Raw genomic sequence first — 56,899 nt, 5'->3', positions numbered from 1 at the left:
GCTGCCGGCATCATAGGCATGGTAACCATCGCCTTTGCCAAGCGTCATCTGGCACCGCCGCTGTTGTATGCCGTGGCGGCAATTATCCCTATGATCCCGGGTTCCTATGCCTACAACACTGTGATTGCCTTGGTGCAATTGACCGCTCAGTCACAACTCAGTACCGAGCTATGGGAGCAGGTGGTTACCAATGGCCTGAAAACCGTGTTCATTCTCGGGGCTTTATCTGTCGGTCTGGCCATGCCCAGCCTGCTGTATTTCCGTACCCGCCCGGTAATTTAATCCAATAATAACAAGGAGCGTATATGCGCATCGCCATGATTGCCGCCATGGCCCATGACAGAGTCATAGGCAAAGATAACCAAATGCCCTGGCACCTGCCGGAAGATCTGCGCCATTTTAAGCAGATGACCCTGGGAAAGCCGGTGGTGATGGGACGTAAGACCTTTGAATCTATAGGTCGTCCTCTGCCCGGACGCCACAACATAGTGATCAGCCGCCAGAGCGATTATGCACCGGAAGGTGTGACCCGGGTTTCTTCCTTTAAAGAGGCTGTGGAAGCGGCAGGAAACTGCGAAGAACTGGTGGTGATAGGTGGTGGTCAGCTCTACCGGGAAATCCTGCCTCAGGCCGATAGGCTGTATCTGACAGAGATAGACTTGCAAGTGGAAGGGGACACTCGCTTTCCTGAATGGAACGATGGCAGCTGGCAGCAAGTTTACGAGGAAAGTGGTCGCGGTGTAAATGGATTGGGCTTTCGCTTTATTAATATGATTAGAAAATGTTAAATTTGAGCAGACTTTTGAACCCTGAAACGTGAGTGGCACCGGCCACGAAGCGATCCTTATGCCCAAGAGTCCCCGGCAGACAAGTCTGCCGGGGACTCTTGGCTTTAATAACAATTACAAAAAGGAGTGTCAGATGCGTCTGTTGCCCGTGGCCATTGCTGCACTGATTGCTGTATCTTCAGTGTCATCCCCTTCAACTGCTAAAGCCGAAGATCTGTTGGCTGCCAGTATCTGTGATTACGTCAAGTCCAACGACAAAAATCGCCTGCGTAAGAAATTGAAAGAAAATCGAGTGAAGCTGCGTAATATCTATTCAGGACTTTCCTGTGACGGCGAAAGCCTGCTGCGCACTGCCTATCACAGCAACGCCGAAGATACCGGCGAGTTTATCGCCAAGCGCTTGTCAAAAACCGAATTGGAAGTGGTGGAAGCTGACGGCAAGACCATAGTCGACTGGGCCGACGCCAATGGTTTTGGCGCCAGCATTATTACCCTGGCCATTAAAGAGCGCTTAGGCAGCTGAATCCGCTAAAGTGTCAACAACATAGGGATTTCGCAGGCGCTGTGGCCGGTATTGCCAAGGGGCTTGGGTAAGGTGGTAAAGCCCAGGCTGGCGTAGAGGCCAAGCGCTTGTGGCAACAGTTGGGTAGTTTCCAGATAGCAGGCCTTATATCCCTGCTCGCGGGCAAAGCTGAGACATTGCAGTGCCAAACGGCGGGAGAGCCCCAGGCCTCGTAGTGCGGGCATAAAGTACATTTTCTGCAACTCACACACGCCATCTTCGCCGGGTAAGGGGGCGATACCGGCACCGCCGAGCAGTTGCTGCTGTTTTTCAATTATCCAATATTGGCTTCCTGGCTGAGTATATTGGCGACTCAGGTGATCCAGGGTCGGGTCGGCTACACTATAACCCTTATCGGGTGTCAGGCCATATTCGGCCGATACTGCGCGTATCACGGCGGCTAACTCGGCATCGTCTGCCGCCTGCAGTGGCCGGATTATTACCCCTTGTTGACTCTTGGCCTTGGTAATCGCCTTATTGTAGCAGCGCAGGCTGGCTTCTAGTTGGGTCACCTCGCTTGGTGCCAGCTGGGCAAGAATGTCAGCAAATTGGTTATCCTGTTGGTTATCCAATTGTTGCAGCATCCTATGCCCGGCCGGAGTCAGGCTGACCTGCAGACAGCGATTGTCCCTGGGATTAGCCTTGGTTTGCACGAGTTGTTTCTTGACCAGATGACTGACGGCACGACTGGCATTGGATTTATCGATATTGAGCAGGTTTCCCAGCTCCTTGATACTGAGATCTTGCTGTCCCAGCTCCAGCAGTGTGTGTGCCTGCACCGGGGTCAGTGGCAGTTGCCCACAGGCGCCGGACAACATACCCAGTTGCCGTACCAAGTGACGTGACAGTTGTCTGAGTACAGGACTGACCTGGGCCAGTTCATCCTGAGATGGTTCCTGGTGAGAGCTCGGCTCTTTAACATCAGGCTTGGATGAGCCCAAACTTAACGGTTTTGTACTGAGGGACATCTAAGGAATTACCTCGCAAATGATAAAATGGTTGCGTAAAGCAACTAATTCTGAATTCAACTTAGCTCAGTCTGTATCTATTTGCAACAGCTGGGTTTGGTCATCGTCCCGCATTTACACAGGTCGCTTGGGAAAGATTGAAGTGGGGCGGTCAACAACACCGCCGTTATTAATAACAGCGGTTGCTGGTATCAGTAAAGCTCCGGGTAACGCAGTGGCGCCGATGCGAGCAGCAAGGCCGAGTGATAAATACTCTCGCGAGTAGCATGCCCCTGGGTCAAGAGCCCTATGGCGCCACCTGCCTGTTTGACATTGACGGTATTGAACAGCGAATCCATCACATCTCCCAGTTCTTCACCGGCCTTGAGCGCGGCATAAACCTTGGGCGGCAGGGGCAGGTGAGCACTGCGGCCGACGCAGAGGCGTTCTTTGGTGGCTATAACCACATAGGCAAAGGTGGCTGGCCCCTGGGGGAAATCATCCACCCCACCTTCCATTGCCAGATAGTAATCGGCATCTGCATTCGCCTTGCACCATTCCACCCTGTTGATGGCTCCCTGGCGGGTATCGGCATCTGTCATGGGTTGCTCCGCGACACCGGATGGCGCCTTCATGGCTTGGCAGTGGATCTCGGCGTCGGGATGCAGGGCGCGAACCGCATTCTCGGCGGCTTTGATTTTCACCGGGTTGGTAGAACCCACCACTATCTGTAACTGTTTTTGTTTCATATTTGTTTGTTTGATAGATCTTTAATGTAGACGGGTGTTTGAATCATTGTTTAAATGGTCGGAGGTGCGACCTTGAATTGGGCGTCATTGTGACGCGCCATAAATCACAACGCAAGGTGCACCGAGGGACACGACATAGGCGCCACGACAAACCCGCATGACTTTGGGGAGTTGTATTGTTCAAGGGGCTGGGCCTTGTCGGATAAATGGCATTAAAAAAGAGATAATTATAATGAAATTCAACAAACTCATGTACGCCATGGGGCTGGCAGGCACCCTGGTACTCGTTGGCTGTTCGGATGACGATAATGATCATAACCCGCCTCCGGTCGACAACACACTGCAGGCATTTGCACCGGATGGTAAGCTCTCGGTCAGCGTGCGTCGCACCAGTTTCGGTGTACCTCATATTCAAGCTGACAATTTGGAAAGCCTGGGATTCGGTAACGGCTATGTGCAGGCGCAGGACAATCTGTGCATCCTGGCCGATGGTTTTGTTAAGGCCAACTCAGAGCGTTCCATGTATTTCGGCCCCCATGCCAGCCTGGACTTCACCACAGGGATCCCGGCCCGGGAAGACAATGGTAACCTGATCTCCGACTTTGCCTACAAGGCGCTCAAGGTCAGAGCTCAAGCCGAGGCCAAATGGCCAGAATTCAGTGAAAACTCCCGGGCACTGATCAGCGGGTTTGTCGCCGGCTACAACCGGTATTTGAGCGATGTGGCCGAAGGTAAGCAACAGGCCGAGCCCTTCTGTGCCGGGCAACCCTGGGTCAAGCCTATTGAAGCTGAAGATGTGGTGACCTACCTGTTTTCAATCGCCCTGTTACCGGGGGCGGCCAACTTCCTGGATCTGATCTTTTACGCCAATCCGGGTGATGGTGATGAATATCTGCCGCGAATAGTCGGCCCGGCTCCGGCCGCTGCCGCCCAGACAGCTTTTGTCAATGACATCAACAGCAAGCTGATTGCCAGAGCCGCCAATATTTCAACCCCGGAGACCAACCCGGGTGAACTGGGCTCCAACGGTTGGGGCCTTGGCAAAGACAAGACAGAAAACGGCAAGGGCATGGTGCTGGGGAACCCGCACTTCCCGCATACGGGTAACCTGAGATTCTGGCAGTCCCATGCCACCATTCCCGGACACCTGGATGTGATGGGCGGCTCGCTGGTCGGCATGCCGGGCCCAATCAATATTGGTTTCAACAAAGATCTCGCCTGGACTCATACCTTCTCCACCGCCGAACATTTTGTGGTCTATAACCTGGAGCTGGTTTCCGGCGACCGGATGCAGTATCTGTTTGACGGTGAGCCTATGCCTATCAGCAAGGAAACCGTGCAGGTGCTGGTCAATGCCGGTCCGGCGGGTATGCTGGTAGCCGAAAAAGATATCTATACCACTCCCAAAGGACCTATAGTCGAAGCGCCTGCGACCCAGGCACCTTTTGGCTGGGATGATGGTCAGGCCTTTATGTTGCAGGATGCCAACATGGCGACCCTGGATCCCGTGGATCACTGGCTGGCGATGAATATGGCTGCCAACAAACAGGAGTTTGTGCAGGCATTTAAAGACTATGACGGCATGATCTTCAATAACACCATGTATGCCGACAGGGAAGGCAACGCCTTCTATATCGATGACTCTACCGTGCCGGGATTATCCGAGGCGGCTGTGGTATTGCTGAAGACTTCCCCTGAGATCAAGGCGGCCAAGGCGCAGGCGGGCTTTACCATATTGCCGGGCAATACCTCACTGTTCGCTTTCGCTGGCCCCACGCCTTTCGAGCGGGCACCCAAGTTGGAACGCACAGATTTTGTGCAAAACTCCAATAACTCCTTCTGGTCTACCAACCCGGCCGAGCCGCTGGAGTATTTTTCTCCCATGTATGGCCCGGAGCGTGGTCAACTGAGCATGAGAACCCGCATGGGACTCAAGCTGCTTGGTGATGCCGCCGGTAGTGATGGTAAGTTCAACCTGGATGAATTGGAGGCGGCAGTGCTCAACAACCGCAGCTATCTGGCCGAAATGGTTTTGGATGATCTGATTGCCCAGTGTGAAGCCAAGGGCAGTGAACCTGTAATGGTCGGTACCCTTGCCAAGGATATCAGCGCTGCCTGCGCGGCGCTCAAGGCCTGGAATGGTCATCAGGACAACGACAGTAAAGGCGGCGCTTTGCTTCGGGAATTCGCCCATCTGTTCAATGACAAAACCATGTTGACCCAAGGCTTTGATTATCTGCAGCCGGCGACCACTCCCACAGGGCTGAGTTCTGACGGTTCGGCGCTCACCGCGCTGGCGCATGCCGCGCTCAACCTGGAAGCGGCCGGTTTTGCCGTCGATGCGCCTCTTGGCAGTGTGCAGTTTGTCGAGCGTTCATTGCCGGATGGCAGCGCCAGTGGCGTGCGTTTGCCCTGGCCAGGTAGTCATCATGCCGAGGGTGGTTTCAACGTATTTTCCACCAGAACCAGTGGTGACGACACTCTGATCCCACAGCACTCTTACGCTCCGGCAACCGATGTACTGAGCGGTAAAGCGCTGGATTCAGGTCTGAGCGCCAAAGGCTATCAGATTCGTTATGGCTCCAGTTGGATGATGGCGGTGAGCTTTACCGATGAGGGCCCGGAGGCGAGAGGGATACTGACCTACTCAGAGACCAGCAATATTCTGCGTCCCGAATTTGCCGATCAGACCGCGCTCTACTCCAGTGAGAAACGTTTCCGCCCCTTGCTGTTCAAAGAAGCGGATATTGATGCGGCAACCGTATCCAAGATGGAACTGACGCTCGAGCGTTAAGCACTATTCATTCTGCTTCAATGCCGCTCATCTCGATGAGCGGCATTTTTTTGCCTGCTGCCGGTTTGTTAATAAAATTACAATTTAGATGGTGATCGCTGTCGGGTTTTAATTCGGCCTTGCTGAGTTATGTCATATTTTTCTCACGAACGTGCTGGTGATCTCTGTTGTCTTTTTTCTCCGCAAACTTGATGCTTTACCGGCTGGCATTCAAGGTAGCACCTTTGTTTCCGCGGCTTTGCAGGGTGGAATTAATTTGTTGCCTAATTGAAATTTTATTACAGCAAAAGGCAGATCTGGATCCCAGTTATGACTCAGAGCCCAAATTCAGTGCCGTGAATGGCGGTTCAGATCAATTTCTTTGCCGGGCGATTGGCTATGCTTGCCGCCAATTTCAGCCGAAGTTAAGGTAATCCTTATGCAACAAGAGATCACAGGTACGCAGGTTCAAGACGCTGTACTGACCCCCACGGCCCCGGAAAAGGGACAAGTGTCTGGCTCACTATCCTGGACGGCCCAGGACACTACTTGGATGTTGAGTCTGTTTGGCACTGCAGTGGGTGCCGGGATCCTGTTTTTGCCTATGAATGCCGGTCTCGGTGGTTTTTGGCCGCTGTTGTTGCTGACCATCTTGATAGGTCCCATGACCTATCTGTCTCACCGGGGCTTGTCTCGCTTTGTCTGTGCCTCGAAGATTGAAGGCAGTGATATCACTCAAGTGGTCGAGGAGTACTTCGGTGTTGGTGCCGGTCGCGCCATTACCTGGCTCTATTTTTTGGCCATCTATCCGATAGTGTTGATCTATGGCGTGAGTATCACCAATACGGTTGACAGTTTTATGGTGCATCAATTGGGGATGGCATCTTTACCGCGTTGGCTACTGTCCGGGGCTTTGATTGCCGGTATGATGGCTGTGATGGTAGCCGGTGAGCGGTTGATGCTCAAAGTGACCCAGTTCCTGGTCTATCCTCTGGTCGGCATCTTGCTGTTTATGTCGCTCTATCTCATTCCCGATTGGAAGATGGATGCTTTGATGCAGGTTCCATCGGCCGGAGAGTTTCTCGGTATTGTTTGGGTCACCATCCCTGTGTTGATCTTCTCTTTTAACCATTCTCCGGCTATTTCCCAGTTTGCGGTATCGCTAAAGCGGGAACATGGCGCCAATGCGGCCAAGAAGGCCGATATGATCTTGCGTAATACCGCCATGATGCTGCTGGGGTTTGTGATGTTGTTTGTGTTTTCCTGTGTTCTGGCCATGAGTCCGGCACAACTGGCACAAGCCAAGGCATCCAACCTGCCGATTTTGTCTTACCTGGCCAATATCCATGACAGTGCATTTATCAGTTATGTGGGGCCGGTTGTTGCGTTTGTGGCCATAGTATCCTCTTTCTTCGGCCACTATCTGGGAGCCACTGAAGGATTGAAGGGAATTGCCTCCAAACAGTTGCCGTTTGTTCGAGAGCGTTGCAGCGACAAGGGGCTGAATCGCGGTATTCAGCTGTTTATGTTCCTGACCGTTTGGGGCGCGGCGATTGCCAATCCCAGTATCCTGACGATGATTGAAGCTCTGGGCGGCCCAGTGATTGCGGCCATTCTCTATCTGATGCCTATGTATGCCGTTTACAAAGTACCGGCACTCAAGGCCTATCGCGGTCGCTTGAGCAACATCTTTGTGATAGTGGCCGGTTTGATGTCCATGACCGCCATTTTTTACTCCTTCTTCCAAGGCTAAGTTACTGGGGGGAGCATGTTCAGTACCTTTGATATTTTCAAGATAGGTGTGGGTCCTTCCAGTTCCCATACCGTAGGCCCTATGAAGGCGGCGCGGGATTTTGTCGAGCAGCTGCATCTTGACGGACGTTTGAGTCGCCTGACCCGGGTAAGTGTCGATGTCTATGGTTCACTGTCGCTGACCGGCAAGGGCCACCATACAGATATCGCCATCATCATGGGGTTGGCGGGCAATAGTCCGGAGACTGTGGACATAGATGCGATTCCGACATTTATCCAACAGGTGCAGGCCTGTGGTGAACTCGTGCTCGGACACGGGCACAAGGTGGCCTTTCCGGCCGATGCCGTAAAGTTTCACAGTGAGGCCCTGCCGCTGCATGAAAATGCCATGCGGCTCACCGCCTGGGCCGGTGAGCTGGTATTGAGCAGCAAGACCTACTATTCCATCGGCGGTGGTTTTGTGGTGGAAGAGGCCGACTTTGGCAAACAAGTTGTAAGTGAGCGGAGCTTACCTTATCCCTTTACCAATGCCGAAGAGTTGCTGGCGCTGTGCCGTGAACATGGCATGAGTATCAGTGCCTTGATGCTGGCCAATGAAAAGGCGTTGGCTCCGGAGGAGCGCATCTACCGTGGTCTTGGCAATATCTGGCACACAATGAAGCAAGCCATCGACAAGGGATGTCATACCGAAGGGATTCTGGCCGGGCCATTGAGAGTGCCAAGGCGGGCACCGGCACTGTTGCGGCAATTGCAAACCGGGGAGCGCCTTTCCAGCGATCCTATGGTCATAGTCGATTGGGTGAACCTGTTTGCCCTGGCGGTCAGTGAAGAAAATGCGGCCGGTGGCCGGGTAGTGACTTCGCCGACCAATGGCGCCGCCGGGATTATTCCAGCCGTGATGGCTTACTTCGACAAATTTATTCGTCCTTTGGGGCAGAAAGAGTACAGTCGCTTTTTGCTCACGGCCGCGGCCATAGGTGGACTTTACAAACGCAATGCCTCTATCTCGGGCGCCGAAGTAGGGTGTCAGGGGGAGGTCGGGGTTGCCTGCTCCATGGCGGCGGCCGGTTTGGCCGAGCTGATGGGGGCCAGCCCGGCCCAGGTGTGTATGGCGGCCGAAATCGGCATGGAGCACAATCTGGGACTTACTTGCGATCCTGTCGCCGGGCAGGTTCAGGTGCCCTGTATTGAGCGTAACGCCATTGCCGCCGTGAAGGCGGTTAACTCGGCCCGAATGGCACTGCGCAGGAACTGTGAGCCCAGAGTCAGCCTGGATAAGGTGATAGCCACCATGTATGAAACCGGCAAGGATATGAGCGCCAAGTACCGGGAAACCAGCCAGGGTGGCCTGGCTATTAAGGTCACCAGTATCTGCGCCTGAACTCAGGCGGGCTTTTCTTCATACATCAAGTAGTGGCTCTGACTCATGCCCAGTGATTGGTATGTTTGCTGGGCGCGGGTGTTTTCCTGCTCCACATAGAGCCTGAAGCTTGCGGCGCCGCCTTGGTGCTCTGCCAGTGCCTTGACCTCCTGATACAGGGCGCGATATATGCCTTTGCGTCTGTGTTCAGGTTTGATATAGACACTCTGGATCCAGAAGTAGTCGGCGGCGCGCCAGTCGCTCCATTCATAGGTAACCATCAAGGAGCCTGCAATCCCTCCATCTATCTCCGCCACCAGATAAAAACCTTTGGCGGGGTTTTCCAATAGAGTGCTGACGCCGCGGCTCAGGGTGTCGCTGTTCAGTGACAGTCCTTCGGTTTCCTGTGCCATCGCCTGGTTGAAGGCCACCAGGGCCTCGGCGTCTCTTGGGGTACCTTTTCTTATAAGCATAATTATTCCTTTGAGTTCTGTTTGCTTTTGCGCCCGTAGGATTTGCGTGTGCGGGGCACAATTTATCAGCAGTTAGGTGTAGGCGCAAAGGGGACTGGATCAAAAGTGTCACTTCAAGTTTTACCCGGATTATCCAGCCTCAGCTCATGGTAACTCCACCCAGGAGCCGGGCAGCGTGATACAGATCATCCTTGCGACAGGGGCATTGTGCTAAACTCGCGCACCGGCCTTGATGTCTGATCTTGGCCATCTGCCAAGGAAATGGCCCCTCTCTTTTTCAAATATCAAGGTTTACACATGTCAAAACACGAACCTTCACGCATCGGCCGTCTGTGGTCACGCTGGTCGGGGCTGCCTTTGTGGCTGAAGATACTGATAGGTATGGTTCTGGGGATGAGTACAGGACTGATGCTGGGTAAAGACGCCATCTATCTCAAGCCGATAGGGACTTTGTTCGTCAACACTATCAAGATGCTGATAGTGCCATTGGTGTTCTGCTCGCTGATAGTGGGGGTGACCTCAATGCAGGATACCGCCAAGATGGGGCGGATAGGTTTTAAATCCTTTGCTTTCTATCTGGGTACCACTTCCATTGCCATCAGTTTGGGGTTGATTGTCGGTTCTGTCATACGTCCGGGATCCGGCTTGAGCATGACACCTGAAATCGGTACCGAAAAGGTTGCCCAGGCTCCCTCTTTGATGGAAACCCTGATCAACATAGTGCCTACCAATCCAGTATCGGCTTTGGCCGAAGGGCAGATACTGCAGGTGATCGTATTCGCCGTGGCACTGGGGATCGCCCTGGTGTTGATAGGGGAACATGGCAAGCCTGCGATTCGGGTATTCGAGAGTCTGGCAGAAGCTATGTACAAGCTGACCGATATGGTGATGAGTCTGGCGCCCTACGGGGTGTTTGGCTTGATGGCTTGGGTGGCTGGTGAATACGGTATGGAGATGTTGTTGCCGCTCATTAAGGTGATTGTTGCCGTTTATATCGGCTGTTTCCTGCATATTGTCGGTTTCTACAGCTTGGTCTTGAGTGTCTTTGCCCGTCTCAATCCATTGCATTTCTTTAAGGGGATAAGCAATGCGATGGCCGTCGCCTTCACCACGTCAAGCTCGGCGGGGAGCTTGCCGGCCAGTATGAAGTGTGCCAGTGAGTACCTGGGGGTGAACAAGAAGATTTCCAGTTTTGTGCTGCCGCTGGGTACCACTATCAACATGGATGGCACCGCACTCTACCAAGGGGTGACCGCGCTGTTTGTGGCTCAGGCCTTTGGCATAGACCTCACCTGGGTGGACTACATCACCATTATTCTGACTGCGACGCTGGCTTCTATAGGTACTGCGGGTGTGCCCGGCGCCGGTTTGGTGATGTTGACGCTGGTGCTGACCACAGTAGGTTTGCCGCTGGAAGGGGTGGCGATTATTGCCGGTATCGACCGTATTCTGGATATGGCCCGCACTGTGGTTAACGTCTCCGGCGACTTGGTGGCTACCACAGTGATTGCCAAGTCGGAAAATGAACTGGATATTGAACACTACAATGCCGATATGCAGCAGAGTGCTCTGATAGCTGAACAGAATGCCGTTGACACTATAGAGCATGGTCGTAATTGATATGAGTTACATAAATGAAAAAACCGCCTGAAGGCGGTTTTTTTTATGACTGAAGGGAAAAATCAGAGGCTGCTGAGTTGCAGCAGAACCTGGCCGTCAACACCCTTGAGCAAGAGCTTGCCATTGCTCATTTCACCTTGGGTCACCTGAGGCATGGCCTGCATTACCAGTTGTTCTTGGGCCATCAGTGCATCGACACAAGCTTTCATTGTACTGCCGGCGGGTGAGAGCTTTAACTTCAGGCCTTCCTGGGAATAGGTGCCGAAGAAGTTATTGCAGCTGTTGTTACCGGACAATTTGCCGTCCTTGGTAAAAACCAGCTGGGCGGGACTGTAATCTATAGTCGGTTGTCCCATAATGCTTTCTACTTGCCAGCTGCCTTCCAGTGGCAGAAACTGACCTTGGGTATCCGGGGTGGTTTGGCAGGCAGCCAGACCAAATAGCAGTGCAGCAGCTACGAGAGTTTTCTTAATCATGGTCATTTTTCCATTAGTCTATAAAGCCTTTATAGTGTGACAAGAATAACGCGGATTAAAAAGGGGGAGAAGGGTGATATCCAATGCTAACTCAGTGATAGGCCTTCTAAAGTTGTTACATTGGATCGGAGTGTTAATGCTGCTTGTCGGTGTTGGGGTTTATATGTTGACTACTATGGCGCTTGAGGTCAGCGGAATGTTGATTATTGCCTCGCTGATAGGCTTGGGGTTGGTATTTATGTCGCCATATCCTGTGGTTATCTTTATCCAATGGGCCAAGGCACAGGATCAAAAAACGCAATAAACGCTTAAGTTCAAAATTAGCATGAACGGCCATGGCGCAAGCGGCTTTCCCGGATTAACTTGAGGCCTTATATTGCAGTAGATCTTGCTTTGCCAGTTCCAACATAGGTGAAAGTTCGAAGTGGGAGTCAGGTGCAAAGAAGCTTTTCCCAACCAGCAGTTGTAGGCCGCAATCGCTGCGACTAACTCGTTTTTTTAAGCGGCTGGTGAGAATATCCAAATGCGCTTGGTTGTCTACAAATGCCAGGATAATGAATTGGCTCTTATTCAACCTGGTGCAGATATCTGCTTCACGCATGTTCTCCAGTATCACCCTTGCCAGCATTTTCAGGGCCTTATCTTGTTGCAGCCCGGCAATACGGTTTGAGTTAAGTTCCTTGCCTTCCAACAGTAAAAGTCCGGCATGGGAGCCCAAACGGCGACTAAGACTCAGCTGCCTTGATGCCAGCAGATTAAAGCCCCTGGGATTGAGCATACCTGTGAGTTCATCTTGTAAAGACAGAGACGCCATCTGTTCCATCAGTTGCAACTGTCCAAGCTCACTCTTGAGTAGCTCAAGCATAGGCTCGAGCAAAGACTGCAACTGCTCTATCGCTACCTTGGGTTTGCCATTTAGGATCAGTAATTCGCCAAACAGCTTGCCATCGGACCAATGAAGTGGGTACTTGATGGTCTCGGCCGGGTGAGCTGCAAAGTGTTGCAGTATAGAGGTAATATCTTCAAATTCAGTTGGGATTTCAGCCACCGAACTGTGGCTCAGGACCTGTAGCTTGGTGTCTGGCATATGCTGTAGTAACAGCACAGTTTGGGCGTGAAATATTTCTCTGACAGTGGCTAAACGGTTTTGCCAATGGCTAAGCTTCAAAGGGTCGTTGGGGTGGTCTCTTAAGCTGCTGGTTTTTTCCGTCAGTTGCGCATGCATATAGTTATCGTATTTTTGATGGCAGGGATTGCCTCAGGATACCTAACCGTTTGCGTTAATAAAATGCAAATAATCAGTTATTGGATCTGAGTCTTTTTAATGCTTGTTCTGTGCTTTGAATCAAGGCTTTTCTGCTTCTTTCTTCTGTTTGGATGACTTGAGCCCTGCTCTGGCACTTTCCAGCATGGGGGCCAACTTGGCTGCTGAGTCCGGGCTGAAAAAGCAACTGCTGGAGTCCAACTGCAATGGAGCCGAAAACTGGTTCATCTGCCGCTCAAGGCGCTTGATGATATGTTCCAGATCCCGCTCCAGATCGACAAACACCAGTAGGACATATTGGCTGTCGTTGTAGTGGGCGGCAATATCCGCGGTTCTTATGGTACTGAGGATCAGGTTACCGAGTTCCTTATGATGACGTGCCAGCGTTTCGGCATCCATATTCGCCCCGGGTATCAACTCGAAAAAAATAATGCCTGAATGAGCACCGAAGCGGCGACCGAGATTGAGCTGTCTTGGCGCCATCATAATGAAACCATAACGGTTGAGTATGCCTGTTTCCCGGTCTCGCATGGATAGCGATTCGATTCTATGGCTTTGGCATAGGAGCGCCAAGTCTTGCTGCAGCAGAATTTGAAACGGTTCCAGCATATAAGGGCTTATGTGTTGCTGCTCGTTGGCATGGGCATTGATGACACACAGGCAACCGAACACCGAGCCATCGGGCCAGAGCACGGGCCGGGATAGAATCCCAAGGACATTGCTGAACTCTTTTGGATTGTCATTATAGGTGGAGCGGGTGAGATCCAGATTAACGCCCTCGGGTGGGCTATCGACCATACGCAGGAATACACTTTCGTCTGCAGAGAATACCTTACCGGGTGGGAACCTGTGGCTGGCATCGGCGGCGCTGACAATGACTTCAAATCCCTGTTCTGTCTTTTGCAGCACAAAGACTTTGTCGGCCTGGTAGTAACGTTTCATTAGCTCACATTGATGCATCCAGCGAATAAGGTTGAGTCTGTGGCTTTCATTTTCCAATAGGCTCTTGCCTGGGTCTATGGTATCCGGGAGCATGTCTCTTCCTGAGTGATGTGGCTTAAGTTCAACTTTAAGTGTGGAAGCAGTATAGGAATTTCGCAAATCGAGTGCGGCTTAAACCTGCTTTGGCTATAATGCGGCTTCTTTTCTTGCTGAGTCTTTTTAATGCCGCAAACCATGCAATACCGCCAGGCCGAGGCGGCCGATATTGAGACGATTGCCAGTCTGGAGCAGCGCTTCGGCCAGGATGAATTGAGTGCCAGAGAGCGCACTCAAGGCATGCAAGGGCAGGGCTTTTCTGCCAAGGAGCTTGAACCTCTGGTGGCTTCCGGCCTGGTGTGGTTGGCGTTGGACGCGACTAAGGTAGCCGGTTATCTGATAACCGGCAGTTGGGATAAACTCAAGCATTCGCCTTTGTGTCAGGCCCTCTGCCGGCAACTGGCCCAGAATCGCTTTGACCTGGAATTGAATTGGCAGCAGACTTTGCATTACGGTCCGGTTTGGGTGCATCCTGATTATCGTGGCAAGGGCGTATTTGATAAGCTTTATGGCGCCGCCAGAGCCAACATCAGTGCGCCTTGGCTGGCACTGATCGCCGAGGATAACGAGGCGTCTATACGTGCCCATAGCCGGGATGGCCGCATGCGCACCCTGGATTTTGTCACCCTTTGTGGCCGGGATTTCTATCTGCTGCTGGGTTAACAGGCGCTTTGACGCGGGAGAGTAAGATGCAAAACACGCCAGAAACCCTACTGCAATCCTGTGAGTCGCTAAGGCTTTCTGCCTGGGATAATGTCAGATACCTGGTGTCTGTATTGGCGCTGCAGGGTCAACAGGCAAAGGCTTTTGAAGCCAAAATCGATGGCAAGCCGCATTATCTGCTGCAAGCCTTGGGCGTCTGTTTCGACTGTGGGCGCAGCAATAGCTATCAGGTGCAGATCCGCCAGTTGACCGATACCGAATTCACTCCAATGAAAGTGTTGGATATCACGCCGCTATCGGCCGAGCAGTTGGGTTACCTCTGTATGGAAACGGCCCATTTCGATCACTGCTACTGAGATATCGCCCGATAAATAGATATAAAAAAACCGCCCTGAGGCGGTTTTTTTTGCAAGCTGAGTCTATTACAGACCTGCGTCGGTACGCAGGGCTTCAGCCTTGTTGGTTTGCTCCCATGGGAACTCGTCACGGCCGAAGTGACCGTAAGCGGCGGTGCCTTGATAGATGGGGCGCGCCAGATCCAGCATCTCGGTCAGGCCGTATGGACGCAGATCGAAGTGCTGACGTACCAACTGGATAAGCAATTCTTGCGAGACTTTGCCTGTGCCGAAGGTTTCCACACTGATGGAGGTCGGTTCGGCCACACCAATGGCGTAAGACACCTGGATTTCACAGCGGTCAGCCAGACCGGCAGCCACTATGTTTTTGGCAACGTAACGGGCAGCGTAAGCGGCGCTACGGTCAACCTTGGATGGGTCTTTACCTGAGAAGGCGCCACCACCGTGACGGGCCATGCCGCCATAGGTATCAACGATGATCTTGCGACCGGTCAAACCACAGTCACCCATAGGGCCACCGATAACAAAACGGCCGGTTGGGTTGATGAAGTACTTGGTGTCCTTGTTCAGCCATTGGGCAGGCAATACTGGCTTGATGATGGTTTCCATCACGCCTTCCACCAGATCCGCCTGGCTGACGCTTTCGCAATGCTGGGTAGAAAGTACCACGGCATCGATACCGACAATCTTGTTGTCTTCGTAGGCAAAAGTCACCTGAGACTTGGCATCGGGGCGCAACCAAGGCAGAGCGCCGCTCTTGCGGACTTCTGACTGGCGCTTAACCAACTGGTGAGCGTAGGTGATAGGAGCTGGCATCAGCACGTCAGTCTCATTGCTGGCGTAACCAAACATCAGACCCTGGTCACCGGCACCCTGTTCTTTGGGATCGGCACGGTCTACACCCTGATTGATATCGGGGGACTGCTTGCCGATGGCGTTCAGTACCGCACAGCTGTCGGCATCAAAACCCATATCTGAGTGGGTATAACCTATTTCGCGAACAGTTTTACGGGTCAGTTCTTCAATATCGACCCAGGCAGAGGTGGTGACTTCACCGGCTACCAGTACCATGCCTGTCTTGACCAGGGTTTCACAGGCTACACGGGCCTTGGGATCCTGAGCCAGAATCGCGTCGAGTACCGCATCAGAAATCTGATCGGCGATTTTATCTGGATGTCCTTCTGAGACCGACTCAGAGGTAAACAAGTGTTTTGCCATAATTCGGAAAATCTCGTCTGTGGAATTCAAACGTGTAGAAGCATCTACATCTAGACGGCCATTTTAGTAGAATTCGACTTGGATGACACCCCTTGTCGCAAATATTTGTGCGCCATGGCGCAGGAATCGGCTCAAATGACTCAAATCTTTTTTTACTGTTTTCAGCTATTTTGCTGAAATTTATCAGATTCATCTGTATCTGAATCTAGACTTTTCCTCTGGCAATTCAGCCTTGGCATTTGCGTTGAAAGCGATCAGCGGACAGGCAAGTTGACAGCTTTGTGAGCGGCAGGCTTCGCAAATGAGGCGCAAATGTAAACACAAAGCAAAGCCTGGGCTGCTTTTGGCGCCGTGGGTGGGCGAATTTTATTTGCGTCCTTCTGCCCGGTAGGGGAAAATATGGCTCCATTTTGCCCAAGACCTCTAAGATCAAGCAGGAGAGAGCATGTCTTCCCGTAAAGAACTCGCTAACGCTATCCGTGTTTTAAGTATGGACGCTGTCCAAAAGGCCAATTCCGGCCACCCCGGTGCTCCCATGGGGATGGCAGATATCGCCGAAGTCCTGTGGCGGGATCACCTCAAGCACAACCCTGTGAACCCTCAATGGGCTGACCGCGACCGCTTTGTGCTGTCAAACGGCCATGGTTCCATGCTGCATTACTCACTGCTGCATCTGGCGGGTTATGATCTGGGCATTGAAGATCTCAAGCAGTTCCGTCAACTGCACTCACGTACTCCGGGCCACCCTGAATATGGTTATGCTCCCGGCATCGAAACCACCACAGGGCCTCTGGGCCAAGGCATCACCAATGCCGTAGGTATGGCGATTGCGGAAAAGACTCTGGCGGCTCAGTTTAACCGTGACGGTCACGATATTGTCGATCATCACACTTATGTCTTCATGGGTGACGGTTGCCTGATGGAAGGTATCTCCCATGAGGCCTGCTCACTGGCCGGTACCCTGGGTCTTGGCAAACTGATCGCCTTCTGGGATGACAACGGTATCTCCATCGATGGTCATGTTGAAGGCTGGTTCAGCGATGATACTCCCAAGCGCTTTGAAGCCTATGGCTGGCACGTGGTTGCCGGTGTCGATGGTCACGACCCACAAGCTATTAACGCCGCCATTGAAGCCGCCAAGGCTGATCCGCGTCCATCGCTGATCTGCTGCAAGACCGTAATAGGTTACGGTTCTCCCAACAAGTCCGGTTCTCATGATTGCCACGGTGCGCCGCTGGGTGATGCTGAAATTGCCGCCACCCGTGAATTCCTGGGCTGGAAGCATGAGCCATTCGTGATCCCATCTGAAATCTATGCTGCCTGGGATGCCAAGGAAGCCGGTAAGGCCGCCGAAAGCAGCTGGAACGACAAGTTCGCTGCCTATGAAGCCGCTCACCCCGCGCTGGCCGCCGAGCTCAAGCGTCGCCTCAACGGTGAACTGCCTGCCAACTTTGACGCCGATGCCAAAGCCTACATAGAGCAGCTGCAGGCCAATCCTGCCAATATCGCTTCCCGTAAGGCCTCGCAAAATGCACTGGAAGCCTTCGGTAAAATGTTGCCTGAATTCTTAGGGGGCAGTGCCGACCTGGCGCCTTCCAACCTGACCATGTACTCAGGTTCCAAGCCTATTTCGGCCGAAGATGCCAGCGGCAACTACCTGCACTATGGTGTGCGTGAGTTTGGTATGACCGCCATCATCAACGGTATTGCCCTGCACGGTGGGTTTGTACCTTACGGTGCCACCTTCCTGATGTTTATGGAATATGCCCGTAACGCCATGCGGATGGCCGCGCTGATGAAGGTGCAGAATATTCAAGTCTATACCCACGACTCCATTGGGCTGGGTGAAGACGGCCCGACTCACCAGCCGGTTGAGCAGATTGCCTCTTTGCGTATGACTCCCAACATGAGCACCTGGCGCCCATGTGACCAGGTAGAATCTGCTATCGCCTGGAAATACGCCATTGAGCGCAAAGACGGCCCAACTTCGCTGATCTTCTCGCGTCAGAACCTGACCCAGATGCCACGCAGCGCCGAGCAACTGAATGATGTGGCCAAGGGCGGTTATGTGCTGGTGGATTGCGAAGGCGCGCCTGAGCTGATCATCATTGCCACCGGCAGCGAAGTCGAGTTGGCGGTTAAGGCCCAGGTTGAGCTGGCCGCTACTGGCGCCAAGGTGCGCGTGGTTTCCATGCCATCTACCGACGTATTTGACCAGCAAACCGCGGCTTATAAAGAAGCTGTACTGCCAGCCAATGTCACAAAACGACTGGCCGTGGAAGCGGGCATAGCCGATTACTGGTATAAATATGTCGGCCTGAACGGTCGCATTATTGGCATGACCAGCTTCGGTGAGTCGGCGCCTGCCAATCAGTTGTTTGAGATGTTCGGTTTCACTGTCGATAAAGTGGTTGAAGCCGGTAAGGCTCTGCTCGCCTGAGCCGCGCCTGCCTGATTGGAAATGACTGTGCGGCAACCAGGCAATGGAATGCCGCACAGGAAGTGCAACGGCCTGTCGGGAAGTCAGGCCGTTACCCAATCAGCATCCCTCATTAGAGGAACAGGATCTCCATGATCAGAGTCGCAATCAATGGTTATGGCCGCATCGGCCGTTCAATTCTCCGTGCCTTATACGAATCGGGTAAAAGGCAGCAAATTCAGATCGTTGCTATCAATGAACTGGCTAAGCCCGAGGCCATAGTCCACCTCACCAACTATGACACCACCCATGGTCGCTTCCATAGCCGCGCGAGCCTTGCCGATGGCATGATGCAACTGGGGGATGACAGCATTACCCTGTTGGCCGAGCCGGAGGCGGACAAACTGCCCTGGGGCGAGCTGGATATCGACTTGGTGTTCGAAGCTACCGGCGCCCTCTCTGATAGACAGAGCTGTGAGGCTCATATCCAGGCCGGTGCCCGCCAGGTATTGATAAGTCACCCCTCTTCGGCGGATGTTGACGCCACCATAGTCTATGGTGTCAACCAGGAACTGTTGGCCGCCGAACACACAGTGGTGTCCAACGCATCCTGTACCACCAACTGTATTGTCCCTGTCATCGATGTGCTGGACCGGCACTTTGGGGTCAAGAGCGGTGCCATTACCACTATCCACTCGGCGATGAATGATCAACAGGTGATAGATGCCTATCACGACGATCTGCGCCGTACCCGCGCCGCCGGGCAATCAATTATTCCGGTAGATACCAAGCTTGCCCGCGGCATAGAGCGTATCCTGCCGCAGATGAAGGATAAGTTTGAGGCTATCTCTGTGCGGGTGCCCACTATTAATGTTACCGCTATAGATGTGTCTGTGACCCTCAACGACAGAGTGGATATTGCCAAGGTAAACCAAGTGTTGGAGCAGGCGACCCACGGCCGGCTCGAGGGGATTCTGGGCTATACTGATGAGCCTCTGGTATCATGCGATTTTAATCATGATCCGCGCTCCAGCGTGGTCGATGGTACCCAGACCCGGGTCAGTGATGGCCAACTGGTGAAGCTGTTGCTTTGGTGCGACAACGAATGGGGTTTTGCCAACCGTATGTTGGATACGGCACTGGCGATGATCAAGGCCCGCAGCGCCTGAGAGACTGCGACAGATTATTTCAGGGGGCAGGGAAGCTGCCGCCCTTAGTGAAACAGATTTGTTTTTGATTAAGAAGGAAGCGTAAAAATGGCAATTATCAAGATGTCAGAGCTGGATCTTCAGGGCAAGCGTGTGCTGATCCGTGAAGATCTCAACGTGCCGGTGGCCGATGGCGTGGTCACCAGCGACGCGCGTCTGCGGGCGTCACTGCCCACCATCAAACTGGCACTGGAAAAAGGGGCTGCCGTGATGGTGATGTCCCACCTGGGACGACCAACCGAAGGCGAATATAATGAGGAGTTTTCCCTCAAGCCTGTGGTTGACTATCTGGCCAAGGCGCTGGATTGCCCGGTGCGCCTGGAAAAAGACTATCTTGAAGGCGTCGAAGTTGCCCAAGGCGAAGTCGTGGTGTTTGAAAACGTCCGCTTCAACAAGGGTGAGAAGAAAAACGACGAGGCGCTTTCCAAGCAGCTGGCGGCCCTGTGTGATGTCTATGTGATGGATGCCTTCGGTACTGCTCACCGCGCCCAGGCCTCGACTCACGGAGTCGGCATGTTTGCCCCGATAGCCTGCGCCGGCCCATTGTTGGCAGCCGAGCTGGATGCCCTGGGTAAGGCGATGGATAACCCGGCACGTCCCTTGGTGGCGATTGTCGGAGGCTCCAAGGTGTCAACCAAGCTGACAGTGCTTGAGTCTCTATCCGGCATAGTGGATCAACTGGTGGTGGGTGGTGGTATCGCCAACACCTTTATAGCCGCCGCCGGCCATCCTGTGGGCAAGTCACTCTATGAAGCCGACCTTATCGATGAAGCCAAGCGCCTGGTGGCCAATGCCCAGAGCCGTGGCGGCGATATCCCTGTGCCTACCGATGTAGTGGTTGGCAAGGAGTTCAGCCCTGCAGCCGTGGCTACCTTGAAGCCAGTGGCCGAGGTTGCCGACGATGAGATGATTTTTGATATAGGCCCGGACAGCGCCGAAGCCTTGGCAGCTATCCTGCAAAAAGCCGGTACTATAGTCTGGAACGGCCCGGTAGGGGTGTTTGAGTTTGACCAGTTCGGCGAAGGCACCAAGCGTATCGCCCAGGCGATCGCCGAGTCACCGGCCTTCTCCATCGCTGGTGGCGGTGATACTCTTGCCGCCGTGGATAAATACGGTATCGCCGACAAGGTGTCATACATCTCTACCGGCGGCGGCGCCTTCCTCGAGTTCCTCGAAGGTAAAGAGTTACCGGCAGTGGCTATGCTCAAGGCCCGCGGTAACTAAGCAAAGTCAAAAGAATTATAAAGAAACCGCTCCCGGCTTTGCCGGGAGCATCAAGTTAAATCCAAGCGATAGCGACCTCGGTGAAGTAATTCACCCTATTATTGGAGTAAAAAAATGGCCCTTATTTCCCTACGCCAACTGCTGGACCACGCCGCCGAACATGGATACGGCGTCCCGGCGTTCAACGTCAACAACCTGGAGCAGATGCGTGCTATCATGCAGGCCGCCGAAGCCACTGATAGCCCTGTGATCGTGCAGGCTTCAGCCGGTGCCCGTAAGTATGCCCGTCCTCAGTTCCTCAAATATCTGATGGCGGCCGCCCTCGAGCAGTATCCGGATATCCCTGTGTGTATTCACCAGGATCACGGTACCCACCCTGACGTGTGTCAGCGTTCCATCCAGCTCGGCATGAGCTCTGTGATGATGGACGGTTCCTTGATGTCTGACGGCAAGACTCCTGCCTCTTATGAGTACAACGTCGATGTCACCCGCAAGACAGTGGCGTTCGCCCATGCCTGTGGTGTTTCTGTTGAAGGTGAAATCGGTTGTCTGGGTAGCCTGGAAACCGGTATGGCCGGTGAAGAAGACGGTATCGGCGCCGAAGGCACCCTGAGCCATGAGCAGATGTTGACCAGCCCGGAAGAGGCTGCCCGCTTCGTGGCCGACACTCACGTGGATGCCCTGGCCATCGCCATAGGTACCAGCCACGGTGCTTACAAGTTCAGCCGCAAGCCTACCGGCGATGTGCTGCGTATCGACCGCATCAAAGAGATCCACGCCCGTATCCCCAACACTCACCTGGTCATGCACGGTTCTTCTTCTGTACCTCAGGAGTGGCTGCAGATCATCAACCAGTATGGTGGCGCGATCCCTGAAACTTACGGCGTGCCGCTGGAAGAGATTGTTGAAGGCATCAAGCACGGTGTGCGTAAGGTTAACATCGATACAGATTTGCGTCTGGCATCAACCGGTGCGGTACGTAAGTTCCTGGCCGAAAACCCAACTGAGTTTGATCCACGCAAATTCCTTAAGGCCTCTATGGAAGCTATGGCCGACATCTGTACCGTGCGCTACGAAGCCTTCGGTTGTGCCGGTATGGGCTCCAAGATCAAGCCGCTGTCACTGCAGGCCATGTACAAGCGTTATCAGACCGGTGAACTGGATCCACAGATCAATCTGTAATCCCGTTCTCTGTATTGAAAGCCCGCATTCGCGGGCTTTTTTCCTTTTAGCTTCCAGAGTGTAAATCCGAGGTGGGCGCGAGTTGTTGCGCCTTGGCTGTCACGACACACTCGGGTGATAGGGCTGAGGTTGGCGGAGTGTTTTCCGGATGGCTCTTGAGTCATCACAACGCCTTTTTGATAAGCTTGGCCAGGCTGGTTATCGATTGCTCCAACTTTGGCCCGCCAGGCAGTGAGGCGTTGATGCGAAAACAGTGGCTGAACTCCCGGTGCGCCGAGAACATCTGTCCCGGCGCCAGGCTTATTCCTTGCCAGAGCGCCTGGCGATAAAGCTCTGTGGTGTCCCGCCCCTCGGGTAACTCTACCCAGAGAAAATAGCCGCCATCGCCATAATGCACTCTGACACTGTCGGGTAAGCGGTTCTTCAATGCCTGCCAGGTGGCAAACTTTCGCTGCTCCAGGGTGCGCCTCAATTGTCGCAGGTGGGTCTCATAACTGCGGGTCGACAGGTAATGGGCCAGTGCCAATTGCACCGGGGTGCTGGTGGCCAGGGTGCTCATCAGTTGCAGTTTTTGAATACTGAGCGCCATCTTGCCGGCGGCCACCCAACCGACACGAAAACCGCCCACCAGAGACTTGGAGAAGGAGCCGCAGTGCAGGGTTCTGTTGTCCGGGTCGAAGGCCTTGGCCGGCAGGGGCTTCTCCTTGCCGAAATAGAGTTCACTGTAGACATCGTCTTCAATCAAAAAGCAGTCGTGTTCCTGCAAGAGTTTCAGCAAACGACGCTTCTTGTCATCGCTCATACTGCAGCCAAGGGGATTTTGAAAGTTGGTCATCAACCAGCAGGCCTTGACCCTGTGAGTTTGCAGCGCTTGGGCCAGAGACTGCAGATCTATCCCTTCCTGGGGATGGGTGCGAATGGCGAGCGCCTTGAGGCCGAGGCGCTCCAGCGACTGCAGCGCGCCGTAGAAGGCGGGGTTTTCTATCACCACCCAATCCCCGGGACGGGTAACCGCCTGCAGGCTCAGGTTCAATGCCTCCAGTGCCCCCGCGGTGATCACTATTTCATCCGGCGAGATGCTCATTCCCTGCGCCGCGTAGCGCTGGGCTATGATATGCCTGAGCGCCGGGTTCCCGGGTGGCAGATTGTCCAGAGCGCTGGCGGAATCCAGGGTTCTGGCGCTTGAAATCAAGGCCCGGTTCAACTGTTTGTGGGGCGACAGCCCGGGGTCCGGGTAGGCGGAGCCAAACCCCGTGATCCCCGGATCGCGACTGGCCTGCAACACCTCAAAGATAAAGGCGTTGATATCCACCGACTCGGCGCGGGTCACAGCACTGGACTGATGCAGACCTTGAGGCTTGGGGGCAGCCACTTTCGGGGCGACAAAGTAACCTGAGCGGGGGCGGGAGATTATCCAACCTTGGCTCTCCAACACCTGATAGGCATGCATCACTGTCATCAAACTCATCTGGCTCTGCTGAGTCTGCTCCCTGAGTGAAGGTAAGCGGTCACCCACCTGCCAGACACCGCTCTGTATCTGCTGCCTCAATTGCTGGATCAGGGTTTCATATTTGGCCATGGTTTACTCTGCTTTATTGCCCGTGTCCAGCATAACAATTATTCAATCTGTTATATATAAAATCGTATTTTCTGTATCTATTATAGTTTTGTCTCAGTCCTTAAGATGCCAGCCAGGTTTATTGACCCTTTGAGGTGGTTCATGTTTGGACTGGATGCACTCGAAATGGCACGCATACAGTTTGCCTTCACGGTTTCTTTTCACATTATCTTCCCGGCCATCACCATTGGCCTGGCAAGTTATCTCGCGGTACTGGAAGGGCTTTGGCTCAAAAAGCGTAATCCGGTATACAAGCAGTTGTATCATTTTTGGTCCAAGGTATTTGCGGTCAACTTTGGTATGGGGGTGGTTTCCGGCTTGGTGATGGCTTACCAGTTCGGCACCAACTGGAGCGGTTTTTCCGAGTTTGCCGGCAGTATTACCGGCCCCCTGCTGACCTATGAAGTGTTGACCGCCTTCTTCCTCGAAGCCGGATTTTTGGGGGTGATGCTGTTTGGCTGGAAGAAAGTCGGCGATCAGCTGCACTTCTTTTCCACCTGCATGGTTGCCCTCGGCACCCTAATGTCCATGTTCTGGATCTTGGCCTCCAACAGCTGGATGCACACGCCCCAGGGCTTTGTCATTGAAGCCGGTCAAGTAGTACCGACAGACTGGTTGGCGGTTATCTTCAACCCTTCCTTTATTCCGCGTCTTTCGCATATGGCGGTGGCCGCCTTTATCTGCTGCGCCTTGATGGTGGCGGCATCGGGCGCCTGGCACTTGCTTAAAGGCAACGACAACCCGGCGGTGCGCAAGATGTTCTCCATGGCGCTGTGGATGATCCTCGCCTGTGCACCTTTGCAGGCCTTGCTTGGGGATATTCACGGGCTCAATACCCTGGAGCATCAACCGGCTAAAGTCGCCGCCATGGAAGGCCACTGGGACAACAGCTCGGGTGAGCCGACACCGCTTATCCTGTTTGGCTGGCCCAATATGGAGACAGAAACCACTGACTATGCCCTCAAGATCCCGGCGCTGGCCAGTTTGATCCTGATGCACGACAGCCAGGCCCAGGTGCCGGCGCTGAAGGAGTTTGCCGTGGAAGACAGGCCCAATGTCCCTATCGTCTTTTGGTCATTTCGGGTCATGGTCGGACTGGGCATGTTGATGCTGCTGCTCGGTGTCGTCAGCCTTTGGCTCAGACACAGTGGTGGCCTGTACCAGCGCCGCTGGTTTCTGCGCTTCAGTCTGTGCATGGGACCATCGGGACTCATAGCGCTGTTGGCCGGTTGGATAACCACGGAAGTGGGGCGGCAACCCTGGATCATTCATGGGGTAATGCGTACCCAGGATGCGGTCTCCGCCCATGGCGAGCTGCATATGAGCCTGAGCCTGCTGGGGTTCTTTGTGGTCTACAGCCTGGTGTTTGGTTTGGGGTATCTCTATCTGCTCAATCTTATCCGTCAGGGACCCAAGGTCGAGGAAGCCTTATCCGAAAGCCCGGCGTTGGTCGGGCGAATTTCACAGTTTCACAGCGACGAGCTGCATAAGGAGAGCTGAGTATGGGTATCGATCTGGCTGTTATCTGGTTTGTGATTATTATTTTCGCCACCTTGATGTACATAGTCATGGATGGTTTCGACCTGGGAGTGGGGATACTGCTGCCCTTGGTTGAAGACAGGGATGACAAAGATATCATGGTGAACTCAGTGGCGCCCGTGTGGGACGGCAATGAAACCTGGCTGGTATTGGGCGGGGCCGCATTGTTCGGTGCCTTTCCGCTGGCTTATGCGGTGATTATCGATGCCTTGGCGATTCCGCTGACCTTTATGCTGGTGGCGCTTATCTTTCGAGGCTTGGCGTTTGAGTTTCGCTTCAAGGCATTTGAAGGCCACAGAAAAGCCTGGGACAGGGCATTTGCCATCGGCTCTGTGGCTGCGACCTTCTTTCAGGGGGTGGTGCTGGGGGCTGTGATATCCGGTTTCCCCGTCATAGATCGCAGCTTTGCCGGCTCGCAGCTCGACTGGCTGGCGCCTTTCCCGCTTTTATGCGGTGTCGGCCTGGTGGTCGCTTACGGGCTCCTTGGCAGCAGTTGGCTGATCATGAAGACCCAGGGGCATCTGCAGCAACAGATGTTTCTGCTGAGCCGCTCTTTGCTCATAGGCTTGTTGGTGGCGATAGTGCTGGTCAGTATTTGGACGCCTTTGGCACATCCCCAAATCGCCGAGCGTTGGTTTTCGCTGCCGAACCTTATTTTTCTGTCACCTGTGCCTTTATTGACGGCACTGCTGGGATGGAATCTGTACCTGGGGCTGCAAAAACAAGATACTTACCAACCCTTTGTGATGACGCTGCTGTTGGTGTTACTGGGGTTCTGCGGTCTTGGGATCAGCATCTGGCCCTACATTATTCCACCGGGAATCAGCATCTGGCAGGCCTCGTCCCCGCCCCAGAGCCAAGGCTTTATGCTGGTGGGAGCCCTGTTCATTATCCCGATTATTCTGATCTATACCTGCTGGACCTATTATGTGTTCCGCGGCAAGGTGAGCGCCGATGATGCCTATCATTAATGCTTTGAGGGGCCGGGCCATCCGGCTGTTGGCCCCCGCTAAGGCTTGGCTCGATAGCCGTCCAGGCTGTTGGATGCTGCTGCTTTGGTGCTTGAGTGTTCTTTCTTTACTGAGTGTCTCTTCGCTGTTGCGACTGCTGATGTCTGCGGCCGGGTTGCGGGCATGATTGGAGGCCATTGTTATCAAGATGGTGTACGCAATCAGGTTTTTCGGCTGAAAAATGCGAGCTGTTTCGTATTTTTCGCTGTAGATGTTAAGATGGCGCCCGTTTTTTTAGGGATTGCTTTGAACGGAGATGCACAAGAATGAAAAAACTGCTTAGCGCTGCAGCCATTCTGCTGGTCGCACCATTTGCTCACGCAGGGGCCGACTTTGTCGAAGGTGATAAAACATTTGCCGGTGAGGCGGAGTTGGGGGCTACCCTGACCACAGGTAACACTGATACCTCTTCAGTGAAGGGTCGCCTGGCGATGAAACACGAACTGGGTAACTGGGAAAACCAGTATCTGCTCGAAGGTCTGTATAAGGAAGATTCTGAAGAAGTTACCGCCAAGCGTTACTTTGGTGGCGTTCAGGGTAACTACCGTCTGGATGAGCGCAGTTATCTGTTTGCCAACACCAGTTACGAAGCCGATCCCTTTACAGGTTATGATTATAAGTTCAACAGCGCAGCCGGTTACGGCTACCGGGTTTTCCAGGGCAGCAAGAGTTTCCTGGATGCCGAGATAGGTCCTGGTTACCAGTATCAGCGTCTGGACAGTGAGCAGCGGGCTATTCTGGGGTATAACTCAGATGCCAGCTGGGTGGCTCACGGAGTGATTAACTATGAGCTTGAGATCAGCAAGACCTCCAAATTCCGCCAGATGTTTGTTGCCGACTATGGTGACAAGCTCGACGCGCGTTCCGAGACTTCCTTGACCGCTAATATCATAGGTGCATTGGCGATGAAGTTTGCCGTGGTTGTGCGTTATAACAGCGATCCGCTGGATGACAAAAAGAGCACAGATACCGAAACCAACATGACACTGCTGTACTCCTTCTAAAAAGTCGTGAGATAAAAAGTGTGAACCAGATAAAAGCGCCTGCGGGCGCTTTTGTGATCTATGGTGTTTTTTTGCCAGTCCTTGGCAACCTTTCTTCAGTTGTCTGCCGCTTAAGGCTTGGGCTTGCTCACTTAAATTACAGAAATTTGCGTTTTATCAAGATTTGATTTCCTGTCTCTGTGCTAGGTTTTAGTTAATTTCCTACCGAGAGATCATTGAAATGAAGTTGATGCGTTTGCATGGGGGCTGCGCAGCCTTAGGAGGAATTTTGTCCGGACTGTTTTCGCCTGCGGTCCTGGCTAGCACGGAAGCCGTAAATAATCTGAACCTGACCGACTCAACTGTGGGGTATCTGGCACTGACTCTATTTACCATCGCCTATTTGCTGGTGATGGGGGAGGAGAAACTGCACCTGAGGAAGTCCAAGCCTGTATTGGTCGCCGCCGGTCTTATCTGGGGCATGATAGGTTATATCTATACCCAAAACGGTATGTCGGAAGTGGCCGAGGCAGCTTTTAAGCATAACCTGCTCGAATATGCCGAATTGTTGCTGTTTTTGCTGGTAGCAATGACCTATATCAACGCCATGGAAGAGCGGCGGTTGTTTGATGCTTTACGTTGTTGGATGGTCGGCAAGGGCTTCAGTTTATACCAGATATTTTGGCTTACCGGCTTATTGGCCTTCTTTATCTCACCTATCGCCGATAACCTGACCACGGCATTATTGATGTGCGCCGTGGTAATGAAAATGGGCGCCGATAATCGCCGTTTTATCACCCTGTCCTGTATCAACATAGTGGTGGCGGCCAACGCCGGTGGTGCCTTCAGTCCCTTTGGGGATATCACCACTTTGATGGTGTGGCAAAAGGGCATGGTGCACTTTTCCGAGTTCTTTAAGCTGTTCCTGCCATCACTGGTGAACTTCCTGGTGCCGGCGCTGATCATGAGCCTGTTTATTTCCAGGGAAAAATCCGATGCCCTGGTTGAAAAAGTTTATACCAAGACAGGCGCCAAGCGGATAGTACTGCTGTTCCTGTTTACTATTTCTATGGCTGTTTGTGCTCATTCATTGTTGGGGCTGCCACCTGTGCTGGGCATGATGACAGGCCTTGGACTACTGCAGTGCTTTGGCTTCTACCTGAGGAAGAATTTCCCCAAAGCATTGGCAAGGGCGCAGGAGAAGGCGCGCCTGATGCAGGATGAAAAGCGTCTGGAGCAACTGGGTAACGTGGTGCCTTTCGATGTCTTCAGCCGTATTGCCAGAGCCGAATGGGATACTTTGCTGTTCTTCTATGGCGTGGTGCTCTGTGTCGGCGGCTTGGGCTTTATGGGCTATCTGAGTATGGTGTCTCACGCCATGTACACCCAGTGGGATCCCACTTATGCCAATATCGCCATTGGGGTGTTGTCTTCCATCATAGACAACATTCCTGTGATGTTTGCCGTACTGACCATGAATCCGGATATGGCTCTTGGCCAATGGCTGCTGGTAACCCTGACTGCCGGAGTCGGGGGCAGTTTGCTGTCTATCGGCAGTGCTGCAGGGGTCGCTCTGATGGGACAAGCGAGGGGCATTTATACTTTTGGGGCTCATCTCAAGTGGACGCCTGTTATCGCCCTGGGTTATATCGCCAGTATTCTGATACATCTCTGGCTTAACAGTTCAACATTCTAGAAATGCATGTATCATATTGTTAATTAACAAAGTTTTAATCGTGAGAAAAGTCTGAGAGAAGGTTCACGCTTTTCTTAAAAGCCTGAAAACACCCATGCAGATCACTCTGGATGGGTGTTTTTTTCCCTTATACTGCCGCCATTCATTTGCTGCTGAGCAATGCCATGCAGATAGGTTGCTGTTGGTTTGATGCCGATACCGGCACGCTCAAACATACTGGGTCCGGTAAGATTTGGGTCTTGTCTGAAATAGAGCAATGTGTGTTGAGTGTTTTGTTGAGCCATCAGGGCAAGGTGGTTTCCAGAATGCAATTGCTGCAGGAGGTGGGCATTCCCGTCAACCAAGAGCATTTATTGGAACAAGCGGTGGCCCGTATCCGCCAATACCTGGGGCCTGATTACTGTGACCTGTTGGAGCCCATCGACCGGCAAGGTTTTTTACTGCACAGCAAAACTCGAAAAAGTAAACCAATCTCTCTGTTTTTAAAGGGAAAGGCACCCTGGTATCATTTTTTTTGGATGTTACTGCTGAGTGGGTTGGTATTGTTTTTTCTATCGTCCAGAGTCGGACCGCTGCGCTATCTGGAAACGCCGGATGAAGTGATAAAACTCGCGCACCCTTCGGGCAATACTACCTTCCTGCGTCTCTATGGCGAACCCAAGGCATTGGCGACATTGAAAGATCTGACTCAGAGCATTGAAGGCTGGCTGGCTCCTTGCCCTGATAGCTGGCGTACGATTTCCATTTCCCTCAGTGATGACAGTAAGGTATTGAGTATGGTGCTCAAGGGAGAAAGTGACCAAGGGGAGTACTTTAAAGCTTACAAGTTGACCATGTCTCAGATGAATGATTGTGCCCCCGAGCATACTTGGTTGAAGGAGGCGTTGCGCTGTGACTGAATCGACTCTGCCGTGGCGCTTACGCCAAAACCGGAGCTGGATATTGCTGTTGTTACTGCTGTTATTTGTTGTGGGTATCCTGGCGGTTGACACCTTGATTTCCAAGTATCTAAACCCAAGCTTTAATTGTGAAGCGAGTTTAATTAACCCCGGCAAAGCCGGGGGACCAAGGGGAGGGGAGAAACTCAGGCTTGGGATAACCACAGAAAATGGGCAGACCAGACTGAAGGTCAGCTATCGCTATGATAATGAGCCGTGGGCGGGTATTGAGCTGGCAGGTACTATAGAAGGCGTTGAGCTTGGTTCACTAAGCTATATGATGAGTCTGGAACCCTATCAGGATAAACTGCTATTAGGTGAAGAAGAACTCCCTCCATACTTGATGGCAATGCGGGAGGCTATCAATAAGGCTTTGGCTCAGTCGGGTAAATTGGAGCTCAGGTTGCATGTTCTGGAGATGGATATTTTGGCCGACTATTCACTTATTCAACTGAGTCCAGGCAATCATCTTTGGGCCTGTCGTATGACTGAGTTTGAGGAAGAGGATGAGTCCCAAATGCCGTTGCTCTCATTGATCAGCGGCATTTGGGATTGGTGACCTTTAGTTTACGTCTGTAGTGGGAGAATAGAGCGTCACTTCATTGCTGATTTCAGTTCCGAACACCTCTATGGCTACCTTGTAACGGCTAACCGCGCCAGTAGCAGCATTAGCGTCCCAGTCGAGCCCTGATGGACTGAAACTGTAGCTGCCGGCACTTTCCAGAGCCTGCAGCGGCTCGGCGCACTCGGTTGTCGGGTCGCAGCTGTAACCATAGGTTACATGCCAGCGTTTCCAGGCTTTGGGCTTGGTGGAAGCTTGCTCTTCTGCCGGATAGCCAAAGTAGGTGATTTGGTACTTGGCGGCATTGGTGAGCGCTTTGCCTTCGGCGTTTTGCAGGGCAAAGGTGACCTGGCCTGAATCTGGGTCGAAGCTGTTGAGAGTCAACTCAATACTACTTGCTTCGGCGATATCCTGACTGGGTTTTTCCACAGGTGGTGGCGGAGGCGTGATCTCACCGCCACCATTATTGTTGTCATCATCGCTGCCACAGCCTCCCAATAGCAGGGCCGAGCCGAGCAGCAGGCTCAGATAGCTGATTTTCATTGGATAATCCTCAGTTAAAGTGCCCGGTATGACAGGTGGTACATTCCATGTCTGTCTTGACGCTGGCGGCAGGTCCCATAGTACTTGTGGAGCCATGACAGCTCTGACAGCTCTGGGCTTCTGAGCTGGGTTTACTTTCAGGCAGGGCGCCCAAGTCTTCACCCTTGTAGGCTCGGTTCAAGAGTTCCACTAAGTGATAGGCAATAGAGGCCGACAAACGATAGCAACGTTCACCTTTTTCAGAGAAGGTCTTGCCTGAGGCCTTGGACCAGTTACTGATAGAGGAGTGACACAATACGCTGTTGGCTACCGAGGATTTGACCACCAGGGCAGTCTTTTCGGCGGTGGAGCCAATACCGGCAACGAACTCATCGCTGGACAAAGGCAGTTCGGTATTCTCGTAGTAACGGAACAAGGAACCTATGACGGCGGAGTTTTGGCCATTAATGTCATCGAGAATATTAACCAACATACCTACTGCATTGAGGTTACCGCAAAGCGTGCCTTGGCCGGTAACACCGGCAAAACCGTAGCCGGCCAGCGCCGTTGGAATAGTGGCAAACTTGTCGGCATCGACACTGGCAGACCGAGCCAGCATGGTCACAGTGGCGTGAAATACCTGATGCATACAGCCACCGCCGGTTTCATAAGCCAGTTTGGCTGTCTCCATAGGATCCAATGGAGCATATTTGAGTTTTTCACCCAACTCCAGGCGGTAGTTTCCTGACTCATCCGTGGCAGCAAAGGCGCAAGTGGCCGTAAGGCTGGCTCCGGCTGCTGCGGCGCTAATTCCGATAATCTGGCCCAGGGCCTGACGTCTGTTAATGCTCATATTTATCACCCTTTGTTGTCTTTGTTTTTCCCGACCGGGTCGGTTGTATTCAGATTAGGGGGATAAGATATGAAGGTTGTGATTTAGCGCGCATGAATATTGAGTTGTCAAAGACTGGAGTTTTAACCTTTTAAGGTGATTAGAGTGGCTATTCTTAATCCTTTTTGAGGGTTAAGGGTTGGGCAGAATCACCTTATTTGTTTTATTCATGTTAATTAATGGCTGGTTTATCAATCTTCAGGCCTGTTTTCAAAGCCTTCAACCATGGGAACTGGTTCACAAAACGCTACTTGCTTCCCTCTTGCTTGCTTCCTTGCCTGAGTTGGATCACTTTTTAAACTTTTTCCTGTGTCAGGGTTATGAGGATCACAGTAGTGATTAGATTTCTTGCATACACTCATGTTCATATAAAACAGGAGGAAGATGATGCAGATAGGCGACTGCTGGTTTGATGAAGCCAGCGGTGAGTTACAACACAAAGGCAGGGGAGACAGTTGGCATCTCCCTCGGGCGGAGTTGCAGGTGCTGAAACTCCTGCTTGCCAATCAGGGACGTTTGGTCTCCCGTATCGAGTTGCGCGCCGGTGATGACAATCATCCCCCTTTGAGTGATTCGTCTGTAGCCCGTGCTGTCTGTATGTTGCGTGCCTTTCTGGGGCCCGAATATGAGTCTTTGATTGAAACGGTCAAGGGGCAGGGGTATCTGCTACGCTCATCTGTGGCCCGTAAACCCGCGGGAGTGCTGGAGTCCAGGTTGAATGCCGGTCCCAAGCAACTGCTGGTGGGCTTGGTACTGATACTCATGCTTGGTCTCAGTGTCTTCTATCTGTATCGTTTACCCAGAGTGGTACCCACCATTCCACTGAACAAGCAGGAATTGACACTGCTATCTGGTCAGAGAATGGAGCTGTTTTTCTACTCCAATTCCCGTACCAACAATCAGTTGTTGACCGAACAGGGCAAGGTGCTGACCTCGGCATTGGCTCAGTGCAAGAGCAGCCCTTGGCGCAAATTATATGTCTCTCTTTCCCATGACAAACAAGTCCTTAACCTCACATTGAGAGGCGAGTATTTGGGACAGTCCGTGGTACGCAATCTCAAAATAAGCGATGGACGTCAGGTCAAGGCATTTGTCAGTGTACCTTGGCTTAAGGAGGTTGATCTCTGTGGCTAGACGTTGGCTTTGGGTGATAAATTTGCTGATCCTGATCTTTTTGCTCGGCTGTTTGCTGGTGATCTATCGTTTCAGCCAAACAGCGCCCGCTTTGGCGCTTAATTGCAGCTCTGAACTCTACGACCGGCAGTTGAACGAGGGCGAAGATGCGCAGCACTACCTGCTGCTGGATCTGCAGACCAAAGGCAAGCGAGCTCTGGTCAACTATCGCTACTTCAACATGGATGGCACCCCGGCCGGCAGCATTTTGATGCAGGGGCAACTGGCTTCGGAAGAGGCGGGGCGTTATCAAATCCTGGTTACAGATAAACAGGAGCTTTCCGGCAAGGGCGCAAGGCCCGCCCATATGCAATACCTTTCTTATGTTTCCAGCTTCAACCTCAGTAATGAAGGCCTGCATCACCTGGCACTGGAGATCCTTGATGCCGATGAAGCCAAAGACTATGCTATTGTGTTGTTCCAACCGAGTAACACAGTATGTGGCTGCCGCCTGATCCATTGACGGCTGAATTTTTGCTGACGATTTCACCATTTCCTTTCAGTTAACGCCTGTGCGCTATCCCATTCCCGTGTTGCTTGGGCTATAGTCTGGTTCTTTCATCAATTCATTGATAGTTTTCCATTATTGTGTCCAAACTACGTATCAAGCAGGAAGAAAATCTATCCATCAAATTCAGTCATCTGATGGGTGTTGGAGAGCAGCGCAAGCTGGATCTCTACTTTTCCCTGCCCAAGGAGATGGGCATAGGGCCGCAGAGCCTGAATGAAGAGGAATACTACTTCAGCGCCATTCTCGGACGGCGTTCTTACTACTCGGATGGTCTGCATCTGCCCCTGGTACAATCCAGGTTTGTAAGCCAGAAGAAGCGTACCGTCGAAGAGTTTCGCCTCTATCTGAACCTGTTTGCCTACCAGTTTGTGGTGGCGATGGAGAACGATGCCAAAGAGATTTCGCGGCAATCCGAGCCGGAAAACTTCTATCCTTTGCTGGAGGAGTTAACCGAGCAGACAGCGATTTTGCTGAAGAAGTTTCGCCGTAACGAACCGGCCGATGCCAGATGGAAACACTATTTTGAGAATGCCGATAACTACTTATCCTGGTTTTGTGAACAGCAGTTGTTGAAGCTGTTGGCCCATGGTCCCAGAAACAGTGACTTTAGCCATGTGTCGGATAAGGTGATCACCCTCTGCCGGGTAGAAAATCACTATCGGGCCGAGCGACTCTATAACTCGGCGCAAACCCTGCAAGATCCCAATCGTATTGCCAACAAGATGTTGCTGCTCAGGCGGCTTATTCAGCAAGGGGTGGTGCTCAAAGAGGAGATTAAACCTCTGAACACTGGGCTTAAAAAGTTAACCACAGGGTTGGCTACCGCGCTGGTGATGCTGGTGGTATCAGCCTTGATCATCAAGGCTCAGGGGATATTCAGCGGCGTGACTCTGGTATTGGTGTTGGTGTTGGCGCTGATTTACGGCGCGCGGGAGATCTTTAAAGATGATGTCCGCAATGCTTTGTGGCGCTATATCCAACGGGGACGTCCCCGTTGGAGTCGGATATTGAGGGATACAACCAACCAGAAGTTTATTGCCAAGCAGCTGATTTGGCTTGAGTTTATGCGTAGTCGGGATCTCCCTGATGATGTCAAAGAGATCCTCCGGCGGCGCCATAGCCAAAATAAGGTCGACGCTGAAATTCTTCACTACGGCATTCAAACCAAGGTGGCAGATACCGAGTTTCTCTCCGGTTATAACACATTGCAGGAGCAGGTGGTGTTCAGCTTAGTGCCCTTTGCCCGCTATCTGGAACGGGGTAAGGCCAAAATTTACAGCGAAACCGATGGCAGGATAACTAACGAGTCGGTGGAGCGGCGTTATCAGATAAATCTGGTCGCCGTACTCAAAGAGGGTAAGCAGGCGCCGCGCTATGCCAGATACAAGATCACCATGAACCGCTCACAGATAGTGGATGTCAGCCCCAGCGATATTCCTGATTCACTGCCGGGAATTGAGGATCTGCCCTATGATTCCGAGGTCAAGGCCAATGGCGAGTTCAGGCGCAGTAAGGAAGATCGCGTCGAATCCAAGACTGTGGAGGAAGAAGAGCATCAGGCGAATCTGGCTGCCGTGACGCAGGCTGCCGATCTTCTGTCTGAGTTGCAACCCGGCGGCGGGAAGGATGATAAAGTCGCCACTTCCCGGGCAAGCGAGCCTAAAAACGGTGAAGGCAGTCAACCCTGACGGCCTTAACGGAGAAACTGCTCAGGAACGTCCCACAGAGGAAAAGGCCAATCCCAGCCCCAGGCTGACCAATACGCCGCCTATGGCGCGTTCAACCAAGGGGCGACAACGGGCCACTATAAATGTTTTCTATCGACGTGGGTGAGAGCTGATTTGTCTGAGAGAGTATGAGGAGTGAGTGTTGCCACAAACAATATTGTTTTGGGTTTATACAGTTAACCAGGCGCTTGGTTTTGCCAATAATTTAGAGTCGTAAAAAATATACAGCTGTTTAGTCAAGGTTGTACTGCATCTTTAAGCGCAGCGATTTGTGCATGGCTGAGCTCCCTAAACTCCCCTTCAGCAAGCTTATCAAGCGTTAACTCCATTATCCGGGTACGGCAGAGGTCTGTGACTCTGTAGCCCAAATGCCGACACATACGGCGAATTTGCCGCTTCTTGCCCTGAGTCAGAATAATTTCAAAACTGTTTGCCGAAATCGGTGTGACTTGTGATGCCCGCACCTGGCCATAACCGTAATCCATAGGCGCTCTCAAGGCATGGATAAACGCGTCAGTAAATGCTCGCTCCAGAGTGACCCGGTAGTGTTTGCTGTGGCAAAAATCCGGATGCATCAGTTGCTGGGTCAGCTCGCCGTCGTTGCTGAGCAGCAACAGGCCGCGGGAGTCTTTATCCAGTCTTCCGGCCGGATACAGGCGTTTATCCTGAGGCAATAGATGCAATAGACTGCTCGGGTCATCCTTGATTAGGCGGCAATCTATGCCGACGGGTTTATTGAATAGCAGATAAGTGTAAGCTGCCGGGGCGGCGACGGGCTCGCCCAGATAAAACAGCTTTTCGAGGCAATGGCGCTGCCCGGTGGCGAGGGTGACTCTGTCTGTGTGTTTAGCGAGTTTGTCACCCAGAAAAATCTCTCCGGCTTCGATGCGCCTGGCGGCTTCGCGCCTTGAACATAGGCCGGTTTGCGCCAGATAGTGAGCGAGGCGGATTGTGGCTTGTTGAGATGCTCTTGCGTGGGTCATTGCAGGCCTTTATTGCCAGGGTTACATCAGTCGTTTGTCGGCTGCGACCAGTGCCACAGCCGATAAACCGTGGCCGATAGGCTGAGGCCGGCAAACACAGTGGCAATGGAGTGCAACCACATAAACCATACCGAAAGGCAGAGGGTTTGCGCCGGGCAAGAGGCATAATTCATCGATGGCCATTGCAACTGAGATAACAAGCCAATACCGGATACTATTCCCAGCAGGCTAAACAGGCACAGCGGCAGGTTACACAGTGCTCGATGGGAAACAAAGCAGTAGCAGCAAAGAGTAAACATCACCAAGGTATTGGCAATAAAGAAGATGGCCGCCAACTGGTGAGCAAAGAGTTCATTATAGGGAAACACACCAAGCGCCGCTATCCCCACCCCCACAGCTATCCCCGACCTTGACAGTAAGTTGGCCGCCGCGCTGTGCTTTTGCCACCAGAGGCCTCCCATGGCCAAGGTGAAGCAAGCACCGCCGAGCAGTAGCGAGATGTTGTAGACATAGGCCAGTGGCGAGCTTAAATAGTCACCCAGTCTGTCCATGCGCATGTTGAAAATAGCACTGCCCATACTGTCATAAGCGGCCCAAAAGGAGGAAATCATACCCAGTGCCGCTATGCTAACGCCTACCAGAGACATCATAAATGCCAGGCGCTGCGGATCTTGTTTGTGATATTGCTCGTAAGGGGGCATGCAGTGGCTCGTTTGAATATCAGTATTCAATAATGCTTGCCAAACGGCAGCGACAAAAAACCGGTCGCAGGGACCGGTTTGGTTTTTGTATTTGTTAGTTTAACTGCGGGGGCGCAGTATCACAATCACTACAGCGACCAATGCCAGGATCATACAGTACCAAGTGTTGGCAACCGCTTCCAGCGGAGAGATCTTGAAGTGGGAAGCTATCAGCAAGGCCTGGGCACCGTAGGGAATAAGTCCCTGAATAATACAGGCGAAAATATCCAGAACACTGGCGGCGCGTTTGGGGGCCACGCCATGTTTGGCGGCCAGATCTTTGGCGATATCACCGCTGACCACAATAGAGACGGTATTGTTGGCCACACAGGAGTTGGTCAGGGCGACAATCCCGGCCATACCTAACTCGGCGGCACGACAGGAGGCTTCGCCTTTGGCGCGGGAGAAACGGGCGATCAGTTTTTCAATCTGTTGGCTGACAAAGCTCAGACCACCTTGCTGCTGCATCAGGGCTGCCAAACCACCAACCAGCATGGAGAGGATAAAAATCTCCTGCATATTGCCAAAGCCTTTATAGATGTCTTGGCCGAAGGTCAGCAACGAATAGTCCTGAGTGAGAAATCCCGTGGTCCCGGCCAGCAAAATGCCGATGGCTAGTACCACAAATACGTTTAACCCGGCGACGGCCAGCACCAGAATACTCAAGTAAGGCAACACCTTAACAAAGTCGACCTCCTGCGGTGGCAGTTCGGCTTGACCGGAAGAGAGGAAACCGAATAGCAGCAGGGTCACGATCGCCGCCGGAATGGCAAAGATCAGGTTTTCGCGGAACTTGTCTCTCATTTCGCAGCCCTGAGTGCGGGTGGCGGCAATAGTGGTATCCGAGATAATAGACAGGTTGTCACCAAACAGGGCGCCGGACATCACAGAGCCGGCCATCAGTGGTAGTTCAATCCCTGCCTGATCGGCAACCCCGAGTGCGATAGGGGCTACTGCGGCAATCGTGCCCATGGAGGTGCCCATGGCGGTGGCGATAAAGGCGGCGATAATGAAGAAGCCGGGCAGCAACAGATTGGCCGGGATCAGTTTAAGCCCCAGGGCAACTGTGGCATCGACCCCACCAGTGGCACTGGCTACGGCGGCAAAAGCACCGGCTAACAGGTAGATGAGGCACATGGCGATGATGTTGTTGTGGCCTATCCCCGCCATAAAGGTGTTCATGGTCTGGTTGAGCTTTTGCTTGGACAGCAAAATGGCCAGTACAATCGCCGGTAATATCGCTATCGGACTTGGCAACTGATAGAAGGCAAAATCTACCCCTTGGCTTTGGAAATAGACCCCGGCACCGATAAACAGCGCCAGAAACAGAAATAGTGGCAGCAGCGCCACAAATGAGGCCGGAGCTTTAACGGCTGGAGAAGTGTTGTTCTGGGTCAAAATCTACTCTCTGTAAATCACGTTTGGCCGGGGATTCCCTCCGTAGCAGCCAAACTCGCTGAATTGCATTGTCTTAACGGCATCATCTCCTGACAAATTAGGCGAAAGAATAGGGGATAGCCAGTCGTCTGTCAATTTAGACGTCTAGATGTTTTTACTTCTATGTTGGTTTTGTGCACTGTGCAGCTTAAATCCCGGTCGCTTGTGTAATTACCCAAGGCCTTTGGTTCACTCAAGTGTTTAGCTGTTGTTGGCGTAATTCTCTGTAGCGGGGTAATTCGCGACGCAACTGCTGCGCCCTGGCAAGGGTTTGGGGATTGAGCCTTTTGCCAGGGCACAACTCTTTGAGCAGTTGAGTGAGTAGCCGAGCATTATCAAACCTGACATCCAGGCTGTACTCCTTACCGGCATAGGTATTCCCCACCAACTCACGGCCTCTCAGATAGGTGCATAACAGATGGCAAAACTGCTGGATCTGCACATCACTGGCCAAGATCTCCTGCTGCTCTTTTGCTTGAGCCAGAAGTTGGAGCGGGGTTTCCCAATAATCCATGGCCAGTCGATTTAGGTTACGCAGATAAGTGGCACTGGCCTTGTTGAAGATCAACCTGTTGCAGGAGATGGTGGAGATGGAACTGCGTAGGCAGTAGGTCTCGGTAAATTGGATCTCATTGAGAATATAGGCGATAAATTTCTCTAATCCTGAGTAACCCTCCAGATTGAGCCACCAACGAAGCCCAAGTACCTGGTCAAAGGCGCGACAGGTGAGAGCCACCAGAATATCTTCCTTGGTCTTGAAGATGCTGTAGAACAGAGTCGTGGATATGCCCAATCCTTTGGTGATGTCTGATACTTTCAGTGACAATAATCCTTCTTTGGCAATAACAGACTCTGCCAAATCCAAAATAGCTTCCCGTATACGGTTATGCTCGGGCTTATCCATTTTAAAATACTCAAGAAAGTGTTGGTTTATTATAAGTTGGAGAATAAAAGTTTTTGAGTGTTAATTAGCTCTTTGTGATCTCGCTCATCAAAAAATAAAATTTTATTTTTTGATGATCCTTATTAAACCTTTTAACAAAAAAACAAAATAAACATTTTCATGTGATTTAGTTCACCTATTCAATTCTGCTTCTGTAAATAATTAACTTGAGTCGGGAAGGAAGGATTGAATATGAACACGAAATTGTTATACCCCTTAATTATCTCTGCCTGCCTTGGTGGCCACTGTCAGGCGGCTATGCTGGCTGTTGAAGCCGGGATGATGGATTGGCAATCCAAAGCATCGGATTATTTTGGCGAGGCCAAAGACAATAACCCATTTATCACTCTGAAAGGTGCCGTTGGTAATGAGTATGGGGATATTTATGGCCATGTAAAGTGGGAAGACCCGGATGATGGAGCCTACTACGGCACAGAGATTAATGTGATAGGTCAGATTAACTTAGGGGAGACAGATTGGAATCTCTATGGCCAAGTGTTTGACAAGAGTAAACCCAGTTGGGGCGAAACCAACACCATGTTGGGACTGAGCTGGGACAAAAGTTATGACGATACTTATCTACAAGTTGCCCTGGCAGGACATTTTGTCGATGCCACTTATAAGAGCTTTGACGCTAACTTTGAAGGTGGTTTCAACGGTGGGTATGTTTATTTTCTGGCAAGCCATAAGCTAAATCTATTTAAGCAAGACTTTAAGTTGACCTGGTGGCAAGAACACTTTTTTAATCGCGAAGATGATTATTTGATTTTATCTGGTGATGGAAAAGATTTTGGTTTTAATGGAGCTTTATCTGTTAATTGGTCTTTTAGCAAAAATCTGAGTTTTATCCTGAGTTATCGGTATGCGGAAAATAACTTAGGAAAACAAGGATATCACGACGCTATTTTTTATTCCCTGCAATATCAACTTTAATTGGAAGGTGACAAGATGAAAATGAAGAGACTGTGTTACTTAATGTTGGCGGCATCCAGTCTGACATTAACGGGTTTCTCAACCCAGGTGATTGCCGGCGGCGATCTGCCGGGTACCAGTTCCAGTGCCATACCTCAGGGGCAGTTGGGATTTGTCTATGTAGATCCTTACAAGTTCAGCCCTTTGGTGGCGGTGATCGATCTCGGTGGCAAGTCCATCAGTGACGTCAAGGTCACAGTAAAAGGCAAGGGAAAGAAAGGGATTGATATTCAGTACCCTGTGGGATTGACTCAGCTCAACACCCACAGTGGTATTCCGGTATTTGGCCTCTATCCCGATTATCTGAACCGGGTTGAGGTCAGCTACAAACTGGCCGGTAAGTCAGTGACCGAGGAATACAAGATCCGCACCAGCGCACTGCCTCACCTGCATATTGACGGCAATGCCCGCACCCAGTACGAGTATGAGCCGGTCAAAGTCGCCAAAGGCTTTGAAAATAGATTCTATCTGGTTGATGGGCAGGTGATACCACCCAATATCCGTGACCACTGGGACTGGATCCCGACCCAGAACATCATAGATACCAACGGCGATGTGCGTTGGCATCTGAACAGCGATGTTATCTATGACCGTCCGGGCGGCTCCATGTCCTTCAAGCAGACCCGTGATGGCAAGCTGATCTTTGGTCAGGGTTTGATGTTTGAACTGCATCAAGGGTTCCAGGTGCCTTACTACGCCAAGTATGACTTTATCGGCAAGCCTATCTTCAAGCGCGAACTTCCACGGGGCTTTAATGGCTTCTCCCATGAGATCACCGAAATGCCCAATGGTCACCTGCTGTTGAGGGTGGGTAAGCGTGATTATGTCATGCCGGATGGCCTCAAGGTCGACACAGTGCGCGACCATGTGATTGAAGTGGATCAGAACGGTGATGTCGTTAAGGTTTGGGACTTCAACAAGATACTCGACCCTATGCGTGACACTGTGCTTAAGTCATTGGATATGGGGGCAGTTTGCCTGAACGTGGATGTCTCCAAGGCCGGTGAAACCAAAACCACCGAAGAGCTGGCCAGCGAACCCTACGGCGATGTTGCCGGGGTCGGAACCGGCCGCAACTGGTTGCATATCAACTCCATAGGTTATGACCCGGCCGATGACAGCATCATTGTTAGCTCGCGCCACCAGTCTGCGGTGATCAAGGTTGGCCGTGATAATAAGGTCAAGTGGATCCTCGGTACTCCCGAAGGTTGGAAAGGAGAACTGGCCGCCAAGGTACTGAAACCCGTGGATGCCAAAGGTAGGGCACTCAAGTGTGACGCCAAGGGTTGCGAAGGCAGCTTTGACTGGACCTGGACTCAGCACACGGCTTGGCCGGTACCGGACAGGGGCACAGTCACAGTGTTTGACAACGGCGATGGCCGCGGTCTGGAACAACCTGCGCTGCCGACCATGAAGTATTCCCGCGGCGTCGAGTACAAGGTCGACATGGGCAAGATGACAGTGCAGCAGACCTGGGAGTACGGCAAAGAGCGGGGATACGAGTGGTATAGCCCAATCACTTCCATCACAGAGTGGCAAGCGGATCACAAGACCATGTTTATGGCCTCGGCTTCTGCCGGATTGCTGGAAGGGGATAAGGCTCCCGAGCATTGGATCACCGAAGTGGATCCCAAGACCAACGAGGTCAAGGTCGAAATCAAGGTGAAGACCCTGATGAAACACGAGCCTGGCTATCGCTCTACCGTGGTTCACCCCGAAAGTATGTTCAATCGTTGATTATTTTTGTGGCGGCAGCCGGGCTGCCGCCTGTTTGGAGTCCGTATCATGATGAAGAAAAGTCTGTTGGCACTGAGTGCCCTGTTGTTGTCCTGCTCTGTTTCTGCCGCCAAATATAATGAAGGCGAACACTATCAACTGTTGGGGGCCGCCAGCTTTGATGCTCCCAATCAAGTGGTGAAGGTGTATTCGGTCAACTGCCCCTTCTGCTACAAGTACGACAAGGCAGTGATCCCCGGCATGGTGAAAAATCTGCCCAAGGGGGTGACCTTCGATGATTATCACATCACCACCAAGCCGCCATTCGGCATGGAGAAAGCCTTGGTGCTGGCTTATGCCCAAACCCAATCCGAGCAGGCTTTCAAGACAGTCAAGATGGCACTGTACAAGAAGTATCATGACGACAAGGCCCGCTTTGCCTCCGCCGATGAAGTCATCGACTTTGGCCTCAAGGCCGCAGGCCTGGATCGCGCCGGTTTTGAAGCGGCCAAGAATAGCCCTGAGGTGCAACAACTCTTGAGCAAATGGGACAGAGGCGTGGAAGTCGCCAAGATCCAGGGGATCCCGGCACTGGTGGTCAATGGCAAGTACTTGATCAACACCAAGTCTATTCGCAGCATGCAGATGCTCGATGAATTGGTGGCCGAACTGGCCGCCAAGTAAGGAGTAACGGATGAATAAATTGAGTATGCTGTTTCGGGAGTTTACCCAGGCACCCGTTCCCACTCTGGCCCGCTGGCAACAGGGGCGAATACTCTGGAGCATAATGCTGGGCGCAGCGGTATTTTTGCTCGCTTCCGCTATGGGCTATTTTCAAGTGTTTCTGGAGATGGACCCCTGCGAGCTGTGTGTCTACATACGCTTCAGCCAATGCTGCATAGTACTGGCCGGTGCCATCATTTTGATCAATCCGAAGAACCATGTGCTCAAGGCCTTGGGTGTTGCCCTGGCCCTCTACGGCGTGATCCAGGGAATGGCCTGGTCGATTCAACTGATGAATATCCACGACGCCGCGCACCTGGTAGTGGATGAGTCGATGGACTTCTTTGCCGAGGCAGGTTCGGCGGCAGGTTCAGCCTGCTCCACCGAGCCGCACTTCCCTCTGGGCTTGCCGCTGGATAAGTGGCTGCCATTTGAGTTCGCTCCTACCGGCGGCTGCGGTGAAGATGACTGGTCACTGTTTGGCATGAATATGGCGCACTATTGCATCATAGCCTACTCAGTGTTTGCCATCGGCCTTGGCGGCGCAATAGTGGGTTGGCTGGCGAGCTTCAAGGCCAAGCCATAACTGACAGCTAATCGCACCTGGCAAGAACCACCCTCAGGGGTGGTTTCTTTTTGTTTGGACATCTGGACGTCTGTCTGTTAATTTGATTGCTCACTCATTCAGTCAGCATTATCTGTCATCAAGGAGCGCGAGATGAAACTGGAATCCCTGGCGTTGCACCATGGTTATGAATCGGAAACCACCACCAAGTCGGCGGCGGTGCCCATCTATCAGACGACGTCCTATACTTTCGACGATACTCAACACGGCGCCGATCTGTTTGACCTCAAGGTGCCCGGCAATATTTACAGTCGCATCATGAACCCCACCAACGCCGTGCTCGAAGCCAGAATGGCGGCCATTGAAGGCGGCATTGGCGCGCTGGCGCTGGCCTCGGGAATGGCGGCCATCACTTATGCGCTGCAGGCGCTGACGGAAGTGGGCGACAACATAGTCAGCAGCAGCCAGCTCTACGGCGGCACCTATAACCTGTTCGCTCACACTCTGCCGCGCCAGGGGGTAGAGGTGCGCATGGCCTCGTTCGATGACTTCGATACCCTGGAGTCGCTTATTGATGAGCGCACCAAGGCGGTGTTTTGTGAATCCATAGGCAACCCCGCTGGCAATATTGTCGATATCGCGCGTCTGGCAGAAATTGCCCACAAACATGGTGTGCCCTTGGTGGTGGATAACACAGTGGCGACCCCTGTGCTGTGCCGCCCCTTCGAACATGGCGCCGATATCGTCGTCCACTCGCTCACCAAGTATGTCGGTGGCCACGGTACTACAGTGGGCGGGGTGATCATCGATTCGGGCAAGTTTGACTGGGTCGCCAATAAACACAGATTTACTGTGCTCAATCAGCCGGACCCCTCTTACCATGGGGTGGTGTATACCGAAGCCTTCGGCGCGGCGGCTTATATCGGCCGTTGCCGGGTGGTGCCGCTGCGTAATACCGGCGCGGCTTTATCACCACACAGCGCCTTTTTACTGTTGCAGGGGCTGGAGACCTTGAGCCTGAGGATGGAGCGCCACTGCAGTAATGCCGAAGCGCTGGCAAGTTACCTGCAGTCCCACCCATTGGTGAACTGGGTCAATTATGGCGCCCTGGCAGACAGCCCTTATAAGGCCAATTGCGACAAAATCACCTCGGGTAAGGCGTCCGGCATTATTAGCTTTGGTATCAAGGGGGGCAAAGAGGCCGGTGGGCGCTTTATCGATGCGCTGCAGATGATCCTGCGTCTGGTGAATATAGGCGATGCCAAGTCACTGGCCTGTCATCCAGCCACCACGACCCACAGGCAGCTCAACGCCGAGGAGTTGGCTCGCGCCGGGGTGAGTGAAGATCTGCTCCGGATCTCTGTGGGAATTGAGCATATAGACGACATCATCAGCGATGTGGCCCAGGCGCTGGAAGCGTCCCAGGCTTGATGATGTCATCAAAAAGCCCCGCCAAGCGGGGCTAATACTTATCTGGCGTCCATCTCGGACTTCAATCCACGTATTTCAGCTTCTTTAGCGCTGATCTTGGCGGCTGTTTTAGCCTCTTCCTCGGCCAGTTCTCGTTGATATTTGGTGACCTTATCGATTTTGCCCTTGCGCTCGGCCTCGGCGATATCGGCGTTCAGTTTGGCGCGTTCTTCGGCCAGTTCTTCACCTAACTCGCGAATCTCATTCTGCTTGTCACGGATCTTGTTTGCCAATTCATCGCGTGAATCTTGCTGCTTTTGGATTTCACCGGCCTCAGTGCAGTGGGCACGGACTTCGGCCAGCGCCGTTTCCAGCCCCCGTACTCTGTGGCTGTTGTTATGCTCTTTGGCATCAAAGATCTGCTTTTCGATTGCGGCTTCTTTTTTGGCGCAATGACCACCGGCCAGGGCGGGGAGCGAAAACAGAGCCAGGGAAAATAGGGTTATTTGGGTCAGTTTCATAAATTACCAAGAATGGAGTAAAAGGTCGTTAGCAAAACTTCAGTCAGACTTATTCCCAAGGCGCCCGCAGGCGCCTTTGAGTTGGTTTATTGTGACAGCAGCCGGGCTCTGGATTTCTGGTAGAAGTAAGCCACCCCGAGCAGCAAGGCGCCAATCAGCATAAAGACGATGATCTTTTGCAGCAGATCGGCGGCGGCCATATCCAGCAGCAATACCTTGAGGCAACTGATGGCAAACAGACCTGCGGCCAGTTTGAGCATAATCTGGCAGCCGGGACGCAGGCTGAGGAACATCAGCCAGCAGCCGTGGGACACCATGAGCACTGTGCTTAGGGTGGCATCGAATCCGGTTGGCATCTGGTAGGCCAGTTGCAGATAGGCCAGCAGCAACAGGGCATGCCAGGCGATAAACACCATATTGGTCGGCAACTGCTGACGATAGCGTCTCATGGCCAATGGCCGTTTACGGATAAACAGCGCCAGCAAGGCCAGGTTGCAAGCTTGTGCCAGCGCCATCAGCCAAGGTTCAGAGGGCCGGGTCAGGGCATCGAGCTGCAACGACTGCAGGCTGTCGAGCCAGGTAATCCAGGGCAGCAGCAAGGCGATAAAGAAGCTGGCAAAGGCAAAGGGGTAACCCGGGCGCAGGGCCTTGAGCGGTTTGCGGCTGAGCAGGATAAAGAAGTAGCCGCTCAGCACCACACTGCTCAGTGCCAGAGTGTGGCTGAACAAGACCTCCAGGCTGTGACTCACCACTGCCAGCAGCAGGGCGCCATAGAAGGGTGACAACTGCCAGCCGAGTCGGCAGGGGCCTTGCCAGAGCCTTGGCAAGAATGGATAGCGCCACAGCAGCAGACCGGAATAGAGACTGCCCAGCAGCAGTGCGATAAGCCCGGGCCATTGTCCTGCCAGGCAGGCAACAGCAGTTTGGGCTATAGCCAGCACCAGCAGCACATCCGCTTCGCGTTTCAGTATCGGCTGCCTGAACTTGCGGGCCAATACTAAGCTGACAAAGCAGGATAACCACAAGGCCGGGGCTAGCCAATCTTCAAAGCGAAGGGCAATTTTGGGCAGCCACAGCAGTGGCAATAGCACCAGGCAGGCCAGGCGAGCGTACCAGGCCAAACGCTTAAGCTCGCCCTTGGGATGGAAGCGCCGGTATGCATACCAGGCCAGTAATAAGCAGAGGAACAACTCTACCCTGGCGATTTGCGCATACAGCGGCTGAGCGCGGAAACTCAGGCTATGCACATCCACAACGGCGAAGATGACCTGAGCCGCCAGCGGTAACAACAAGGCCCAGGCCAAGGCCTCGCTGACCCTGAGTTGTTGCCTGCGCGCGAGTAGCAGCAAGGTCAGACTCAATCCGGGAATTATCACCAGGAAGTAGTTTTCACTTATCAGCCAGGCGCTAACCAGGGCTAAAGACACCAGCAGCACGTTGGCAAGCTCGCGTCCCAGCTGCAGCAGTTGTTGCTCCCAGCGGCTGAGTTCGGGTTGTTTGTCCAGCAGTTGGTTAAAGCCAAACAAGCTAAGCGTGCTTAGCCCCCAAGCCAGCAGCGGCAGTGACAAGAGCACCGGCGCTTCATTGAGCATATCACCAAGGGCCAACAGGTTGATGACCAGTCCCAGAGCCAGCAGGGTGATGGCCTCGATTCGCAGCGAGGCTTGCTGCTCACGGCAACCTAGCCACATCAACAGCAAGGCTTCGAGCAGTAATACCAGCCCCAGCAGCTCACCACTGAGCAGGCTGAGCGCGGCAAAACCGAGACAGGCACCGGTCGCCAGCCACAATAGCGTCTGCAGCTGTTTGTCTTGTTTAAGCCAGAGCGACAGGCCGATAAGCACGGCGGCGTTGGCCAGCAGCAGCTCGCCGGCGTGGGGGCTGAACTGGCTCAGGCTATAGACCAAAAAGGCCAGCAAGGCCGCCGGCAGAGCCAGCAGTCTGTGGCTGAGGCCTTCCCGGCCAAACAGCCAAAGGCTGCCAAGTCCATAACCATAAAAGAGGCCATGCAGGGAGATGAGCGCCAGAACTCCCATTATCCCTTGCCCTTGCAGCGGCAGCTCGACAAAGAAACTCAGGCTCTCGATACAGGCTATGTGCAGTATGGCTGTCGTTTCCAGCAGCACAGGCCAACGTATCTTGTGACTCAAGAGTAAAGAGCAGCCGCCAATCAGCAGCAGGAAGGGCAGATACATCAAAGGCGCCTGACTGCCGGAAAGCAGCATCAGTGGTGCCAGGGAGCCACCCAGCAAGGCGACTATGCTGATGACTCTGGCTTCCAGTTTCAGCGCCAGACTGTAACCGGCCACAGTGATAAGCAACAGCAGCAGATAGCTGACGCCATCCGGTACCAGCTCGAAGTAGGGACCGACAAAATAGGCGCACAGATAGTTGATAATCAGCCCAAGGCCAACCAGACCCGAGCCGAAATCGGCCATCGCTCTTTGCCGTTTGCGGATAAAGGCCCCCAAGGCCAGAATGCCATTGGCGCAGACAAAGCCGGTCAAGGCCTTTCCGGTATCCGACAGCCAGTGGTTCATGGAATACTGCAGCAGATAACCAAAGCCCAGGGTCATGGCGATGATCCCGGCCAGGGTCATCATAAATACCGGCCCCTGACCTTTGGCGTGATAGTGCTGATAAAAATCTTTGGCTTGTGCGAAGAGTCCCAGCAGGGGGCTCAGCATAGCGGCAAAAAAAGCGGCCACAGCCTGATCAAACTTACGCCCCCAGTTGGGAGTCTGCTGCCCTCGACCCTCTTGTGTTTGGGGGGATACTTTTGGGGCGGCGGTTTGCGCTTTGGCTGCAATTGGTGTTGCGGCTATTTCAGCTGTTGTTGGTTTGGTGTGCTCGATAGGCTGAATATCGGCCCTGCGCTGCCAGGCGTCCTGGCGCTGAGCCTGTGACTCGAAAGACAAGTCGGCAGCTTTTGGCTCGGCCTGAGGTTCATTTGGTTCAGGCATTGCAGACGGCTCGGCAACCTTGGCGACCAAAGGCTGAGCTTGCTCTTCGGCAAGCTGATTGACGGCCGCAAACAGCGCCTCGATTCTTTGTTCTATCGCGTCGAGGCGGATATCTGTCCTGATTTCCAGGTTCGTCTCTTTGAGTTTGAGATCTTCAAGCTCGCGCCTGAGATGTTGGAGTTCTTCCGTTAACTGCATGCTGCTTTCCTGATGCTAATCGCATTTGCGTAGGCTGCGGGCATTTTAAACGCGCGGCCCTGTCCTGACCAGCGTTCGGCTCAGATTTTGGAAAATTCCTTTATCTATTAATCACATTGCTTAGCGGAAGATGAGAGAAAGCTGAACAGCAGGCAGAGGCCTCTCGCGTCTTGCCGGTGGCATAGGTACAATGAGCGGCATGCAAACTCGCCCAACGTGGGGCGAGCGGACTCACTGCAGAAGGATGGCCTTAATGCACGTACATATTCTGGGGATCTGTGGCACTTTTATGGGGGGCTTGGCACTGCTGGCCCGCGCCATGGGACATAAGGTCACCGGCTCCGATGCCAATGTATACCCTCCCATGAGCACCCAGCTTGAGCAGCAGGGAATAGACCTTATTCAGGGGTTTGATCCTTCACAGCTGGATCCCGAGCCGGATCTCGTGGTGATAGGCAATGCCATGAGCCGCGGCAACCCCTGTGTGGAAGCCGTACTCAATCGCGGCCTGAAATACACCTCGGGCCCGCAGTTTCTGCATGACCATATATTGCCCGAACGTTGGGTATTGGCCGTTTCCGGTACCCATGGCAAAACCTCAACCGCCAGCATGTTGGCCTGGATCCTCGAAGCCTGCGGCTATCAAGCTGGCTTTTTGATTGGTGGAGTGCCGCAGAATTTCGGTATTTCGGCCAGGTTGGGCGAGTCGCCTTTCTTTGTGGTCGAGGCCGACGAATATGACAGCGCTTTCTTCGACAAGCGCTCCAAGTTTGTGCATTACCAGCCAAGAACCCTGGTGATCAACAACCTGGAGTTCGACCATGCCGACATCTTCGACGATCTCAAGGCGATACAGAAGCAGTTTCACCATCTGCTCAGAATCCTGCCTGGGGATGGCCGGGTGATCTGGCCGCAAGACAGCCAGGCGGTTGCCGGCGTGATAGCCAAGGGCTGCTGGAGTGAACAGGAAACCTTGAGCCATGAAGCGGGCCAGGGTGACTGGAGTGCCAGAATGCTGGCAGACGATGGTCACGAATTTGAGCTATTTTTCCGCGGTGAATCCCAGGGCATTTTGAGCTGGGGCCTGATTGGGCGTCACAACATAGACAACGCCACCATGGCGATAGCCGCGGCGCGTCATGTCGGGGTCTTGCCGGTAGATGCGCTCAAGGCACTGGCAGACTTTACCCCGCCCAAGCGTCGTCTCGAGTTACTGGGCAGCGTAGAAGGGGTCAGCGTTTATGACGACTTTGCCCATCACCCAACGGCAATCGCCACAACTCTTCAGGGAATGCGCGCCAAGGTAGGCCAGGGCAAAATCACTGTCGTGCTTGAGCCTCGCTCCAACACCATGAAGCAAGGGGTGCATAAAGACACACTGGCCAACTCCATGGCCCTGGCCGATGAAGCCGTGTTGTATCAGGCGGATAATATCGATTGGGATATTGCCGCGGCCATGCAGGCGGCACCGCTGCCGGTACAGGTTTTGCACGACATAGATGAGATAGTGGCCAAGGTCAGTGGTGAAGCCAAGCCCGGCGATACCGTGCTGATCATGAGCAATGGTGGCTTTGGCGGCTTGCATCAAAAGTTGCTCCAGGCCCTTAAAGCCAGAAGTGGCGAGGTCAAAGCGTGAAATATCAGCAGATTAAGAGTATCAGCCTCGCCTGGACCGGCGCCTCCGGGGCGCCCTATGGGCTGAGGCTGCTGGAGTGCTTACTCAAGGCCGAGTTTCGGGTTTTTCTGATGGTGTCCAGCGCCGCTCGGGTGGTGTTGGCAACGGAACATGGGCTCAAACTCAGCAGCGCACCGGACAAGGCCACAGAGCAGCTCAGAAAACTGTTTCCCGAAGGCGGTGAGCTGAGGGTGCTTGGCAAGGATGAGTGGTTCTCTCCACCGGCGTCTGGCTCAGCGGCGCCAAAGCAGATGGTGATCTGTCCCTGCTCAACCGGCACCCTGGCTGCGGTGGCCACAGGTATGAGCAACAGCCTGCTGGAGCGGGCCGCCGATGTAGTGCTCAAGGAGCGCGGTCAGCTGTTGTTGGTGCCCAGAGAGACACCTTTCAACGCCATTCATCTTGAACATATGTTGAAACTCAGCCAACTGGGCGCCATCATAATGCCGGCCGCACCCGGCTTTTATCACCATCCCAAATCCATTGAAGATCTGATAGACTTCATGGTCGCCCGGATCCTGGATCATCTGGGTGTCGAACATGCATTAACGGATCGCTGGGGTTATGACAAACCCAAAGACAGTGAGATCGACAATTGAGAGTGATATGAAACACACCACCGAAGTGATGATCTCGGCAGAAGAGATCAACCAGAAACTGGATGAATTAGCCGAGCGCATCAATGCGCATTATGCCAATGCCGACAAATTGCTGATGGTCGGCCTGCTCAAGGGCTCAGTGGTCTTTATGGCCGATCTCTGCCGTCGGATTAAGGGCCATGTAGAGATCGACTTTATGTCTGTTTCCAGCTATGGCAATGCCATGACCAGCACCAGAGACGTGAAGATACTCAAAGATGTTCAGTCGGAAATCGCCGATCGTGATGTGTTGATCGTCGAAGATCTGATTGACTCGGGCAACACGCTCAACAAGGTACGCGAAATGCTGCTGCTGCGTGAGCCAAAGAGCCTGACGCTCTGTACTCTGCTGGATAAGCCGGATCGCCGTGAAGTCGATGTACCGGTAGACTTTGTCGGTTTTACTATTCCTGATGAATTTGTGGTCGGTTACGGTATCGACTACGCCGAGCAGTATCGCAACCTGCCTTATATCGCCAAGGTGATCCCGCAGGAGTAAGCAAGCTGTGATGTCGGCTTTGTTTATATAGTAAGACAGACTCCCGCCACGGCGGGAGTCTTGCTTTTTGCGTCCCGGGCCGCTGCCGATACCCCAGGTATTGGAGGCTCTTTAGGAGAAACATCTATGACGACCAAAGCTCTGGCGTTGGAGCTGGACAATCTTAAGAAGACCTATAAGGGCGGTGTCGAAGCCGTCAAAGGGATCAGCCTGAAAGTGGCTCAGGGTGACTTTTTTGCCTTGCTCGGCCCAAACGGTGCCGGTAAGTCCACCACTATCGGTATCATAAGTTCGCTGGTGCACAAAAGTGGCGGCAGTGTGCGGGTCTTTGGCCATGATCTGGATAAAGAGCTGGAGCAGGCCAAATTGTGTATTGGCCTGGTGCCGCAGGAATTCAACTTCAACCAGTTTGAGACAGTACTGCAAATCGTGGTTAACCAGGCCGGTTATTACGGTGTGCCCAGAGCCGAGGCCCATAAGCGGGCCGAGAAATATCTCAGGCAACTGGATCTCTGGGACAAGCGCAACAGCCAATCCCGGCAGCTTTCCGGCGGCATGAAGCGGCGTTTGATGATAGCCAGGGCCTTGATGCACGAGCCCAAGCTTTTGATCCTCGATGAGCCTACCGCCGGGGTGGATATAGAACTGCGGCGCTCCATGTGGGAGTTTCTCAAAAAAATCAACGCTGAAGGCGTCACCATCATACTGACGACCCACTATCTGGAAGAAGCGGAAATGCTCTGCCGCAACATAGGCATTATCGATAAGGGCGTGCTGGTGGAATGCACCAGTATGAAGTCCCTGCTGTCGAAACTGGATATGGAAACCTTTGTGTTGGATATCAAGCAGCCGCTTGTTGAGGTACCCAAGCTTGGCGATATTAGCGTCAGGCTTACCGATCCAATGACCCTGGAAGTGGACTTGGTGAAGTCCCACAGCCTGAACGCCGTCTTCGGTTTACTGAGCGAGCAGGGGATTGAAGTGCTATCCATGCGTAACAAGGCCAATCGATTGGAGGAGTTGTTTGTGAAACTGGTTGAAAATGCCCAAGGAGGCCAGGCATGAGAGGTCTGTATCTGGTTGCCTTCAAGAGTATTTTAATCAAGGAAATTAACCGTTTTACCCGCATTTGGATACAGACGCTGGTACCGCCGGCGATCACCATGACACTGTATTTCCTGATCTTCGGTAATCTGGTGGGCAGTCGCATCGGTGAGATGGGCGGGGTGTCCTATATGGAGTTTATCGCCCCGGGCCTTATCATGATGTCGGTGATCACCAACTCCTACTCCAATGTGGCATCTTCCTTTTTCAGCGCCAAGTTCCAGCGTAACCTGGAAGAGCTGATAGTGGCGCCTGTGCCTCATTATGTGATGATAGCCGGCTATGTCGGCGGCGGTGTCGCCCGTGGACTGTTGGTGGGCCTGATAGTGACCCTGGTAGCCATGTTCTTTGTCGATCTCAGTGTGCAGCACTTGGGATTGGTGATAGTCACAGTGTTTCTGACCTCAGTGCTGTTTGCCCTTGGCGGCCTTATCAATGCCGTGTTTGCCAAGAGCTTCGACGACATCAGCATCATCCCCACCTTTGTGTTGACGCCGCTGACCTATCTTGGCGGGGTGTTTTACTCGCTGTCGCTGTTGCCTGACTTTTGGCGTGGCGTATCGGCGCTGAACCCTGTGGTGTATATGATCAATGTGTTCCGCTATGGTTTCCTGGGATTTGCCGATATGAGCGTGCCGCTGTCCATTGGCGTGATGCTGGGGTTCTGTGCGGGTCTGTGGTTGCTGGCCTATTATCTGATCTCTCGTGGGATAGGGCTGCGCAGCTGATTCAGGGCTGAGCCTCGGTTTTCTGCTGCAGCAATTGTCTGTATTGCTGCAACTTGGCTATCTTGTCATCATTGGCGCGTTTGAGCTCATCAAAGTGGGCGTTTATCTTGCCGCGCTGCTCAATAAACGCGGGATCTTCCCGCGCCATTTTCTGCCAATAGCGTTGCCGCTCCTGCTTTTGTAGCTCGCTGGTTCGCAGTATTTCCAGATAGCTGTTTTCCTGCTGCAGCCGATAGACTTCGGCTTCCAGTCGGCGCAACAGCTTGTCTTCGGGCAGGCTGTCGTTCTCCAAAAGGGATTGCAGCGGATCAACTCTTTCTCCCTCGGCCGTTTCCGTGGTCACGCCATACTGGTATTCAATTCTGTGCTGGGTGAAGGCTTGTGGGCAGGGCTGCTGGCTGAATACCACCTTGTCTTCTTTGATACATTTATAGACGGTACCTGCCTGAACTTGCCAAGCGAGCAGCAGTGCAACAAAGAGCCAAAGTCTGGACTGTCCGGACAACATTGGGGTGGGAATCCTTTCGTCACATATCTAAAACAAGTGTAACCAATATGACTCAAACCTTTATTGAAGACCAGTTTTTGACTAAGGAAATTATTGTGGCTGGGGGAAGTTATTGGGCAGAAAATGGAGGGGTAGCTATCCTACCCCTTAAAAAGAGATCAGCGTGACAATATCATATTGTCTATGAGGCGGGCCTTACCCAGATAAGCGGCGGCCAGGATCACCAGCGATTTGTCATCGCTGTTCACAGGCTTGAGGCTTGAAGCTTCACGCACTTCCAGATAGTCGGGCTCAAGCCCGGCGGCGCGCAGGAACTCCTTGGCATTGCTGATGGCCTGGTCGATATCCTGTCCCAGTACGATCGCCTCGGCCAGTTTATCCATGCTTGCCTTGAGCTTGGGCGCCAGCGCCTTTTCGGCCTCGGTGAGGTAACCATTGCGCGAACTCAGCGCCAGGCCGGAATCCTCGCGAACGGTTTCTACCCCTATGACTTCGATGGGCAACGACAGATCGGTCACCATGGTCTTGATCACCAGAAGTTGTTGGTAGTCCTTACGGCCAAACAGGGCGATATCCGGCTGCACTATATTGAACAGCTTACATACTATGGTCGCGACTCCGCGAAAATGCCCTGGACGGCTGGCACCGCAAAGCTCATCGGAGATCCCGGGGACTTCCACAAAGGTCTGGGCATCCAGCCCTTTGGGGTAGATAAGCTCGGGTGTTGGGGTAAACAGCAGCTCGCAGCCGGCTTCGGTCAGTTTCTGTTGATCGGCGCCCAGGGTGCGGGGATAAGCATCGAGATCCTCATTCTTGCCAAACTGCAATGGATTGACAAAAATCGAGGCCACCACGTGATCGGCGCGGCGCGCAGCTTCGAGGATTAAACTCACATGCCCCTGGTGCAAATTGCCCATGGTAGGGACAAAGGCGATGGTTTCCCCCTTTTGGCGCCATTCCCGTACCCGGGCACGGATCTCATCTATTTTGGCTGTGGTCAGCATAATCTGGCGAATCCCCGGCTCAGTTAAAGGTGTGCTCTTCTGCGGGGAATTGTCCCTGCTGAACTTCGTCGATATAGGCCTTCACGGCCTCACGGATTTCACCTGTCTGCTTGAGGTAGTTCTTGGAAAAGCGCGGGATATAGCCGCTGGAAATCCCGAGTACATCGTGCATCACCAGGATTTGGCCATCAGTATCCTTGCCGGCACCTATGCCGATCACCGGAATTTGCAGCGCTTCGGTTATCTGTTTTGCCAACGCTGCCGGGATACATTCGAGTACCAAAAGTTGGGCACCGGCACCTTCCAGCGCCTTGGCTTCATCGAGGATCCGCTGGGCGTTGTCGGCATCGCGGCCCTGCACCTTGAAACCACCGAACACATGCACTGATTGTGGTGTCAGTCCTATATGAGCGCAGACAGGAATGCCGCGCTCGGTCAACATGGAAACCGTTTCCAGCAACCATTGGCCCCCTTCAATCTTGATCATGTTGGCGCCGGCCTGCATCAGCTTGGTGGCATTGGTCATTGCCTGTTCGGGAGTGGCGTAGCTCATAAAGGGTAGATCGGCCATCAACAAACTGCGGCTGATGCCACGGCGAACACAGCGGGTGTGATAGGCCATCTCCTCGACACTGACAGGCAAGGTATCATCGTGCCCTTGCAGAACCATTCCCAATGAGTCTCCTACCAGCAGGACGTCTACACCTTCGCTGTCAAAAGCGGCGGCAAAACTGGCGTCATAAGCGGTCAGAGCGGTAAATTTTCTACCTTCCTGCTTGAATTTACGCAGGGTAGCTGTGGTGATTTTAGACATAATGCTCTTCTTATTAACCGAGTAAAGTGGTGTTATATGCCATGAAGCTTTGGACTGCAACGATCCGGCTCAGTTTCTCAGCCGGAGGGATGGAGCAATTGCAGCGATTGGCGCATGGCATCGGTGATCAGTGTGGCTATGCCGGTGCCGCAGGGCAACACCAGCGAAGGATTGAGTTCTTCCAGTGGAATGAGGACAAACTCACGGCTCTTGATGCCGTAGTGCGGCACAGTGAGCCTTGGGGTCTGTATCTGCTCATCGCCGTAGAGCAGCAGGTCCAGATCCAGGGTTCTGGGCCCCCAGCGCACCAGGCGTTGTCGACCTTGCTGCAACTCGATTGCCTGCAAGGCGTCAAGGAGTTCCAGCGGCGCCAGTTCGGTCTCGAAACAGGCCACCGCATTGACATAGTCTGGCTGGGGAACATCGCCCATGGGAACCGAGCGATAGTAGGATGAAACGCGAAAGCTGTTTTGCAGCGCCAGTTGTTGCAGCGCCAGGCAAGCACTATCAAGCTGGCGCTCGGGAGAGTCCAGGTTGGCGCCCAGCGCCACATAGACTCCGGTCATCTTACTCGGCCGCCTGTGGTTTTTCGCTTGGGCGACGTGGCTTGCGGCGCCGACGCTGATTGGCATTACGGTTGCGGCTGCCGCCGGTTTTGTTGCCGCTGCGTATCAGTTGTTGTCTCTTATCATCATCAGACTCGACAAACTGTTGCCACCAACTGGCTTGCTTGGCCAGATTACCGCCTTCGGCATTGGCTCTGAGCAGCAAGAGATCATAGGCGGCGCGGAACTTGGGATGCTCCATCAGTTTAAAGGCGCGGCCCCCTTGAGAGCGTTCAAAGCGCATCTGTAACTGCCAGATATCCCGTGCCGGAGTGCTGAAGCGGCGGGGAATGCTTACCGAGCGGCACTGCTGCTCAAGTACATCGCCCATGGCGGCAAAGAAGGCATCATAGGGGCTGAGACCGCTCTCCAAGGCGATATCCTGGGCGCGGTTTTGCAGCGGATACCAAAGGAGCGCGGCATAGAAGAAGGCCGGTGTCACAGGCTTGTCTTCACCGACGCGCACATCTGTGTTGTGCATCATTTCGCTCAGCAGTCTGCCGGCCGGGCCCTTGGGATCGTCCCGCAGCAGGCTTTCCACCAGAGGGAATATCGGTGCAAACAGCTGATATTCGCGCATCATCTGATAGTTGTTCAGTGCCTTACCGGCGAAGAACAGCTTGAGTACTTCTTCGTACATACGCGCCGCCGGAATATCTTTCAGCAGCGGAGCCAGGCTCTTGATCGGGGCCGCAGTGCGCTTGTCGATGGACATCCCAAGCTTTGTGGCAAAGCGCACGGCCCGCAGCATACGCACCGGGTCTTCCCGATAACGGGTCTCGGGATCGCCAATCAGTCGCAGGGTTCTGGCGTTAAGATCATGAATACCGCCGCCATAGCTGCGAATGGAGTAGTCGGCAATATTGTAATAGAGGGCGTTGACGGTAAAGTCGCGGCGCTCGGCGTCTTC

The 56,899-nt window shown here is 53.1% G+C and carries 55 protein-coding genes (2 of these 55 cut by a window edge); 34 read left to right on the top strand and 21 right to left on the bottom strand.

What is annotated here, in order from left to right; all coding sequences use genetic code 11:
• The 3 genes from AYI96_RS10855 to AYI96_RS10845 all read left to right on the top strand — a co-directional run.
• Positions 1-282 carry the 3' portion of a threonine/serine exporter family protein gene (locus AYI96_RS10855; protein ID WP_174840187.1) on the top strand. The gene continues 186 nt to the left of window position 1, outside the view, so only the last 282 of its 468 coding nucleotides appear in the window; its start codon lies beyond the left edge, outside the window; the stop codon is at positions 280-282.
• Positions 283-305: 23 nt separating this feature from the next.
• Positions 306-788 carry a type 3 dihydrofolate reductase gene (folA, locus tag AYI96_RS10850; protein WP_101095503.1) on the top strand — a complete coding sequence of 161 codons (483 nt, stop codon included), beginning with the start codon at positions 306-308 and terminating at the stop codon, positions 786-788.
• Positions 789-921: 133 nt separating this feature from the next.
• A complete protein-coding gene (locus AYI96_RS10845; RefSeq protein ID WP_039033055.1) occupies positions 922-1,311 on the top strand; it encodes a DUF3718 domain-containing protein in 390 nt (129 codons plus the stop codon).
• Between the two features lie 5 nt (positions 1,312-1,316).
• Here AYI96_RS10845 and AYI96_RS10840 read toward each other — a convergent pair whose 3' ends face one another.
• The gene (locus AYI96_RS10840; RefSeq protein ID WP_083399750.1) at positions 1,317-2,318 is read right to left on the bottom strand and encodes a bifunctional helix-turn-helix transcriptional regulator/GNAT family N-acetyltransferase; all 1,002 of its coding nucleotides are present in this window, start codon (positions 2,316-2,318) and stop codon (positions 1,317-1,319) included.
• A 191-nt stretch (positions 2,319-2,509) separates the two neighbouring features.
• A complete protein-coding gene (gene yjjX, locus AYI96_RS10835; protein ID WP_144361597.1) occupies positions 2,510-3,046 on the bottom strand; it encodes an inosine/xanthosine triphosphatase in 537 nt (178 codons plus the stop codon).
• 232 nt (positions 3,047-3,278) lie between these two features.
• On the opposite strand from yjjX, the gene AYI96_RS10830 reads away from it, so the two are divergent.
• From AYI96_RS10830 to AYI96_RS10820, 3 genes are all read left to right on the top strand, one after another.
• Positions 3,279-5,840, top strand: a complete 2,562-nt coding sequence (locus AYI96_RS10830) for an acylase (protein WP_144361596.1) — start codon at positions 3,279-3,281, stop codon at positions 5,838-5,840.
• A 418-nt stretch (positions 5,841-6,258) separates the two neighbouring features.
• Positions 6,259-7,572, top strand: coding sequence for an aromatic amino acid transport family protein (locus AYI96_RS10825; protein ID WP_071475762.1), 1,314 nt, complete (start codon positions 6,259-6,261; stop codon positions 7,570-7,572).
• A gap of 15 nt (positions 7,573-7,587) precedes the next feature.
• A complete protein-coding gene (locus tag AYI96_RS10820) occupies positions 7,588-8,952 on the top strand; it encodes an L-serine ammonia-lyase (protein ID WP_144361595.1) in 1,365 nt (454 codons plus the stop codon).
• Between the two features lie 2 nt (positions 8,953-8,954).
• Here AYI96_RS10820 and AYI96_RS10815 read toward each other — a convergent pair whose 3' ends face one another.
• A complete protein-coding gene (locus AYI96_RS10815; RefSeq protein ID WP_144361594.1) occupies positions 8,955-9,404 on the bottom strand; it encodes a GNAT family N-acetyltransferase in 450 nt (149 codons plus the stop codon).
• 297 nt (positions 9,405-9,701) lie between these two features.
• Here AYI96_RS10815 and AYI96_RS10810 point away from each other — a divergent pair, with 297 nt between their 5' ends.
• A complete protein-coding gene (locus AYI96_RS10810) occupies positions 9,702-11,024 on the top strand; it encodes a dicarboxylate/amino acid:cation symporter (protein ID WP_039033182.1) in 1,323 nt (440 codons plus the stop codon).
• Between the two features lie 62 nt (positions 11,025-11,086).
• Here the strand turns inward: AYI96_RS10810 and AYI96_RS10805 are convergent, their stop codons facing one another.
• Positions 11,087-11,500 carry an META domain-containing protein gene (locus AYI96_RS10805; protein WP_039033061.1) on the bottom strand — a complete coding sequence of 138 codons (414 nt, stop codon included), beginning with the start codon at positions 11,498-11,500 and terminating at the stop codon, positions 11,087-11,089.
• Positions 11,501-11,636: 136 nt separating this feature from the next.
• Here AYI96_RS10805 and AYI96_RS10800 point away from each other — a divergent pair, with 136 nt between their 5' ends.
• On the top strand, positions 11,637-11,804 hold the full coding sequence (locus AYI96_RS10800; protein ID WP_233962663.1) for a hypothetical protein: 168 nt from the start codon (positions 11,637-11,639) through the stop codon (positions 11,802-11,804).
• Positions 11,805-11,858: 54 nt separating this feature from the next.
• Here AYI96_RS10800 and AYI96_RS10795 read toward each other — a convergent pair whose 3' ends face one another.
• Together AYI96_RS10795 and AYI96_RS10790 are read right to left on the bottom strand one after the other, a co-directional pair.
• Positions 11,859-12,725 (bottom strand): diguanylate cyclase domain-containing protein, encoded by an 867-nt coding sequence (locus AYI96_RS10795; protein ID WP_144361592.1) that lies wholly within the window; start codon positions 12,723-12,725, stop codon positions 11,859-11,861.
• Between the two features lie 120 nt (positions 12,726-12,845).
• The gene (locus tag AYI96_RS10790) at positions 12,846-13,799 is read right to left on the bottom strand and encodes a GGDEF domain-containing protein (RefSeq protein ID WP_039033063.1); all 954 of its coding nucleotides are present in this window, start codon (positions 13,797-13,799) and stop codon (positions 12,846-12,848) included.
• Between the two features lie 129 nt (positions 13,800-13,928).
• Between AYI96_RS10790 and AYI96_RS10785 the strand changes: the two genes are divergently transcribed.
• Positions 13,929-14,465, top strand: a complete 537-nt coding sequence (locus AYI96_RS10785) for a GNAT family N-acetyltransferase (RefSeq protein ID WP_143078352.1) — start codon at positions 13,929-13,931, stop codon at positions 14,463-14,465.
• A 26-nt stretch (positions 14,466-14,491) separates the two neighbouring features.
• A complete protein-coding gene (locus AYI96_RS10780) occupies positions 14,492-14,821 on the top strand; it encodes a hypothetical protein (RefSeq protein WP_039033065.1) in 330 nt (109 codons plus the stop codon).
• 66 nt (positions 14,822-14,887) lie between these two features.
• Here AYI96_RS10780 and metK read toward each other — a convergent pair whose 3' ends face one another.
• Positions 14,888-16,039 carry a methionine adenosyltransferase gene (gene metK / locus AYI96_RS10775; protein WP_039033066.1) on the bottom strand — a complete coding sequence of 384 codons (1,152 nt, stop codon included), beginning with the start codon at positions 16,037-16,039 and terminating at the stop codon, positions 14,888-14,890.
• 445 nt (positions 16,040-16,484) lie between these two features.
• Here metK and tkt point away from each other — a divergent pair, with 445 nt between their 5' ends.
• The 4 genes from tkt (at position 16,485) to fba (ending at position 22,072) form a co-directional block, all read left to right on the top strand.
• On the top strand, positions 16,485-18,479 hold the full coding sequence (tkt, locus tag AYI96_RS10770) for a transketolase (RefSeq protein WP_144361591.1): 1,995 nt from the start codon (positions 16,485-16,487) through the stop codon (positions 18,477-18,479).
• 131 nt (positions 18,480-18,610) lie between these two features.
• On the top strand, positions 18,611-19,627 hold the full coding sequence (gene epd / locus AYI96_RS10765) for an erythrose-4-phosphate dehydrogenase (protein WP_039033068.1): 1,017 nt from the start codon (positions 18,611-18,613) through the stop codon (positions 19,625-19,627).
• Between the two features lie 87 nt (positions 19,628-19,714).
• Positions 19,715-20,890 (top strand): phosphoglycerate kinase, encoded by a 1,176-nt coding sequence (locus AYI96_RS10760; protein WP_144361590.1) that lies wholly within the window; start codon positions 19,715-19,717, stop codon positions 20,888-20,890.
• A 114-nt stretch (positions 20,891-21,004) separates the two neighbouring features.
• On the top strand, positions 21,005-22,072 hold the full coding sequence (fba, locus tag AYI96_RS10755) for a class II fructose-bisphosphate aldolase (protein ID WP_039033070.1): 1,068 nt from the start codon (positions 21,005-21,007) through the stop codon (positions 22,070-22,072).
• Positions 22,073-22,235: 163 nt separating this feature from the next.
• Here the strand turns inward: fba and AYI96_RS10750 are convergent, their stop codons facing one another.
• Entirely contained in the window at positions 22,236-23,651 is a 1,416-nt protein-coding gene (locus tag AYI96_RS10750; RefSeq protein ID WP_144361589.1) for a PLP-dependent aminotransferase family protein, read from the bottom strand.
• Positions 23,652-23,792: 141 nt separating this feature from the next.
• Here AYI96_RS10750 and AYI96_RS10745 point away from each other — a divergent pair, with 141 nt between their 5' ends.
• The 7 genes from AYI96_RS10745 (at position 23,793) to AYI96_RS10715 (ending at position 30,415) form a co-directional block, all read left to right on the top strand.
• The gene (locus tag AYI96_RS10745) at positions 23,793-25,190 is read left to right on the top strand and encodes a cytochrome ubiquinol oxidase subunit I (RefSeq protein WP_071475769.1); all 1,398 of its coding nucleotides are present in this window, start codon (positions 23,793-23,795) and stop codon (positions 25,188-25,190) included.
• A 2-nt stretch (positions 25,191-25,192) separates the two neighbouring features.
• The gene (gene cydB, locus AYI96_RS10740) at positions 25,193-26,200 is read left to right on the top strand and encodes a cytochrome d ubiquinol oxidase subunit II (protein ID WP_144361588.1); all 1,008 of its coding nucleotides are present in this window, start codon (positions 25,193-25,195) and stop codon (positions 26,198-26,200) included.
• A complete protein-coding gene (locus AYI96_RS20665) occupies positions 26,184-26,366 on the top strand; it encodes a DUF2474 family protein (protein ID WP_082014222.1) in 183 nt (60 codons plus the stop codon). Before cydB ends, AYI96_RS20665 begins: the two co-directional genes overlap by 17 nt.
• Positions 26,367-26,505: 139 nt before the next feature.
• Positions 26,506-27,243: a YdiY family protein gene (locus AYI96_RS10730; RefSeq protein ID WP_039033075.1), complete on the top strand. Its 738-nt coding sequence runs from the start codon at positions 26,506-26,508 to the stop codon at positions 27,241-27,243.
• Between the two features lie 220 nt (positions 27,244-27,463).
• Positions 27,464-28,918: a sodium:proton antiporter NhaD gene (gene nhaD, locus AYI96_RS10725; protein WP_071475771.1), complete on the top strand. Its 1,455-nt coding sequence runs from the start codon at positions 27,464-27,466 to the stop codon at positions 28,916-28,918.
• A 110-nt stretch (positions 28,919-29,028) separates the two neighbouring features.
• Complete coding sequence (locus AYI96_RS10720) at positions 29,029-29,817, top strand: transcriptional regulator (RefSeq protein ID WP_071475772.1); 789 nt, start codon at positions 29,029-29,031, stop codon at positions 29,815-29,817.
• Positions 29,810-30,415 carry a hypothetical protein gene (locus AYI96_RS10715; RefSeq protein ID WP_071475773.1) on the top strand — a complete coding sequence of 202 codons (606 nt, stop codon included), beginning with the start codon at positions 29,810-29,812 and terminating at the stop codon, positions 30,413-30,415. The genes AYI96_RS10720 and AYI96_RS10715 overlap by 8 nt, the downstream gene beginning before the upstream one ends.
• Positions 30,416-30,418: 3 nt before the next feature.
• Here AYI96_RS10715 and AYI96_RS10710 read toward each other — a convergent pair whose 3' ends face one another.
• Positions 30,419-30,961: a hypothetical protein gene (locus AYI96_RS10710; RefSeq protein WP_039033078.1), complete on the bottom strand. Its 543-nt coding sequence runs from the start codon at positions 30,959-30,961 to the stop codon at positions 30,419-30,421.
• 10 nt (positions 30,962-30,971) lie between these two features.
• Entirely contained in the window at positions 30,972-31,793 is an 822-nt protein-coding gene (locus AYI96_RS10705) for a hypothetical protein (RefSeq protein WP_039033079.1), read from the bottom strand.
• Between the two features lie 426 nt (positions 31,794-32,219).
• Here AYI96_RS10705 and AYI96_RS10700 point away from each other — a divergent pair, with 426 nt between their 5' ends.
• From AYI96_RS10700 to AYI96_RS10690, 3 genes are all read left to right on the top strand, one after another.
• Positions 32,220-32,966, top strand: coding sequence for a transcriptional regulator (locus tag AYI96_RS10700; RefSeq protein WP_039033081.1), 747 nt, complete (start codon positions 32,220-32,222; stop codon positions 32,964-32,966).
• Positions 32,959-33,468, top strand: coding sequence for a hypothetical protein (locus AYI96_RS10695; RefSeq protein WP_039033082.1), 510 nt, complete (start codon positions 32,959-32,961; stop codon positions 33,466-33,468). Before AYI96_RS10700 ends, AYI96_RS10695 begins: the two co-directional genes overlap by 8 nt.
• 125 nt (positions 33,469-33,593) lie before the next feature.
• Positions 33,594-35,204, top strand: coding sequence for a hypothetical protein (locus AYI96_RS10690; protein WP_260852993.1), 1,611 nt, complete (start codon positions 33,594-33,596; stop codon positions 35,202-35,204).
• Between the two features lie 275 nt (positions 35,205-35,479).
• Here AYI96_RS10690 and AYI96_RS10685 read toward each other — a convergent pair whose 3' ends face one another.
• From AYI96_RS10685 to AYI96_RS10670, 4 genes are all read right to left on the bottom strand, one after another.
• Positions 35,480-36,193, bottom strand: coding sequence for an RNA pseudouridine synthase (locus AYI96_RS10685; RefSeq protein ID WP_144361622.1), 714 nt, complete (start codon positions 36,191-36,193; stop codon positions 35,480-35,482).
• Between the two features lie 59 nt (positions 36,194-36,252).
• Positions 36,253-36,927 (bottom strand): hypothetical protein, encoded by a 675-nt coding sequence (locus AYI96_RS10680; RefSeq protein WP_052247930.1) that lies wholly within the window; start codon positions 36,925-36,927, stop codon positions 36,253-36,255.
• A 99-nt stretch (positions 36,928-37,026) separates the two neighbouring features.
• Positions 37,027-38,364, bottom strand: a complete 1,338-nt coding sequence (locus AYI96_RS10675) for a Na+/H+ antiporter NhaC family protein (protein WP_039033083.1) — start codon at positions 38,362-38,364, stop codon at positions 37,027-37,029.
• Between the two features lie 232 nt (positions 38,365-38,596).
• Positions 38,597-39,307, bottom strand: a complete 711-nt coding sequence (locus tag AYI96_RS10670) for a TetR/AcrR family transcriptional regulator (protein WP_039033084.1) — start codon at positions 39,305-39,307, stop codon at positions 38,597-38,599.
• Between the two features lie 231 nt (positions 39,308-39,538).
• Between AYI96_RS10670 and AYI96_RS10665 the strand changes: the two genes are divergently transcribed.
• The 5 genes from AYI96_RS10665 (at position 39,539) to AYI96_RS10645 (ending at position 44,753) form a co-directional block, all read left to right on the top strand.
• Positions 39,539-40,279, top strand: coding sequence for a hypothetical protein (locus tag AYI96_RS10665; protein WP_071475774.1), 741 nt, complete (start codon positions 39,539-39,541; stop codon positions 40,277-40,279).
• Positions 40,280-40,294: 15 nt separating this feature from the next.
• Entirely contained in the window at positions 40,295-42,055 is a 1,761-nt protein-coding gene (locus AYI96_RS10660) for an aryl-sulfate sulfotransferase (protein WP_144361587.1), read from the top strand.
• A gap of 48 nt (positions 42,056-42,103) precedes the next feature.
• Positions 42,104-42,718 (top strand): thiol:disulfide interchange protein DsbA/DsbL, encoded by a 615-nt coding sequence (locus AYI96_RS10655; RefSeq protein ID WP_226684395.1) that lies wholly within the window; start codon positions 42,104-42,106, stop codon positions 42,716-42,718.
• A 10-nt stretch (positions 42,719-42,728) separates the two neighbouring features.
• The gene (locus AYI96_RS10650) at positions 42,729-43,343 is read left to right on the top strand and encodes a disulfide bond formation protein B (protein ID WP_039033087.1); all 615 of its coding nucleotides are present in this window, start codon (positions 42,729-42,731) and stop codon (positions 43,341-43,343) included.
• Between the two features lie 132 nt (positions 43,344-43,475).
• Positions 43,476-44,753, top strand: coding sequence for an O-acetylhomoserine aminocarboxypropyltransferase/cysteine synthase family protein (locus AYI96_RS10645; protein ID WP_144361586.1), 1,278 nt, complete (start codon positions 43,476-43,478; stop codon positions 44,751-44,753).
• A 38-nt stretch (positions 44,754-44,791) separates the two neighbouring features.
• On the opposite strand, the gene AYI96_RS10640 is transcribed toward AYI96_RS10645, so the two are convergent.
• Entirely contained in the window at positions 44,792-45,253 is a 462-nt protein-coding gene (locus AYI96_RS10640) for a DUF1090 domain-containing protein (protein WP_052247931.1), read from the bottom strand.
• 86 nt (positions 45,254-45,339) lie between these two features.
• A complete protein-coding gene (locus tag AYI96_RS10635) occupies positions 45,340-48,414 on the bottom strand; it encodes a DUF2339 domain-containing protein (protein ID WP_039033089.1) in 3,075 nt (1,024 codons plus the stop codon).
• 253 nt (positions 48,415-48,667) lie between these two features.
• Between AYI96_RS10635 and mpl the strand changes: the two genes are divergently transcribed.
• From mpl to AYI96_RS10610, 5 genes are all read left to right on the top strand, one after another.
• On the top strand, positions 48,668-50,050 hold the full coding sequence (gene mpl / locus AYI96_RS10630; protein WP_144361585.1) for a UDP-N-acetylmuramate:L-alanyl-gamma-D-glutamyl-meso-diaminopimelate ligase: 1,383 nt from the start codon (positions 48,668-48,670) through the stop codon (positions 50,048-50,050).
• Positions 50,047-50,688, top strand: a complete 642-nt coding sequence (locus tag AYI96_RS10625) for a flavin prenyltransferase UbiX (RefSeq protein WP_025010042.1) — start codon at positions 50,047-50,049, stop codon at positions 50,686-50,688. Before mpl ends, AYI96_RS10625 begins: the two co-directional genes overlap by 4 nt.
• Before the next feature lie 7 nt (positions 50,689-50,695).
• Complete coding sequence (gene hpt, locus AYI96_RS10620; protein ID WP_039033092.1) at positions 50,696-51,226, top strand: hypoxanthine phosphoribosyltransferase; 531 nt, start codon at positions 50,696-50,698, stop codon at positions 51,224-51,226.
• Between the two features lie 126 nt (positions 51,227-51,352).
• Complete coding sequence (locus tag AYI96_RS10615; protein WP_039033093.1) at positions 51,353-52,291, top strand: ABC transporter ATP-binding protein; 939 nt, start codon at positions 51,353-51,355, stop codon at positions 52,289-52,291.
• Entirely contained in the window at positions 52,288-53,058 is a 771-nt protein-coding gene (locus tag AYI96_RS10610; RefSeq protein ID WP_039033094.1) for an ABC transporter permease, read from the top strand. The genes AYI96_RS10615 and AYI96_RS10610 overlap by 4 nt, the downstream gene beginning before the upstream one ends.
• Before the next feature lies 1 nt (position 53,059).
• Here the strand turns inward: AYI96_RS10610 and AYI96_RS10605 are convergent, their stop codons facing one another.
• The 5 genes from AYI96_RS10605 to pcnB all read right to left on the bottom strand — a co-directional run.
• Positions 53,060-53,566 (bottom strand): DUF4124 domain-containing protein, encoded by a 507-nt coding sequence (locus tag AYI96_RS10605; RefSeq protein WP_039033095.1) that lies wholly within the window; start codon positions 53,564-53,566, stop codon positions 53,060-53,062.
• Between the two features lie 158 nt (positions 53,567-53,724).
• Complete coding sequence (panC, locus tag AYI96_RS10600; protein ID WP_039033096.1) at positions 53,725-54,570, bottom strand: pantoate--beta-alanine ligase; 846 nt, start codon at positions 54,568-54,570, stop codon at positions 53,725-53,727.
• A gap of 19 nt (positions 54,571-54,589) precedes the next feature.
• Positions 54,590-55,384 (bottom strand): 3-methyl-2-oxobutanoate hydroxymethyltransferase, encoded by a 795-nt coding sequence (gene panB, locus AYI96_RS10595; protein ID WP_039033097.1) that lies wholly within the window; start codon positions 55,382-55,384, stop codon positions 54,590-54,592.
• 77 nt (positions 55,385-55,461) lie between these two features.
• Positions 55,462-55,950 carry a 2-amino-4-hydroxy-6-hydroxymethyldihydropteridine diphosphokinase gene (folK, locus tag AYI96_RS10590; protein WP_039033098.1) on the bottom strand — a complete coding sequence of 163 codons (489 nt, stop codon included), beginning with the start codon at positions 55,948-55,950 and terminating at the stop codon, positions 55,462-55,464.
• A 1-nt stretch (position 55,951) separates the two neighbouring features.
• Positions 55,952-56,899 carry the 3' portion of a polynucleotide adenylyltransferase PcnB gene (pcnB, locus tag AYI96_RS10585; protein ID WP_202932874.1) on the bottom strand. 438 nt of this gene lie beyond the right edge of the window, so the window shows 948 of its 1,386 coding nt (coding positions 439-1,386); the start codon falls outside the window, past its right edge — the gene reads right to left on this strand; its stop codon occupies positions 55,952-55,954.

This window comes from Shewanella sp. MSW (genome assembly GCF_007636515.1).
GTDB classification, from domain to species: Bacteria; Pseudomonadota; Gammaproteobacteria; order Enterobacterales; family Shewanellaceae; genus Shewanella; species Shewanella indica.
The sequence above is the reverse complement of the archived record's forward strand: the minus strand, read 5'-3'. Positions and strand labels throughout refer to the sequence as shown.

Bases quoted from the DNA above. Each gene is read 5' to 3' on its own strand.
- AYI96_RS10680 (WP_052247930.1), bottom strand. From the start codon at position 36,927: ATGCCCCCTTACGAGCAATATCACAAACAAGATCCGCAGCGCCTGGCA.
- tkt (WP_144361591.1), top strand. From the start codon at position 16,485: ATGTCTTCCCGTAAAGAACTCGCTAACGCTATCCGTGTTTTAAGTATG.
- epd (WP_039033068.1), top strand. From the start codon at position 18,611: ATGATCAGAGTCGCAATCAATGGTTATGGCCGCATCGGCCGTTCAATT.
- AYI96_RS10720 (WP_071475772.1), top strand. From the start codon at position 29,029: ATGGGTGTTTTTTTCCCTTATACTGCCGCCATTCATTTGCTGCTGAGC.
- mpl (WP_144361585.1), top strand. From the start codon at position 48,668: ATGCACGTACATATTCTGGGGATCTGTGGCACTTTTATGGGGGGCTTG.
- AYI96_RS10785 (WP_143078352.1), top strand. From the start codon at position 13,929: ATGCCGCAAACCATGCAATACCGCCAGGCCGAGGCGGCCGATATTGAG.
- AYI96_RS10760 (WP_144361590.1), top strand. From the start codon at position 19,715: ATGGCAATTATCAAGATGTCAGAGCTGGATCTTCAGGGCAAGCGTGTG.
- AYI96_RS10650 (WP_039033087.1), top strand. From the start codon at position 42,729: ATGAATAAATTGAGTATGCTGTTTCGGGAGTTTACCCAGGCACCCGTT.
- folA (WP_101095503.1), top strand. From the start codon at position 306: ATGCGCATCGCCATGATTGCCGCCATGGCCCATGACAGAGTCATAGGC.
- fba (WP_039033070.1), top strand. From the start codon at position 21,005: ATGGCCCTTATTTCCCTACGCCAACTGCTGGACCACGCCGCCGAACAT.
- AYI96_RS10790 (WP_039033063.1), bottom strand. From the start codon at position 13,799: ATGCTCCCGGATACCATAGACCCAGGCAAGAGCCTATTGGAAAATGAA.
- AYI96_RS10640 (WP_052247931.1), bottom strand. From the start codon at position 45,253: ATGAAACTGACCCAAATAACCCTATTTTCCCTGGCTCTGTTTTCGCTC.
- folK (WP_039033098.1), bottom strand. From the start codon at position 55,950: ATGACCGGAGTCTATGTGGCGCTGGGCGCCAACCTGGACTCTCCCGAG.
- AYI96_RS10800 (WP_233962663.1), top strand. From the start codon at position 11,637: ATGCTGCTTGTCGGTGTTGGGGTTTATATGTTGACTACTATGGCGCTT.
- AYI96_RS10670 (WP_039033084.1), bottom strand. From the start codon at position 39,307: ATGGATAAGCCCGAGCATAACCGTATACGGGAAGCTATTTTGGATTTG.
- AYI96_RS10700 (WP_039033081.1), top strand. From the start codon at position 32,220: ATGCAGATAGGCGACTGCTGGTTTGATGAAGCCAGCGGTGAGTTACAA.
- AYI96_RS10655 (WP_226684395.1), top strand. From the start codon at position 42,104: ATGATGAAGAAAAGTCTGTTGGCACTGAGTGCCCTGTTGTTGTCCTGC.
- AYI96_RS10805 (WP_039033061.1), bottom strand. From the start codon at position 11,500: ATGATTAAGAAAACTCTCGTAGCTGCTGCACTGCTATTTGGTCTGGCT.
- AYI96_RS10780 (WP_039033065.1), top strand. From the start codon at position 14,492: ATGCAAAACACGCCAGAAACCCTACTGCAATCCTGTGAGTCGCTAAGG.
- AYI96_RS10820 (WP_144361595.1), top strand. From the start codon at position 7,588: ATGTTCAGTACCTTTGATATTTTCAAGATAGGTGTGGGTCCTTCCAGT.
- hpt (WP_039033092.1), top strand. From the start codon at position 50,696: ATGAAACACACCACCGAAGTGATGATCTCGGCAGAAGAGATCAACCAG.
- AYI96_RS10830 (WP_144361596.1), top strand. From the start codon at position 3,279: ATGAAATTCAACAAACTCATGTACGCCATGGGGCTGGCAGGCACCCTG.
- AYI96_RS10615 (WP_039033093.1), top strand. From the start codon at position 51,353: ATGACGACCAAAGCTCTGGCGTTGGAGCTGGACAATCTTAAGAAGACC.
- AYI96_RS10845 (WP_039033055.1), top strand. From the start codon at position 922: ATGCGTCTGTTGCCCGTGGCCATTGCTGCACTGATTGCTGTATCTTCA.
- panC (WP_039033096.1), bottom strand. From the start codon at position 54,570: ATGCTGACCACAGCCAAAATAGATGAGATCCGTGCCCGGGTACGGGAA.
- AYI96_RS10840 (WP_083399750.1), bottom strand. From the start codon at position 2,318: ATGTCCCTCAGTACAAAACCGTTAAGTTTGGGCTCATCCAAGCCTGAT.
- yjjX (WP_144361597.1), bottom strand. From the start codon at position 3,046: ATGAAACAAAAACAGTTACAGATAGTGGTGGGTTCTACCAACCCGGTG.
- metK (WP_039033066.1), bottom strand. From the start codon at position 16,039: ATGGCAAAACACTTGTTTACCTCTGAGTCGGTCTCAGAAGGACATCCA.
- AYI96_RS10710 (WP_039033078.1), bottom strand. From the start codon at position 30,961: ATGAAAATCAGCTATCTGAGCCTGCTGCTCGGCTCGGCCCTGCTATTG.
- AYI96_RS10635 (WP_039033089.1), bottom strand. From the start codon at position 48,414: ATGCAGTTAACGGAAGAACTCCAACATCTCAGGCGCGAGCTTGAAGAT.
- AYI96_RS10745 (WP_071475769.1), top strand. From the start codon at position 23,793: ATGTTTGGACTGGATGCACTCGAAATGGCACGCATACAGTTTGCCTTC.
- AYI96_RS10815 (WP_144361594.1), bottom strand. From the start codon at position 9,404: ATGCTTATAAGAAAAGGTACCCCAAGAGACGCCGAGGCCCTGGTGGCC.
- panB (WP_039033097.1), bottom strand. From the start codon at position 55,384: ATGTCTAAAATCACCACAGCTACCCTGCGTAAATTCAAGCAGGAAGGT.
- cydB (WP_144361588.1), top strand. From the start codon at position 25,193: ATGGGTATCGATCTGGCTGTTATCTGGTTTGTGATTATTATTTTCGCC.
- AYI96_RS10645 (WP_144361586.1), top strand. From the start codon at position 43,476: ATGAAACTGGAATCCCTGGCGTTGCACCATGGTTATGAATCGGAAACC.
- AYI96_RS10605 (WP_039033095.1), bottom strand. From the start codon at position 53,566: ATGTTGTCCGGACAGTCCAGACTTTGGCTCTTTGTTGCACTGCTGCTC.
- AYI96_RS10795 (WP_144361592.1), bottom strand. From the start codon at position 12,725: ATGCATGCGCAACTGACGGAAAAAACCAGCAGCTTAAGAGACCACCCC.
- AYI96_RS10705 (WP_039033079.1), bottom strand. From the start codon at position 31,793: ATGAGCATTAACAGACGTCAGGCCCTGGGCCAGATTATCGGAATTAGC.
- AYI96_RS10610 (WP_039033094.1), top strand. From the start codon at position 52,288: ATGAGAGGTCTGTATCTGGTTGCCTTCAAGAGTATTTTAATCAAGGAA.
- AYI96_RS10730 (WP_039033075.1), top strand. From the start codon at position 26,506: ATGAAAAAACTGCTTAGCGCTGCAGCCATTCTGCTGGTCGCACCATTT.
- nhaD (WP_071475771.1), top strand. From the start codon at position 27,464: ATGAAGTTGATGCGTTTGCATGGGGGCTGCGCAGCCTTAGGAGGAATT.
- AYI96_RS10750 (WP_144361589.1), bottom strand. From the start codon at position 23,651: ATGGCCAAATATGAAACCCTGATCCAGCAATTGAGGCAGCAGATACAG.
- AYI96_RS10665 (WP_071475774.1), top strand. From the start codon at position 39,539: ATGAACACGAAATTGTTATACCCCTTAATTATCTCTGCCTGCCTTGGT.
- AYI96_RS10810 (WP_039033182.1), top strand. From the start codon at position 9,702: ATGTCAAAACACGAACCTTCACGCATCGGCCGTCTGTGGTCACGCTGG.
- AYI96_RS10660 (WP_144361587.1), top strand. From the start codon at position 40,295: ATGAAAATGAAGAGACTGTGTTACTTAATGTTGGCGGCATCCAGTCTG.
- AYI96_RS20665 (WP_082014222.1), top strand. From the start codon at position 26,184: ATGATGCCTATCATTAATGCTTTGAGGGGCCGGGCCATCCGGCTGTTG.
- AYI96_RS10825 (WP_071475762.1), top strand. From the start codon at position 6,259: ATGCAACAAGAGATCACAGGTACGCAGGTTCAAGACGCTGTACTGACC.